The sequence below is a fragment of the Kitasatospora sp. NPDC087315 genome (assembly GCF_044744345.1).
GTDB lineage: Bacteria > Actinomycetota > Actinomycetes > Streptomycetales > Streptomycetaceae > Kitasatospora.
Genome location: NZ_JBIUYD010000013.1, coordinates 168108 through 225009, shown reverse-complemented (window position 1 = coordinate 225009; position 56902 = coordinate 168108). Strand labels below are relative to the sequence as shown.

Annotated in this window: 44 protein-coding genes, 5 tRNA genes and 2 pseudogenes (1 of these 51 running past the window's edge); 29 read left to right on the top strand and 22 right to left on the bottom strand. The window is 74.0% G+C overall.

Going from position 1 to position 56902, the window contains the following annotated elements; all coding sequences use genetic code 11:
* Window positions 1-266 carry the 3' end of an acyl-CoA dehydrogenase family protein gene (locus ACIO5D_RS20715; RefSeq protein WP_363606779.1) on the top strand. 928 nt of this gene lie to the left of the window's left edge, so 266 of the gene's 1194 nt are visible here — the last part of the coding sequence; its start codon lies beyond the left edge, outside the window; its stop codon occupies window positions 264-266.
* Between the two features lie 240 nt (window positions 267-506).
* On the opposite strand, the gene ACIO5D_RS20710 is transcribed toward ACIO5D_RS20715, so the two are convergent.
* Window positions 507-986, bottom strand: a complete 480-nt coding sequence (locus ACIO5D_RS20710; RefSeq protein WP_400655774.1) for a universal stress protein — start codon at window positions 984-986, stop codon at window positions 507-509.
* A gap of 806 nt (window positions 987-1792) precedes the next feature.
* On the opposite strand from ACIO5D_RS20710, the gene ACIO5D_RS20705 reads away from it, so the two are divergent.
* Window positions 1793-2932, top strand: coding sequence for an HAD-IA family hydrolase (locus ACIO5D_RS20705; protein ID WP_400796869.1), 1140 nt, complete (start codon window positions 1793-1795; stop codon window positions 2930-2932).
* Between the two features lie 101 nt (window positions 2933-3033).
* Here ACIO5D_RS20705 and ACIO5D_RS20700 read toward each other — a convergent pair whose 3' ends face one another.
* A complete protein-coding gene (locus tag ACIO5D_RS20700) occupies window positions 3034-3861 on the bottom strand; it encodes a GNAT family N-acetyltransferase (RefSeq protein ID WP_400655744.1) in 828 nt (275 codons plus the stop codon).
* A gap of 1002 nt (window positions 3862-4863) precedes the next feature.
* On the opposite strand from ACIO5D_RS20700, the pseudogene ACIO5D_RS20695 reads away from it, so the two are divergent.
* The 5 genes and pseudogenes from ACIO5D_RS20695 to ACIO5D_RS20675 all read left to right on the top strand — a co-directional run.
* Window positions 4864-6060: pseudogene (locus tag ACIO5D_RS20695) on the top strand (helix-turn-helix domain-containing protein); the annotation flags it as partial.
* 587 nt (window positions 6061-6647) lie between these two features.
* Window positions 6648-7250, top strand: a complete 603-nt coding sequence (gene orn, locus ACIO5D_RS20690; protein WP_363606776.1) for an oligoribonuclease — start codon at window positions 6648-6650, stop codon at window positions 7248-7250.
* A gap of 221 nt (window positions 7251-7471) precedes the next feature.
* Window positions 7472-7547, top strand: a tRNA-His gene (locus ACIO5D_RS20685).
* Between the two features lie 184 nt (window positions 7548-7731).
* Window positions 7732-8178, top strand: coding sequence for a DUF4442 domain-containing protein (locus tag ACIO5D_RS20680; protein WP_400655741.1), 447 nt, complete (start codon window positions 7732-7734; stop codon window positions 8176-8178).
* A gap of 190 nt (window positions 8179-8368) precedes the next feature.
* Window positions 8369-9220 carry a hypothetical protein gene (locus tag ACIO5D_RS20675; protein ID WP_400796867.1) on the top strand — a complete coding sequence of 284 codons (852 nt, stop codon included), beginning with the start codon at window positions 8369-8371 and terminating at the stop codon, window positions 9218-9220.
* A gap of 68 nt (window positions 9221-9288) precedes the next feature.
* Here ACIO5D_RS20675 and ACIO5D_RS20670 read toward each other — a convergent pair whose 3' ends face one another.
* The 3 genes from ACIO5D_RS20670 to ACIO5D_RS20660 all read right to left on the bottom strand — a co-directional run bounded on the left by ACIO5D_RS20670 (window position 9289) and on the right by ACIO5D_RS20660 (window position 11465).
* A complete protein-coding gene (locus ACIO5D_RS20670; protein ID WP_363606773.1) occupies window positions 9289-9765 on the bottom strand; it encodes a GNAT family N-acetyltransferase in 477 nt (158 codons plus the stop codon).
* 154 nt (window positions 9766-9919) lie between these two features.
* Complete coding sequence (locus ACIO5D_RS20665; protein ID WP_400796864.1) at window positions 9920-10849, bottom strand: spermidine synthase; 930 nt, start codon at window positions 10847-10849, stop codon at window positions 9920-9922.
* 70 nt (window positions 10850-10919) lie between these two features.
* On the bottom strand, window positions 10920-11465 hold the full coding sequence (locus ACIO5D_RS20660; RefSeq protein ID WP_363606771.1) for a hypothetical protein: 546 nt from the start codon (window positions 11463-11465) through the stop codon (window positions 10920-10922).
* A 487-nt stretch (window positions 11466-11952) separates the two neighbouring features.
* On the opposite strand from ACIO5D_RS20660, the gene ACIO5D_RS20655 reads away from it, so the two are divergent.
* The gene (locus ACIO5D_RS20655) at window positions 11953-13614 is read left to right on the top strand and encodes a tetratricopeptide repeat protein (RefSeq protein WP_400796861.1); all 1662 of its coding nucleotides are present in this window, start codon (window positions 11953-11955) and stop codon (window positions 13612-13614) included.
* Between the two features lie 80 nt (window positions 13615-13694).
* Here the strand turns inward: ACIO5D_RS20655 and ACIO5D_RS20650 are convergent, their stop codons facing one another.
* The gene (locus ACIO5D_RS20650) at window positions 13695-14345 is read right to left on the bottom strand and encodes a histidine phosphatase family protein (RefSeq protein ID WP_400655729.1); all 651 of its coding nucleotides are present in this window, start codon (window positions 14343-14345) and stop codon (window positions 13695-13697) included.
* Between the two features lie 225 nt (window positions 14346-14570).
* Here ACIO5D_RS20650 and ACIO5D_RS20645 point away from each other — a divergent pair, with 225 nt between their 5' ends.
* The 6 genes from ACIO5D_RS20645 to ACIO5D_RS20620 all read left to right on the top strand — a co-directional run bounded on the left by ACIO5D_RS20645 (window position 14571) and on the right by ACIO5D_RS20620 (window position 20415).
* Window positions 14571-15848, top strand: coding sequence for a hypothetical protein (locus ACIO5D_RS20645; protein WP_400655727.1), 1278 nt, complete (start codon window positions 14571-14573; stop codon window positions 15846-15848).
* Window positions 15845-17500: a hypothetical protein gene (locus ACIO5D_RS20640; RefSeq protein WP_400655725.1), complete on the top strand. Its 1656-nt coding sequence runs from the start codon at window positions 15845-15847 to the stop codon at window positions 17498-17500. Before ACIO5D_RS20645 ends, ACIO5D_RS20640 begins: the two co-directional genes overlap by 4 nt.
* Before the next feature lie 8 nt (window positions 17501-17508).
* On the top strand, window positions 17509-18864 hold the full coding sequence (locus tag ACIO5D_RS20635) for an AAA family ATPase (protein ID WP_400796858.1): 1356 nt from the start codon (window positions 17509-17511) through the stop codon (window positions 18862-18864).
* A gap of 273 nt (window positions 18865-19137) precedes the next feature.
* Complete coding sequence (locus tag ACIO5D_RS20630; protein ID WP_363606763.1) at window positions 19138-19545, top strand: hypothetical protein; 408 nt, start codon at window positions 19138-19140, stop codon at window positions 19543-19545.
* Window positions 19546-19716: 171 nt separating this feature from the next.
* Window positions 19717-20274, top strand: coding sequence for a bifunctional DNA primase/polymerase (locus ACIO5D_RS20625; protein WP_400796855.1), 558 nt, complete (start codon window positions 19717-19719; stop codon window positions 20272-20274).
* A gap of 67 nt (window positions 20275-20341) precedes the next feature.
* A tRNA-Lys gene (locus ACIO5D_RS20620) sits at window positions 20342-20415 on the top strand.
* Window positions 20416-20523: 108 nt separating this feature from the next.
* Here the strand turns inward: ACIO5D_RS20620 and pgi are convergent.
* Together pgi and ACIO5D_RS20610 are read right to left on the bottom strand one after the other, a co-directional pair.
* A complete protein-coding gene (gene pgi / locus ACIO5D_RS20615) occupies window positions 20524-22185 on the bottom strand; it encodes a glucose-6-phosphate isomerase (RefSeq protein ID WP_363606760.1) in 1662 nt (553 codons plus the stop codon).
* Window positions 22186-22375: 190 nt separating this feature from the next.
* Window positions 22376-23959 carry a Na+/H+ antiporter gene (locus ACIO5D_RS20610; RefSeq protein ID WP_363606758.1) on the bottom strand — a complete coding sequence of 528 codons (1584 nt, stop codon included), beginning with the start codon at window positions 23957-23959 and terminating at the stop codon, window positions 22376-22378.
* Window positions 23960-24161: 202 nt separating this feature from the next.
* On the opposite strand from ACIO5D_RS20610, the gene ACIO5D_RS20605 reads away from it, so the two are divergent.
* Window positions 24162-25070 carry an NADP-dependent oxidoreductase gene (locus tag ACIO5D_RS20605; protein WP_363606756.1) on the top strand — a complete coding sequence of 303 codons (909 nt, stop codon included), beginning with the start codon at window positions 24162-24164 and terminating at the stop codon, window positions 25068-25070.
* A gap of 78 nt (window positions 25071-25148) precedes the next feature.
* Window positions 25149-25222: transfer RNA gene (locus ACIO5D_RS20600), tRNA-Lys, on the top strand.
* 62 nt (window positions 25223-25284) lie between these two features.
* Here the strand turns inward: ACIO5D_RS20600 and hemC are convergent.
* Window positions 25285-26220, bottom strand: a complete 936-nt coding sequence (hemC, locus tag ACIO5D_RS20595; RefSeq protein ID WP_400759249.1) for a hydroxymethylbilane synthase — start codon at window positions 26218-26220, stop codon at window positions 25285-25287.
* A 147-nt stretch (window positions 26221-26367) separates the two neighbouring features.
* Window positions 26368-26904 (bottom strand): annotated as a pseudogene (locus tag ACIO5D_RS20590) (DUF2306 domain-containing protein); the annotation flags it as partial.
* 369 nt (window positions 26905-27273) lie between these two features.
* Here ACIO5D_RS20590 and ACIO5D_RS20585 point away from each other — a divergent pair.
* From ACIO5D_RS20585 to ACIO5D_RS20575, 3 genes are read left to right on the top strand one after another with little or no spacing between them, the layout of a single operon-like run.
* Window positions 27274-28437 (top strand): sensor histidine kinase, encoded by a 1164-nt coding sequence (locus ACIO5D_RS20585; RefSeq protein ID WP_400796851.1) that lies wholly within the window; start codon window positions 27274-27276, stop codon window positions 28435-28437.
* Window positions 28434-29129 carry a response regulator gene (locus ACIO5D_RS20580; RefSeq protein WP_400655689.1) on the top strand — a complete coding sequence of 232 codons (696 nt, stop codon included), beginning with the start codon at window positions 28434-28436 and terminating at the stop codon, window positions 29127-29129. The genes ACIO5D_RS20585 and ACIO5D_RS20580 overlap by 4 nt, the downstream gene beginning before the upstream one ends.
* A 33-nt stretch (window positions 29130-29162) precedes the next feature.
* A complete protein-coding gene (locus ACIO5D_RS20575) occupies window positions 29163-29519 on the top strand; it encodes an immunity 51 family protein (RefSeq protein WP_400796848.1) in 357 nt (118 codons plus the stop codon).
* Between the two features lie 18 nt (window positions 29520-29537).
* Here the strand turns inward: ACIO5D_RS20575 and ACIO5D_RS20570 are convergent, their stop codons facing one another.
* A complete protein-coding gene (locus tag ACIO5D_RS20570) occupies window positions 29538-30758 on the bottom strand; it encodes an MFS transporter (protein ID WP_400796845.1) in 1221 nt (406 codons plus the stop codon).
* Between the two features lie 65 nt (window positions 30759-30823).
* Here ACIO5D_RS20570 and ACIO5D_RS20565 point away from each other — a divergent pair, with 65 nt between their 5' ends.
* On the top strand, window positions 30824-31186 hold the full coding sequence (locus ACIO5D_RS20565; RefSeq protein ID WP_400655684.1) for a MerR family transcriptional regulator: 363 nt from the start codon (window positions 30824-30826) through the stop codon (window positions 31184-31186).
* Between the two features lie 75 nt (window positions 31187-31261).
* Here ACIO5D_RS20565 and ACIO5D_RS20560 read toward each other — a convergent pair whose 3' ends face one another.
* Window positions 31262-32944 carry a chitinase gene (locus tag ACIO5D_RS20560; protein ID WP_400796842.1) on the bottom strand — a complete coding sequence of 561 codons (1683 nt, stop codon included), beginning with the start codon at window positions 32942-32944 and terminating at the stop codon, window positions 31262-31264.
* Between the two features lie 223 nt (window positions 32945-33167).
* Between ACIO5D_RS20560 and ACIO5D_RS20555 the strand changes: the two genes are divergently transcribed.
* A complete protein-coding gene (locus ACIO5D_RS20555) occupies window positions 33168-36464 on the top strand; it encodes a S41 family peptidase (protein ID WP_400655679.1) in 3297 nt (1098 codons plus the stop codon).
* 82 nt (window positions 36465-36546) lie between these two features.
* Here ACIO5D_RS20555 and ACIO5D_RS20550 read toward each other — a convergent pair whose 3' ends face one another.
* Window positions 36547-36810, bottom strand: a complete 264-nt coding sequence (locus tag ACIO5D_RS20550) for a hypothetical protein (RefSeq protein ID WP_363606744.1) — start codon at window positions 36808-36810, stop codon at window positions 36547-36549.
* A 365-nt stretch (window positions 36811-37175) separates the two neighbouring features.
* Between ACIO5D_RS20550 and ACIO5D_RS20545 the strand changes: the two genes are divergently transcribed.
* A complete protein-coding gene (locus tag ACIO5D_RS20545; protein ID WP_400655676.1) occupies window positions 37176-38003 on the top strand; it encodes a phosphoribosyl-dephospho-CoA transferase MdcG domain-containing protein in 828 nt (275 codons plus the stop codon).
* Here ACIO5D_RS20545 and ACIO5D_RS20540 read toward each other — a convergent pair.
* From ACIO5D_RS20540 to snpA (ACIO5D_RS20525), 4 genes are all read right to left on the bottom strand, one after another.
* Window positions 37993-40068, bottom strand: coding sequence for a phosphocholine-specific phospholipase C (locus ACIO5D_RS20540; protein WP_400796839.1), 2076 nt, complete (start codon window positions 40066-40068; stop codon window positions 37993-37995). The two genes, ACIO5D_RS20545 and ACIO5D_RS20540, sit on opposite strands and share 11 nt — an antisense overlap.
* Window positions 40069-40293: 225 nt before the next feature.
* Complete coding sequence (locus ACIO5D_RS20535; RefSeq protein WP_400796836.1) at window positions 40294-40953, bottom strand: pentapeptide repeat-containing protein; 660 nt, start codon at window positions 40951-40953, stop codon at window positions 40294-40296.
* 188 nt (window positions 40954-41141) lie between these two features.
* The gene (gene snpA / locus ACIO5D_RS20530; RefSeq protein WP_400655670.1) at window positions 41142-41759 is read right to left on the bottom strand and encodes a snapalysin; all 618 of its coding nucleotides are present in this window, start codon (window positions 41757-41759) and stop codon (window positions 41142-41144) included.
* Window positions 41760-42084: 325 nt separating this feature from the next.
* A complete protein-coding gene (gene snpA, locus ACIO5D_RS20525; protein WP_400796833.1) occupies window positions 42085-42720 on the bottom strand; it encodes a snapalysin in 636 nt (211 codons plus the stop codon).
* A 219-nt stretch (window positions 42721-42939) separates the two neighbouring features.
* On the opposite strand from snpA (ACIO5D_RS20525), the gene ACIO5D_RS20520 reads away from it, so the two are divergent.
* Both ACIO5D_RS20520 and ACIO5D_RS20515 read left to right on the top strand, forming a co-directional pair.
* Complete coding sequence (locus ACIO5D_RS20520; protein WP_400655666.1) at window positions 42940-44025, top strand: LysR family transcriptional regulator; 1086 nt, start codon at window positions 42940-42942, stop codon at window positions 44023-44025.
* A 569-nt stretch (window positions 44026-44594) separates the two neighbouring features.
* Window positions 44595-44668, top strand: a tRNA-Lys gene (locus tag ACIO5D_RS20515).
* A gap of 96 nt (window positions 44669-44764) precedes the next feature.
* Here the strand turns inward: ACIO5D_RS20515 and ACIO5D_RS20510 are convergent.
* On the bottom strand, window positions 44765-45640 hold the full coding sequence (locus tag ACIO5D_RS20510) for an alpha/beta hydrolase (protein WP_363606735.1): 876 nt from the start codon (window positions 45638-45640) through the stop codon (window positions 44765-44767).
* Window positions 45637-46521 carry a DUF998 domain-containing protein gene (locus ACIO5D_RS20505; protein WP_400759229.1) on the bottom strand — a complete coding sequence of 295 codons (885 nt, stop codon included), beginning with the start codon at window positions 46519-46521 and terminating at the stop codon, window positions 45637-45639. The genes ACIO5D_RS20510 and ACIO5D_RS20505 overlap by 4 nt, the downstream gene beginning before the upstream one ends.
* Window positions 46522-46657: 136 nt before the next feature.
* Between ACIO5D_RS20505 and ACIO5D_RS20500 the strand changes: the two genes are divergently transcribed.
* The 3 genes from ACIO5D_RS20500 to ACIO5D_RS20490 all read left to right on the top strand — a co-directional run bounded on the left by ACIO5D_RS20500 (window position 46658) and on the right by ACIO5D_RS20490 (window position 50786).
* A tRNA-Lys gene (locus ACIO5D_RS20500) sits at window positions 46658-46731 on the top strand.
* 277 nt (window positions 46732-47008) lie between these two features.
* On the top strand, window positions 47009-49531 hold the full coding sequence (locus ACIO5D_RS20495; RefSeq protein ID WP_400655662.1) for a transglycosylase domain-containing protein: 2523 nt from the start codon (window positions 47009-47011) through the stop codon (window positions 49529-49531).
* Between the two features lie 157 nt (window positions 49532-49688).
* Complete coding sequence (locus ACIO5D_RS20490) at window positions 49689-50786, top strand: EamA family transporter (RefSeq protein ID WP_400655660.1); 1098 nt, start codon at window positions 49689-49691, stop codon at window positions 50784-50786.
* On the opposite strand, the gene lepB is transcribed toward ACIO5D_RS20490, so the two are convergent.
* Both lepB and ACIO5D_RS20480 read right to left on the bottom strand, forming a co-directional pair.
* Complete coding sequence (lepB, locus tag ACIO5D_RS20485; RefSeq protein WP_400796830.1) at window positions 50749-51357, bottom strand: signal peptidase I; 609 nt, start codon at window positions 51355-51357, stop codon at window positions 50749-50751. The genes ACIO5D_RS20490 and lepB overlap by 38 nt on opposite strands.
* 477 nt (window positions 51358-51834) lie before the next feature.
* Complete coding sequence (locus tag ACIO5D_RS20480) at window positions 51835-52170, bottom strand: chorismate mutase (protein WP_363606727.1); 336 nt, start codon at window positions 52168-52170, stop codon at window positions 51835-51837.
* A gap of 306 nt (window positions 52171-52476) precedes the next feature.
* Here ACIO5D_RS20480 and ACIO5D_RS20475 point away from each other — a divergent pair, with 306 nt between their 5' ends.
* Together ACIO5D_RS20475 and ACIO5D_RS20470 are read left to right on the top strand one after the other, a co-directional pair.
* Window positions 52477-52902 carry an OsmC family protein gene (locus ACIO5D_RS20475; protein ID WP_363606726.1) on the top strand — a complete coding sequence of 142 codons (426 nt, stop codon included), beginning with the start codon at window positions 52477-52479 and terminating at the stop codon, window positions 52900-52902.
* Between the two features lie 472 nt (window positions 52903-53374).
* Entirely contained in the window at window positions 53375-55585 is a 2211-nt protein-coding gene (locus ACIO5D_RS20470; protein WP_400796827.1) for a putative bifunctional diguanylate cyclase/phosphodiesterase, read from the top strand.
* Window positions 55586-55718: 133 nt separating this feature from the next.
* Here ACIO5D_RS20470 and ACIO5D_RS20465 read toward each other — a convergent pair whose 3' ends face one another.
* The gene (locus tag ACIO5D_RS20465; RefSeq protein ID WP_363606723.1) at window positions 55719-56819 is read right to left on the bottom strand and encodes an LLM class flavin-dependent oxidoreductase; all 1101 of its coding nucleotides are present in this window, start codon (window positions 56817-56819) and stop codon (window positions 55719-55721) included.
* Between the last annotated feature and the right edge of the window lie 83 nt (window positions 56820-56902).

Here is a 56902-nt window from a genome sequence, read left to right as displayed (position 1 = left end):
CCCGCCTGGCCTGGCGGGATGCCGCTTCCCGGCTGCTGCACGCCGAACCGTTCAAGAAGGAGGCCGCCATTGCCAAGCTGTACTCGTCGGAGGCCGCCGTCGACAACGCCCGCGAGGCGACCCAGATCCACGGCGGGTACGGCTTCATGAACGAGTTCCCGGTCGCCCGCTTCTGGCGCGACTGCAAGATCCTTGAGATCGGGGAGGGCACCTCCGAGGTCCAGCGCATGCTCATCGCCCGGGAGCTGGGCGTCGGATCCTCCTGAGCCCGAGCGGCTCGGGGCGCCGGCCCTGGGCGGCGACAGCCCGGAGAGCGTCCGCCATCGGTCTATCTCCGCTGTCGCCGACCCCTCGGGTCAGCGCCCCGGCCACAGGCCGCAGTTCGGATCGGCGCGTCGGCCGGCGCGCCGGTCCGGTCACCGGCCGCGCACCGGCCTGCGAGCCGATTCTGCCCTCGGTCCACCGGTGTCCGCCCGGCTCTGGACGGTCCGACACCGGACAGAGCATCAGGGAATAACGATCACCGGGCGGTTGGCGCGCCGGGCCAGCCGGCCTGAGACAGATCCGAAGATCTTGCCGAGCAGGCCGTGCGTACTGCCGACCACGATGGCGTCGGCGGCGTACTCGCGACCGACCTCCTCGATCTCGTGGCAGATGTCGCCGCCCCGCTCGACGAGGATCCACGGCACGCCGGCCAGGAAGTCCGCGCAGGCCAGTTCCAGACCGAGGACCTCGGTCCGATGGTCGGGGAGATCGACGAAGACAGGAGGTTCACACCCCGCCCAGACCGTGGCGGGCAACCGGTTGGCCACGTGCACAATCACCAGGCCGCACTGTGAGCGACGGGCCATGCCCACCGCATAGGCAAGAGCGCGCTCACTCGACAGGGAGCCGTCGAATCCCACCACCACACCGTGCTGGAAGGCCGGGTCGCATGCGCCGACGGGCGTCTCCCGAGCAGCCGGATCGCCGGTCACGTCCGGCATGCCGGAGGCTTCCGGGCGTTCGGCGCCCGGACCGAGGCGGCCCGTCATCGCCGGCTCCACAGGGCCGGTCCGGGGCTCGTCCCGCCGCTGACGCGGACCGGGACGGCCTCGGCGGGCGATGTTGCGAAGGGAACGCGAGAGGCCCTGGGCGTCCGGGTCGTCGCCGGGGTCGCCGCAGCCGTCACCGACTCCCCCGGCCGCTGCGCGCGCGCCACGGCCCGAATCCGGATCAACCGGTCGGGAGGACTCAAAACCAGCCATGGCTCAAGGCTCTTCGAGGGAGATGTGCCGACAGGAGAGGACAACGCTGCCCGGGCGGCAGGCCCGCCCACGGAACGACGTCGGTCTGCGCCGAGCACCACCGTATGTGACCTGTTCCTTTCAGAGTACGACGGGCTTGAGGCTCAGCCCAGTGGCGAAGCCTCGGAATGACTTTGTTCCCGCGAATGGAGGATGCGCCCGCCGACAGCAGTGCGCCCCCTACAGGCAGGCGATCGCGCCCCCTCGACAAAGGAGGTTCTCTGGAGCTTGGCTGAGCAGACCGGGCGATGCAACAGGCCCAAGGGACACCGTGACCGGACTGTCATCGATCGGCGACGATCCGTTGCCACCCGTCACCGACCGGCGCGCGCGTTCCGAACGGTCGGCCCCGCTGAGCGCCGCCCCGCACCTCACGGACACCACCCGCCGTCACGCTGCTCCGGCGTACCTCCCGTCTGGCGGCCTTTCGGCCAACACCTACGGGTTCACGACGCCGTCTGGCATTTGCCAGATGCATAGGCGCTGCCGCTGACACCATGCTCGACATGTCCCTGCTCCTGCTCGACCTCGACAACACGCTGCTCCCCAGGGATGCCGCTTTCCGGGCCTGGGCTCAGGATTTTCTGGCCGAACGAGGGCTGCCGCCCGGCGACCTCGACTGGCTCGCCACCATCGACGGCGGCGGTTATGTGCCGCGCAGCACCGTACTGTCCGCCGCCCAGCGCCGCTATGGGCTGGACGAGTCCCTCGAACTCCTGCTGGCGCACTACCGACACGGCATCAACTCGCATATCCACTGCCCGTCCCGGCACATCGACGCGCTGCGGGCGGCGCGCGATGCCGGGTGGACGCTCGGCATCGTGAGCAATGGCAGCACCCGCCCCCAACTGGAGAAGATCCGCCGGACCGGGCTCGGCCCGCTGGTCGACGGCTGGGTCATCTCCGAGGAGGCCGAGTGCGTCAAGCCGGACCCGTTGATCTTCGAGATCGCCGCCCAGCGGTGCGGTATCGCACCCACCGGAGACTGGGCCTCGCACACCTGGATGATCGGCGACTACGCCCCGGCCGACATCGCGGGGGCCGAGCTCGCCGGTCTGCGCAGCGTCTGGCTGCACCATGGCCGTCCCTGGGCCGAGCCCGGCTACCGGCCGACGCTGAAGGCGGCCGGTCTGCCTGAGGCCGTCGGACAGGTGCTGTCCGCCCGGAACGCGCCCGGCCCCCGGGCGGCGGCCCGGGCGGGGACCAGAACGGGCGGGCCGGGCCGACGAAGGACGGCCGGCGCGGCCCCGGGCAGTTCCTCCTCCCGGGATCTCGCGGCGGCGGCCGCGCTCACCGGCGCGCGGTCCAGCGCACAGCTCTCCTTGTCCGCCCCGGACGGCATGCGTGCGCCTGTTCCCATGAACGCCACGGAAGGGAGCGCTCCCGGCTCGGGGACGAGGCCGGCTGTCCGAAACCGGTCCGGCGAAGTTGCCTCATCCGGCGGCAGCCATCCCATGAACGCGAGTCGGACCACCACCGGGGCGCCCGCCACCGGCACACCGGTCGCCGCGCCGCCCTCGCGGACCCGGTTCGCCGCGCCTCCACCGCGGTTCGGTCCCCGTCCGGCCGCCCCGGTGACTGCGGTCACCCCGGTCACCGCAGTCACCGTGGCACAGGCGGTGGAGACGGCCGTGGCATCCCAGTGAGGTGGCCGGGCAGCCGGTCCCCGGCGCCGGCCGCCGGAGGCGATGGCCGCCCCTGACGCCCGGCGCTCCCGCCCGCCCGGCCTTCTCGGCCCCCCGGCCTCCTAACGCTCCTGGCCGCCACGGCCTTGCCCGCCGGCCGAGGGGCTGCGGGTCCACCAGAGGGTGCGGCTCTGTTCGATGAAACCGAGCTTGCGGTAGAGCGGTGCGCCGAGTGGGGTGGCGACCAGGGTCGCCGGGCGGTCGGGGTGCGCGGCGGTCAGCGCGGTCTCCAGGATGGCGCGGGCCACACCCCGGGAGCGGTGGTCGGGGAGGGTCGCGACCCAGTACACCCCGGTGGCCCGGCCGTCGTCGTAGGTCAGGCAGGCGCCGGCCGTCACGCCGTCCCGGCGCCCGAGCCAGGCCCGGCAGCCCGGCTCGGCGAGCAGGCGCTCGGGAAGCATGCCACCCCGTGTCCAGGGCTGCCGGGCGGGTATCGGGAAGCCGTCCACCACCGAGCGTTCGACCTCGGCGAAGCCGTCGCCGTCCTGGACCTCATCGACCGTCAGGGACTCGTCCGTGCCACCCCCAGTGGCCGTCCGCCCACCCCGGGGAGACACGTCGAGCGGGCCGGGCTCACGCGCCATGACCGGCATCGCCGGGCCGTGGGAGCAGCCGAAGCGGGCCATGTCCAGGCGGCCGTAGGGGTCTTCCAGGGTGAGCTGCGTCGTGGACCACTCCCGCAGCAGGGCCGCCAATTCCTCTTCCAGCGGAGCCGGTTCACCGTAGGGGCGGGTGACCACGATGCGATGGGCGTCGTCCGGCGTGCGGGCGCAGCGGACCGCGGTGAATCCGGGGTGGGCGAGTTGCTGCCAACCGTACGCACGGGCTTGGGCGAGCCAGAACGCGGCGGCATTGTCGTTGGCCTGTTCGAGCCGGCTGTGGATGTTCACGACAGGACGGTAGCGCGGGCGCCGGACGGCCGGCCCCCGGCCTCGGCACTGGCCGGATGAAGCCAGAGAGGCGCACGCTTTGGCTCCGTGCGCCCTCTCGTGCACCGCCGATTTTCGGTCAATCTCGCGCGGCTCCCTCGCCCTTGGGCAAACCCGCAGCCCAGACCCGCCGACCGGGTGCGCCGAAGCCGGGCGCCCCAGGACCAGCCCCGCGACAACCAGCCACCGTTGCACCGGCCCTCTTCCCAGAAGGGTCGACGGGTGCCACGCTTCGTGATCGAATGCATCACGCCAAATTGCCATGTCGACATAGCGTCGGATGGTGAACTTGTCACAACGGCAACGGTCCACCCGATAGATTCGATCTTGGCGAGCAGTGCCGCACCACCCACACCACACCACCGAGGGGGCTTGAGCGCCTTGAGCAGGGTGAGCAGGAGCGACGCGGGTCCTGACAGCGGCCAGGCCGTGGCCGGCATCGCGGGGCGTTCCGCGAGAAGCACCGGTATCCCGGCCATCGCAGCCACCCCCCGCACCTCCGGCACCTCCAGCGCCGTCCCGTACTCCTCGTACGCCTCTGCCGCCTCAGGCGCATCCTCGGTATCAGCGGCCTCTGGCGCACCTTCCTCCCCCTCTGCCCCGGAGCATGTCGGACGGCCCGTCAACCGACCGTCCGTCAGCCCGACGTCAGCTCAGAACTTCGGAGCGGGCGCCCAGGCGGGAGCGTCGGTTCCCGGCCAACCTGGTGGCCAGGGCGCTGGCCACGCTGTCGGTCAGCCGGGGCAGGGCGGGGGCTTCCCTGGTTTCCCTGGCGGCCTCACCGGTGGCGGTTTCCCGACCGCTTCGGCGGTCTCGGGCGCCGCCGCCCCGGCCGCCGGCACCGGGATGGCGACCGCCGGAATCCCGGCCGGTCCGCTCGGCACGGTCGGCCACGGACCGACGGCCCACGGTCCGAGCGGCGCGGTCGGCCTGTCCGGGGCCAACGGCTCCGCGAACCCCGTGATGGCCGCCGCCCCCCGGAAGCTCTCGGGCCGGCGCCGGCGCGAGACCGTCGCGGTGCTGATCTTCGGCGGCGCCCCGATCTTCGAGAGCTCGATCCCCCTCTCCGTCTTCGGTGTCGACCGCCAGGACGCCGGTGTGCCGCGCTACCGCCTGCTGGTCTGCGCCGGGGAGGAGGGGCCGCTCGCCACCACCGGCGGCCTCACCCTCTCCGCGCCGTACGGACTGGAGGCGCTGGCACGGGCCGGCACGATCGTCGTACCGGCCTGGCGCTCGATCTCGCAGCCGCCGCCGGTCGAGGCCATCACCGCCCTGCGCAAGGCCCACCACGAGGGCGCCCGGATCATCGGGCTCTGCACCGGCGCGTTCGTGCTCGCCGCCGCCGGTCTGCTGGACGGCCGCCCGGCCACCACGCACTGGATGTACGCGCCGACCCTGGCCAAGCGCTACCCCCGGGTGCACGTCGACCCGCGCGAGCTCTTCGTCGACGACGGCGACGTGCTGACCTCGGCGGGTACCGCCGCCGGTATCGATCTCTGCCTGCACGTGGTGCGCAGCGACCACGGCGCCGAGGCGGCCAACGCGCTGGCCCGCCGGCTGGTGGTGCCGAGCCGCCGCAGCGGGGGCGGACAGGCCCAGTACATCGATCAGTCTTTACCAGAAGAGATCGGCAACGACCCGCTTGCCGAGGTGGTCACCTGGGCGCTGGAGAACCTCAACCAGCAGTTCGACGTCGAGGTGCTGGCGGCGCGTGCCTATATGAGCCGGCGCACGTTCGACCGGCGGTTCCGCACGCTGACCGGCAGTGCCCCGCTGCAGTGGCTGATCACCCAGCGGGTGCTCCAGGCGCAGCGGCTGCTGGAGACGTCGGAACTGTCGGTGGACGATGTCGCCCGACGGTGCGGCTTCCGGTCGCCGGTGGCACTGCGCGGCCATTTCCGCCGCCAGCTCGGGGTCTCGCCGGCCGCCTACCGGACCAGCTACCGTTCCCGGCGGCCGGGACCGCAGGCTCCGGCGCCGATGGTGCCGCACTCCGGTGACCTCCGGCCGGGCGGCGCCCTGCCGCAGTCGGCCGGCTCGCCCGCGGCAGTGGCGGCCGCCGCCGCCGCGGCGGCAGGCGGGGCGCTGCTGGGACAGCACGGACAGCAGTCCGCGCACTCGTTCCCGTCCATGCCCGGCAACCCCGCACACCCGGGGCAGCACGGGCAGCAGGCGTTCCACGCGCGCGCCGGGCAGCCGTACCCGCACCAGCAGGCGACGCCTCAGTCGCACCCGGGGCAACCCGGCTCGGGGCGCGGTCCGGCCCGGTCGCCGCTGGTCCCGGCCCAGCCCGGCCCCGGAGCGGGTCGGCCACCGCGGACCGCGGAGCACGCGGCGGCGGAGGACGGCCACCCGCAGCCGGGTGCGCGCGGCCAGGGCCAGGGGCATCGCGCCGTGTCCGAACGGCCGTCGGACGAGACCGGTACCACCGGCTCGGGCACCGGCGGGCGAGGGCACGGCACGGCCGCGGGCCGGGTGCCGGTACCGTCCTCGCCGGTGACTCCGGAGGCCCGGGCCCGCCAGGTCCGACCTCCGCAGATCCGCCAGCAGGGCGGCCGCACCGGAGCCGCGGACGCCGGACGTGAGCCACGCGACACCCGTTCCGCACGGGAGGGTCACCAGGGCCGGGAGGGCCATGAGCCGGACGGTCACGGCCAGGACGGGCACGCGGCCGAGGCCTGTGCCCCGGCGCCCCGCTCGACTCCGGCGGTGCCCGTGGCGCGTGATCGCGCCGTAGGGTGAGTGGCGTGAATGACCGTTTGGTATGGATCGACTGTGAAATGACAGGCCTCGACCTCGACCGGGACGCTCTGGTCGAGGTCGCGGCACTGGTGACGGACTCCGAGCTGAACGTCCTCGGCGAGGGCGTCGACGTCATCATCCGCCCGCCCGCGGAGGCGCTGGCGAACATGCCGGAGGTGGTGCGCACCATGCACACCGCCTCCGGTCTGCTCGACGAACTGGAGCACGGCGTCACCCTCGCCGAGGCCGAGGCGCTCGTGCTCGCGTACGTCCGCGAGCACGCGCCCGAGGCGGGCCGGACGCCGCTGTGCGGGAACTCGGTGGCGACCGACCGCGGCTTCCTCGCCCGGGACATGCCGGCCCTGGAGGGCCACCTGCACTACCGGATCGTCGACGTCTCCTCGATCAAGGAGCTGGCCCGCCGCTGGTATCCGCGGGCGTACTACAACAGCCCGCAGAAGGGCGGTAGCCACCGGGCGCTCGCCGACATCCGCGAGAGCATCGACGAACTGCGGTACTACCGCGAGGCGGTGTTCGTCCCGCAGCCCGGCCCGGACACCGACACCGCGCGCGCGATCGCCGAGAAGTACCAGGCGCCGACCGACTGACCTCTCCCGCCCGGCTCCGGCGGGCCGGCGAACGACGACGAACGGCGGCGACGAACGGCGGCTGCGAACCACGTCGACGCCGGGCGGGGGTCGGCCGGAAGGGCCCGAGGGGGTGCCCGCGTTCGTCCGGGCGAAACCCTGGCGCGAGCACCCTCTCGGATCCTGTAGAGTTCTTCCTGTCGGAACGGGGGCGCGAAGAGCGCAAACGGTCCGGACAGATGGTGGGTGTAGCTCAGTTGGTAGAGCACCTGGTTGTGGTCCAGGTGGCCGCGGGTTCGAGTCCCGTCACTCACCCCAGAGCCTGAGGGGCCGATCTCTTCAAGAGATCGGCCCCTCAGGCGTTTTCGCGTTCCCTCACATCCCCACGCACCGCGCATCCCTGGCGACCCCCGCGATTCCCGCCCGACCGCACAGCTCCACGGCACGGTTTCCCCGCCGACAGATCTGCCGCCAGATGCTACCGACTAGTAACATTGCCGCCATGACCACACCTTCGATCGGCCGGCTGCTCGAATCGACCGTGCCGATGGCACGCACCCTCAAGCTCGAGTACCTGGAGACCACCCCGGAGCGCGCGGTGCTCCGGCTGCCCGACCAGCCCGAGTACCACAACCACGTCGGCGGGCCGCACGCCGGCGCGATGTTCACGCTCGCCGAGTCGGCGAGCGGCTGCATCGTGCTGGGCGCCTTCGGCGACCAGCTCTCGCGTGCCGTGCCGCTCGCGGTGAGTGCCGAGATCTCCTACAAGAAGCTGGCCATGGGTGTGGTCACCGCCACCGCCGTCCTGGGCCGCCCGGCCGCCGGGATCGTCGCCGAGCTGGACGAGGGCGGTCGCCCCGAGTTCCCGGTCACCGTCGAGATCACCCGCGCCGACGGGGCCGTGACCGGCGTCATGACCGTCGTCTGGACCCTGCGCCCCAACTCCTGACCGACCGGCGCCCGGTGGTTCCGGGGTCTCATCGCGATAACTGTCCGTGACGACGGCCGTGACCTCACGCCCCGTCCGCTCGTTCTCAATTCACGTGCGAGCCAATCACGCGGTCAAGGCCCCGGAACCAGCCCGACGCGCCCTCGGCGGCACGCGGCGTACGGTCGGCCGGTGGCTGCCCCGTCCACGCGTGGTCGCGGTGGCCGGGGCGCTGCTCGCACAGATCTGGTGGCTCGGAGCACCGGGCGCGTACGCGGCGGCGCCCGAACCCCTGCCGGAACCGGTGAACCGCACGGTCGGACGGGCCCTGCACGGCGGGCAGGCCTTCGACGGAGCGTCAGCCGAACGCCCGTCCGAGACGGGGCGGAAGACCTCCGGCGCCACCGGTGCCCGTGGCACACCGCCGCAGGACGCGCCCGCCGGGCCCCCCGGTCCGGTGGAGTCCCCCGGGCTGGTCGGACAGCTCACCGGTACGGCCGCGTCCGTACCTTCCTCCGGTACGGACACCGTGACCGGGCTGGTCGGAGGTGTGCTGCAGGAGCGGATCAGGGCGGGCGGCCTGCCGCTGCCGGGCCAGCGGGCCGCCGTTCCGGACGCGTTCGCGATCGCCTCGGGGCTACTGGAACCGGCCCCCGCCGAGGCCCGTACCCCGGAGGCACGCGCCTCACGGAGCAGTGAGCCCGAGACGCCCTCGTCGCCGGACGGACGGACGGGTGCCGGTACGCCACGCCCCGCTCCGGCGGACGACGGCCGGCCCGGCCAGAATCCCCCGCCACCGGTTCGCGAGGCCGCCGACCTTCGGTCCAGCCCCGGTTCCGAACCGCCCGAGGACGGCGCGGACGGTGCCGGAACCACGCGCCGGCCCGCACCGGAGGGCCGTCCGGCGGCGTACGAGGACCTGGCACTGACCGACCCGGCCACCATGGCGGCCGGTCACGGGCCCTCGGACACGGGGATCGCCGTGCTCGCCCCCATCGCCGCCGGACTGCTGCTCACCGGCGCCGCGATGTGGAAGCACCGGGGCCTGCCGCGCGGGCACTGAGACGGACACCGGCGCGGGCCCGGCACCGGTCCCGACGCCGGGACCGCCACGGGACGGACCGCCCGGCGTCAGACCGCCGGACCGAGGTCCAGCGCCAGCAGCGGGAGTTCGCGCCCGGGAATCGACCCGGACGGGGTGACACCGATCCGGGTGGCACCCATCGCCAGGTAGAACGGCTCCGCGTTCGGGTCGGCATCGATGGTGAGCCGGTGGAAGCCGAGCGCCACGGCCTGCTCGCGAAGGTGCTGGAAGAGCCGGCCTCCGACGCCCCTGCCGATGGTGTCGGGCTCGACGAAGAGCATGCCCAACTCGCCCTGGGGCGGCGCCCCGACGAGGGTCGCGAAGCCCAGCACCCGGCTGTCACCGGCGGCCACCGGTTCCTCGGCCACCATCGTCCGCTGCCGCTCGATCCCGTCGGCGTCCAGGGTCAGTTCGTCCCGGCAGGCAGCCAGGAACGCCTCGTCGTAGCCCCAGTGGGCCTTGGAGCGGAGGGCGAGGGCGCTGAGCAGCTCCGCCTCCTCCGGCCGAGCCGGTCTGATCCGCATGGCGTGCCCTCCTGTTCGGCGACGCCGTCCGGATTCCGGACGGCAACGGCCATTCTCCGCAACGGGCGGCACGACCGCCAAGCGGTTTACCGGAGTTCGGGCCACGCCCCGCTCCCCGCCACCGAACAACACGGCAGCGGCAACGGCAACGTGGCTAACGGAACGTCCCCGGCGGCGGGACCGGGGAGGGAGCGGCGGTCGCGTCGGTGGCCGGGGCCGCGCCGGCGGCGAAGTCGGCCAGGGCGCGGCCGTGTTCGACCCGGCCGAGGGCGGCGTCAGTGGCGACCTTGCGGCCCAGTTCGGCGACCGGGAGCGAAGCGTGGGCGGCAGCCAGGACGAGGTTGCCGAAGCGCTTTCCGCGCAGCACGGCCGGGTCCGCGACCAGGCACAGCTCGGGGAAGACCGCGCCGAGCGTGGCGATCTGCGAACGGGCGAACGGAAGCGCCGCACCGTCGGCGATGTTCACCGCGTACCAGCCGCCGGGGGCCAGCGCCCGGGCGGCGAGCACGGTGAACTCGACGGTCGTGCAGTGGGCGGGCACCCGGGCGCCGGAGAAGACATCGGCGATGACAAGGTCGACGCTGCCCTCCGGGGTCCGCTCCAGCACGCTGCGGGCGTCCGAACCGCGGACCTTGATCTGCCAGCCCCGTTCCAGCGGGAGTTCGGCGCGGACGAGGTCGGTGAGCGCGGTGTCGATCTCGGCGACCTGCTGGCGGGAGCGGGGGCGGGTGGCCGCGACATAGCGGGCCAGGGTGAGGGCACCGCCGCCGAGATGCAGAACGGTCAGGGGACGACCGGGCGGGGCGACCAGGTCGATCAGGTGGCCGAGGCGACGCTGGTACTCGAAGCCCAGGTGGCTCGGGTCGGCGAGGTCGACCATGGACTGCGGGGCGCCGTCGATGAGGAGCGACCAGGCGCCGGGGCGGTCGCGGTCGGGGCGGAGCTCGGCCAGCCCGGAATCGACGGGACGGGTGAGCGGGCCCTGGGTGTGCGTTCGGCCGCCGGGGCCGGTGGTCGCCGGCTGCGGCTCCGCCGTCGTACGCCCCTTGTCCGCGCTGCGGCCGGCTCTGCTGCTTCGTCCCATACCGGCCATTATCGCCGCCGGGCCGGAGGCCTCCGCGGCCCAGCGGGGGTGCCGGGCGGACGGGCGACGGTCAGAACGGGCCGAGGCCGCCGGCCGTCAGGGTGCAGGCCGCCTCGCAGAGGGCCGAACGCAGCACCCAGGCATCGGTGGGGCGGGCCGCGCACCCGGCACCGGTCGGGGGCATCACCCACCGCGGGTCGGTGGCGGGCAGAAGCAGGCCGCCCGCGGTACAGGAGCTTCCTGGGAGGTGCCACGTCTCCGAGGTGCCGGCCGGGACGAAGAAGGAGACGGTGCTGCCGTTGCGGCTCTGCAGCACGACCCCGCAGGCCCGGCGCAGCCGCAGGATGTCGACCGCCTCCAGTCCGTGCCGCAGCGCGACCGTGACCATGTCGTAGCCGGCGACGACCACGCCGTCGTCGCCGGCCGCCGGGGGGCGCCCGGTCTCGCCGAGGCGACGGGCCCGTCCGTTGCCGCCGCCGCACGGGGCGTGGCCGCCCTCGGCGGGCCCCCGCCCGGGGCCGCGGTCGTCGGCGGGCTCGGGCAACAGGGCGGGGACGGCGGCGGCGAGCACTCCTCTGGCGGCCAGGCGGTGGTACTGCGGTACTCCGGTGGCCATCACGGGCTCTCCTGTCACCTCGGCGGTTTCGGAAGCCGCGCCGCCCGGGCGGTGGCGGCCGCCGCGGCGGGCGGCGGGCCCGGGACGGCGGCCGGAGGCTTCCGCGTATCAGGACAACGCGAAGGACGCTTCCCAGGCCACGGGGCGCCTTACAGCAAGGCATGGCATTTCATGGCAGATCCCGGCAACAGGGTCCGATTTGACCAGGATTGACCACCTATCATCCGCAAACTCGCTGTGGCCGACCGGTGACTCCAGGTACTGTCGGTTGCGAGCCAGGCGGCCCATCCGGCCGCACCGGGCCCACCGGCAGCCGGGAGCAGCACCCCGGCACCCCGGCACCACGGCCACCTCAGTCCCCTCAGTCCCCTCAGTCCCCGCAGTCCCGGCAACCACGAGAGCCCAGCCCGGTCCGTCGCACACCGGACCTCACCCCACGGAACCGCCCCGCCTCGCACCACCACCCCGCACGACCACGGAGCGCACCATGGCAGCCACCCCACCGGCCGAGCCGAACCGCCCGTCCCCCAATACCGTGATGCGCGCCCTGCGCGGCGACCGGTCACCGGGCGAGTTCGCCATGGCCGTACGCCGGGCCGCCCGGGAGATCGGCGAGCATGTGTCCTGCGACGCGCGCTACGTCGGGCGGGTCGAGGCCGGCGAGATCCGCTGCCCCAACTACGCCTACGAGCGGGTCTTCCGGCACATGTGGCCGGGCCGCTCGCTGACCGATCTCGGCTTCTCCCCCCGTACCGCCGTCCGCCGCCGCCGGGCGGACGGCCGCAGGGGCGCCGGGCCATCCCCGCTCCACCCGCAGTTCCCGTTCCCGCCCACCCCACGCCCACCACTCTCCACACAACTCCCGTACGCTGCCTCGCCGTACGCGGAACCGCCCCCACCGGACGGGCCCATGCCGCCGAGGCCCGTGGCGGTGCCCCGGGGGCCCGACGGATCGCACCATTTCGACGAGGAGAACGACGACGTGCGTCGCCGTACGTTCCTGGCCGGCGGATCCGCCGCACTGGCCACCGTGATCGGCATCGACCGGCCGGCCGGGGCCGGCCCCCGCACCGCCCCGGGCGGCCCCGGCACCGGAGCGGCCACCCCCTGCGGGCTCGTCCCACCCCAGCCGGGGCCCGGCACAAGCAGGTTCGACGCCGCCCCCGGCCTGTTCGATCCCGGATCCGCCTCCGACCCCGGCTCCGCCTTCGTACCCGGCCGGCCCGGGCCGGTGCCACCGCCCCGCAAGGTCGGCGCCGCCGAGGTGCTCGGCGTCGAACAGGCCGTACGGGACATCCGGCTGGCCGACGACGTCTACGGGGCCGACGCCCTGTTCGAGCTGGCCGGGCAGTCGCTACGCACCGCGTACCTGCTGCTCAACGAGGGCGAGTACAGCGCCGAGACCGAACGAAGACTCCAGGCCGGTGCAGGCGAACTGGCCATCTCGGTCGGCTGGTTGGCGCACGATTCGAACCGGCTGGCGGACGCCCGGTCGCTCTACGCCGAGGCGCTCGCCACCGCCCGGATGGCGGGCGACTCCGCGCTGGAGGCGCATGTCTTCTGCAACAGCGCCTTCCTCGCCAGGGACGCCGGCCGCCCCCGTGAGGCGCTGCGCGCCGCCCAGGCCGGCCAGGCCGCCGCCCGTTACCTGGACTCCGACCGGCTGCTCGCGCTGCTCGCCATGCGCGAGGCCGGCGGCTGGGCACTGCTGCACGACCGCGCCGCCTGCGAACGGGCGCTCTCCCGGGCGTACACGCTCTTCGACCGCGGCCCCTCCGAGGCCGATCCCGAATGGATGTCCTTCTTCGGCGAGGCGGAGATCGCCGGGCTGGAGTCGCAGTGCTGGTCCGCCCTCGGGGACTGGGACCGGGCCAGCGAGCAGGCCGGGCGGGCGATAGAGCTGCAGAAGCCGCGCTTCGTCCGCAACCGGGTGCTGTACACCGCCGAGCTGGCCCACGACCGGCTCGGCCGGGGGGACTTGGCCGGCGCGGCGAACCACGGCACGGCCGCCGTCGCACTGTTCGGCGAGGTCCGCTCGGCCCGGATCCGCAGCATGCTGGCGGACACCGCCGAACGGCTGCGCGCGCACCGGGGCGTGCCGGAGGTCGGCCGCTTCCTGGCGGAGTACGACGTGGCCGCGGCCGCCTGACCGGTCGGCCGGGACTGCGGCCAGAACCGGGACCGGGGCCAGGGACCCCGCCCCGGCCCAGGGCCCGTACGGCCCACCGGTCAGTGCTTCAGGCCCTCCAGGTGGGCGAGGTCGTTCCAGACCTCGACCGCCGGGGCGCCGTACTCCCAGGAGAGGACGCAGAGCGCGGCCGTGCCGAGCTTGAACCGCTGGGCGTACTCGGGCGGCAGCCCCAGCCAGCGGGCGGTGAGGATGCGCAGCAGGTGGCCGTGGGCGAAGAGCACCACATCGCGGTCGGCGCAGTGCATGACGGTGGTGTCCGGATCGGGCACGCCGTGCTCGTCGTTGAGGTCGGCGAGGAAGGCGTCCACCCGGGCGGCCACATCGCTGAGCTTCTCACCGCCGGGCACGCCGTCGCGCCAGATCAGCCAGCCGGGCTGGTCGGTCGCCCGGATGTCGGGCCCGGTCCGGCCCTCGTACTGGCCGTAGTCCCACTCCAGCAGCTCGGGGCGCTCCACCGCGCGGTCGCCGAAGCCGGCCAGCGCGCAGGTCTCCTTGGCCCGGTCGAGCGGGCTGGTGTAGACGAGCGCGTCCGGCAGTCCGTTCCAGGGGGCCTTGGCGAGGCGGGCGCCGAGCGCCCGGGCCATCGCGCGCCCCTCCTCGGTCAGCGGGATGTCGGTGCGTCCGGTGTGGCGTCCGGTCTTCGACCATTCGGTCTCGCCGTGGCGGACCAGCACGATTCGGGCGGGCATGGAAAGGCTCCTCGCAGCGGGGCGGTGGCAACGGTCGGTCTCACCCTTGAGCACCGGGGCTCCATGATCCCTCACCTCGGAGCCACTCACGATCGCGGGCCTGGCCGGACGGCACCGCACGGCCGCCGCCGGGGATGGCCCGATATCTCCCGGCATGCCCGTGTGAGGCCCGAACCGCCGGGCCGGACCGGATTGTCGGACCCGGATGCGAGACTGGGCCGCACCATGAACGTCTCGACGAACGTCCCGTCCAGCGGGCACCTTGAGCCGCTCTCCCAGCGGCTCGCCGAGCTGCGCGGTCCGGCGCCGCAGCGGAGCCTGAACGCCCGTGCCCTCGCCGCGCTCGCCGCCAATCCGGGCTGTCACCGCCGCGCCGTACTCGATGCCGCCGGGGTCGACAAGTCGGCGCTGGCCGCCCGGCTCGGCCGCCCCGCTCCGTTCGGGCAGTCGCCGTTCGCCATCGCGCGCGGTGTGATCTTCGAGTCCCGGCTGAAGGCCGACGGCTACGCGGCGCTGCTGGAGCCGCTCCGCCGCCATCTCGGCCTGCCGACGGACGGCGGCGCCCCGCTCACCGTGCCCGATCTGCTGCGCCGCTCGGGCCCGGCGGTCCGGGCCGAGCGCACGGCGGCCGCCCTGGCCGAGGCCGCCGCCGAGCCGGACGCCTGGACGCTGCTCGACCACCCGCTGCTGCGGCTCACGGTGGCCGGCAGCACCGCCTATCTGGAGCCGGACGCCGTCGTGGTGCACGGCGGGCGGTGCACCGTGGTCGAGATCAAGTCCTTTCCGGTGCTGGACGGCAGCGCCGACCCGGCCAAGGTCGGCGCCGCCGCCCGCCAGGCCGCCGTGTACGTGCTGGCGCTCCAGGAGACGGCCGCCGCGCTGGCCGGCCGGGAGGCGGACCAGGGCCCGTACGTGGAGCAGCGCCTGCCCGGCAGCCCCCGGCTGAGCGTGCTGCTGGTCTGCCCGAAGGACTTCGGCAACCGGCCCACCGCGGTCGCCGTGGACGTCCGCCGCGAGCTGGCCACCACCCGCCGCCAGCTGAGCCGGATGACCGGTATCGGCGGGCTGCTGGAGGCGCTGCCGCCGGGCGTCGACTTCGACCTCGCGCCCGACCGGGACGGCGTCCCCGTCCGCTCCGCCGAGGAGCTGGCCGGGTCGGTCGAGGCGGTGCCCGCCGCGTACAGCCCGGACTGCCTCTCCACCTGCGAGCTGGGCTTCCACTGCCGCGCCCTGGCCCGCTGCGACGACCGGGTCGAACAGCTGGGCCGAGGCGTCCGCGGCGAGCTGGGCAGCATCCGTACGGTGAGCGAGGCGCTGGCCGCTACCACCGGGGGCAGCGCCGACGAGGCGGCCGCCCGGCTGGCGTACGCGGCCGCGCTGCGGGCCGAGGCACTGGGGGCGGCACCCCCTGCGGCCGTCCCCCCGAACGCCGTCCCCCCGAACGCCGCCACCCCGGCCGTCACCTCGGCCCCCGCCCCGGCCTGTGCCGGAGGCCCCCGATGAGCCTGCTCGGCACCCTCGCCCGGCTGGAGGCCGTCCGCAGCGGCCGGGCCGAACCGCTGGCCACCGTCCGGCACCGGCACCTCTCCGACCGCCCGATGGTGGTCGTGCCGCTGACGGCGGCCGGTGAGGCGGGCGCACCGCTGGCCGTGATGCTCGGCACCGAGCGGTCCGCACCGCGGCTGCACCTGGTGCCGCAGCCGCTCAACCGCACGCTGCGCTTCGACTTCCTGGCCGAGCTGGCCGCCGATCTGCTGCCCTACCTGGAGTCCTTCGGCACCGAGGTGGAGCAGATCGAGGGCTCCGAGAAGGACGTGGAGACGGGCGAGAAGACGCAGGTCTTCCGCGAGCTGTGCGCCGACGCGCCGCAGCTGATCGTGCCGAACAGCGCGGGGGTGCACCATCTCGCCCTGCTCGGGCGCTCCACCCGTTTCCGCCGCACCATCGAGGACGACGAGCCGGGCCCGTACCCGGCGCCGGTCCGGGTGCCGCTGCTCGGCCGCTGGCTGACCCACCTCACCGACCGGGCCCAGGTGCCCGGATCCAGCCTGCTGCTGCCGATGACCGGCCTGCTCGCCCGGCACTGGGCGACCGGCCAGAGCCACCTGGAGGACCAGCATCTGGCCGCCCGGCTCGCCTGGCACGCACCGCCGGCCGGGCTGACCGGCGCCGAGGCCGCCGAGCTGGCCGAGTCCGCCCGCGACGCGCACGGGCAGCTGCTGCACCCGCCGGCCGGCCCGGCCACCGACCCGCGCTTCGACGAGCTGGTGCTCGGCCCGGCGATCGCCCGCTACGACGCCGCGGCGTCCGCCCTGCTGCACCGGGCCTCGGCCGGCCCGGGCGCGGAGCACGCACCCCACGATCACGCCCACGACGGCGGCAGCGACGACGCGGGGGCCGACCGGGCGCGGGCCGCCCTCAGGGCCGCCGTGGCACAGCTGCGCGCGGCGCTGGAGCGGGTGCTGCTGCCCACCTGGCACGACGTCTGGCACGGCCTGGACCTCCTGCGCTCCCTGCCGCCCGGCGGGCACCTGGCGGAGCGCTGGACGGGCGACCGCTGGTCCTACACCGGCCACCGGGACCGTCTGGCGGCCGGCGAACCTCCGCAGCCCCGGCAGGACGACGCCGTCACGGCCGCCCGGAAGCTGGCGCAGCGCGAGCGCGAGCAGGCCCGGCTGGACGTCCAGGAGGCGCTGGACGACCCGCTGGCGATGGCCGAGCACCGGCTGGCCGGCGAGGCGTTCTCCGGCGAGGTGACCGAGGTGGTGCCGGACTACGACACCACCGGCCGGTCCCCCAAGCCGCGCCCGCTGGTGACGGTCCGCACCGCCGACCGCCCGCACGCCGACCTCGGCCGGGAGGCGCACCGGGCGCACGGCCCGACGCCGCAGAAGGCCGAGATCGTGGCGGTCGATCCGGCGGAGGGCACGATCACCCTGCGGGTGCTGTCCGGCATGGGCCGGAAGAAGGAGCCCGAGCCGGGGAGCCTGCCCGAGCCGGGCGAGCGGATCACCTTCACGCTGTTCGAGTTGACGGTCCGCCAGTCCGCGCCGCTGCCCGAGCCGGACGACACACCGTGGACGCACGGCGGCCCGCCCGGTGCGGCGTCCGGCGCGGCGTCCGTACCGTCCGCAGCCTCCGAGGAGTGGGAGTGATCCGGCAGATGAGCAGCGAGCAGGCCCCCGGCGCGGCCGCCGACGCCGCGGTGGCCCGCATTCTGGCGGCCACCGTCCACCCCGCCGTCGGCGCCCCGCGCGGGGTGGTGGTGGACTCACCGCCCGGCGCCGGCAAGTCGACCCTGGTGGTCCGGGCCGCCCGGGAGCTGGTCGAGTCCGGCGAGCGGCTGATGATCGTCGCCCAGACCAACGGCCAGGTGGACGACCTGGTCGACCGGCTGGCCGAGAAGGCGCCCGAGTTGACGATCGGCCGGCTGCACGCGGCGGACTCCCGCCCGGGCCCCGAGGTGCTGCGGCACGCCAACGTCACGCCCTCCGCCAAGGTGGCGGACCTCGCCGAACTCGACGTGGTGATCTCGACCTCCGCCAAGTGGCAGTGGGTGCGGACCGAGGCGCCCTGGCGGCACGCGATCGTCGACGAGGCGTACCAGATGCGCTCGGACGCGCTGCTCGCGGTGGCGCGGCTGTTCGAGCGGGCGCTGTTCGTCGGCGACCCGGGCCAGCTGGACCCGTTCACCGTGGTCGGCACCGAGCAGTGGGCGGGCCTGTCGTACGACCCTTCGAGCAGCGCCGTGGTCACCCTGCTCGCGCACAACCCGCAGATCGAGCCGCACCGGCTGCCGGTCTCCTGGCGGCTGCCGGCCAGCGCGGCGCCGCTGATCTCGGACGCGTTCTACCCGTACACACCGTTCCGCTCCGGTACCGGCCCGGACGAGCGCCGGCTCACCGCCGCCGTGCGCCCGGACGGCTCCGCCCTGGACGCGGCGATCGACCGGGCGGCCGAGCACGGCTGGGCGCTGCTGGAACTGCTCGCCCGGCACACCGTACGGACCGATCCGCAGGCCGTGGCCGCCGTCGCGGCCACCGTCCGCAGGCTGCTTGAGCGGGGGCTGACGGCCCACTCCGAGCAGGGCTCCACCCCGCTCGCCCCCGGCCGGATCGCGGTCGGCACCGCCCATCGGGACCAGGCGGCGGCCGTCCGGGCGGCGCTGGTCAAGGCCGGTGTCCCGGTGGATCCGACGGCCGGACCGGCCGTGACCGTCGACACCGCGAACCGGCTGCAGGGGCGCGAGTACGACGTCACCGTCGTCCTGCACCCGCTCTCCGGGCGGCCGGACGCCACCGCCTTCCACCTGGAGACCGGCCGGCTCTGTGTCCTCGCCTCCCGCCACCGGCATGCCTGCATCGTGGTGGCCCGGGCGGGTATCGCCGAGCTGCTGGACGAGCATCCGTCCACCGAGCCGGTGCAGTTGGGCGTCTCGGTCAAGTTCCCCGACGGCTGGGAGGCCAACCACCAGGTGCTGCACCACCTTGCCGGGCACCGCGTCCGGCTCTCCCGCTGACCGTCCGCGGCCGGCCGCTCCCCGGCCGTCCCGCGCACCGCCCGGAGGGCCGCAGGCCTTCCCCCGCAAGCCTCGCGAGCCGCCCGTACCCCGCCGGGCGGCCGCGTCGGCCGAAGGGTGCACGCCCCCGGCGCTCCGGGCGGGAATAGCGCCCGAACTCGCACCGTTCCGTTACCGGCCACCGCCGCGCGACAATGGACGGCGGCCACGACCGGGCGGCGCGGTCCCGAGCAGCCGTCGCCCGCCCCCATCGAGCACCGGAGGTGTCCGTCCATGCCCGACTCCCACGCGAAGGCGTCCGACCCGAGCGGTTCGACCGCCCCGGGCGGCCTGGGCCGGGATGCCGGTGAAGCGCCCGTCCGGCGCCTGCGCCCGGCGCAGCTGCTGTTCGAACCGCAGGCCGCCGAGCCGGAGACGGAACGCTTCTTCGACCTGGAGTCGATCGAGGACCCGGCCGAGCTGCTGCGCCGTTCCACCGAGCTGGCGCTGGCCTTCCGCGCGGCCGCCGAGCGGGCCACCGACTTCCAGGCGGTCGCCGCTGCGCAGCTGGCGGACACCCGCCGGTTCGACGCGCTCTCGGACGCCGAGATCGCGGACCGGGCCGACTGGACCCCGGACTACGCCGCCAAGATGATCGAGTACGGGCGCGGCCTGCTCCAGCCCCGTCGCCACGACGGCTGACACCCCGCAGCTGGCACCCTGCGGCGGACACCCCGCGCCGTCGGACGGCCGACCGGTCGGCTCTCGCCTCTGGCATATGCGCCGGGGAAGGGTACGCCGTTCCCCCGCGCCCTGTCCGGCAAACCACGCTTTCCCTCCCGGCCACCCCCCGGACGCCTCACCCTGCTGGGTGTGGACATCTGGACGCACCAATCAGTGGAGTACGTCACCGTGGCCGGGGAAGCGTGGCTCGCCTCCGCGAGCGAGTACCCGCGCAGCATGCGCGCCCTCTGGGAGTCACGCCCGTGGGCGCCCTCCGTGCTGCCCTGCGGGCGCGCCTTCGACGTGATCAGCATGCCGTCGCTGTTCGGCCGCCGGGTGCTGGACGAACTCTGGGCCTCCGGTCCGGGCTGCGGACCGGTCGCCGCGTACCGGGGGCGCACGCTGCTGTTCGTCCGGCCCGGTGCGGCGGCCCGGCTGCGCCGTCTGCTGGCCTGGGAGGAGTGGGCCAGGAACGTGCCGCCGCTGCTCTGCCACGGCGGCGGCGACGCGGTCACCGTTCCGCCGGTGCAGCGGATGGTGAACAGCCCGGACTCCCCCGGGCTGGGTGCCGGGCGGTGGATCGTCGCCCCGGACAGCCGGGAGCCGTGGCTGCCGGGCGCCTCGGTGGTGCTCTGGGCCTGCGTCCGGGCCGCTCGCGAGCTCGTTCCGGCAGGGCGGGCCGAGCCCGTCGGCCTGACCACCGGATGAACGGCGGGCGACGGAATTCGATTTTGGCCCGACGGCGCGCCGCTGCTAAAGTCTTCCCTGTCAGCAGGCGCCGCTAGCTCAGTTGGTTAGAGCAGCTGACTCTTAATCAGCGGGTCCGGGGTTCGAGTCCCTGGCGGCGCACAGACAGCCGAAGGCCCCTTGCGAAAGCAAGGGGCCTTCGGCGTTTCCCGTGCGAGGGAGCATCCGCAGGGCGGGGCCGCCCGCCGGAGCGGACGGCCCCGCCCGGGCTCAGCGGCCGCGCAGCGAGCGGTAGCGGGCGACCAGCTCGGCGGTGGAGCTGTCCAGCGCGTCGGCGCCCTCCCCGGTGAGCAGCACGGGCTCGATCCGCTTGGCGAGCACCTTGCCCAGCTCGACGCCCCACTGGTCGAAGGAGTCGATGTTCCAGATCGCGCCCTGGACGAACACCTTGTGCTCGTACAGGGCGACCAGCTGGCCGAGCACCGACGGGGTGAGCTCGGCGGCCAGCACGGTGGTGGTCGGGTGGTTGCCCTTGAAGGTCTTGTGCGGGACCAGCTCGGCCGGCACGCCCTCGGCGGCGACCTCCTCCGGGGTCTTGCCGAAGGCCAGCGCCTGGGTCTGGGCGAAGAAGTTGGCGAGCAGCAGGTCGTGCTGGGCGACCAGGCCGGGGGGCAGGTCGGCGACCGGCCTGGCGAAGCCGATGAAGTCGGCCGGGATCAGCTTGGTGCCCTGGTGCAGCAGCTGGTAGTAGGCGTGCTGGCCGTTGGTGCCGGGGGTTCCCCAGACCACCGGGCCGGTCTGCCAGTTCACCGGGTTGCCGTCGCGGTCCACCGACTTGCCGTTGGACTCCATGTCCAGCTGCTGGAGGTAGGCGGTGAACTTCGACAGATAGTGCGAGTAGGGCAGCACGGCGTGCGCCTGGGCGTCGAAGAAGGCGCCGTACCAGACGCCGAGCAGGCCGAGCAGCAGCGGCACGTTCTGCTCCGGCGGCGCGGTGCGGAAGTGCTCGTCGACCAGGTGGAAGCCGTCGAGCATCTCGCGGAAGGCGTCCGGGCCGATGGCGATCATCAGCGAGAGGCCGATCGCCGAGTCGTAGGAGTAGCGGCCGCCGACCCAGTCCCAGAACTCGAACATGTTGGCGGTGTCGATGCCGAAGTCGGCGACGCCCTCGGCGTTGGTGGAGAGCGCGACGAAGTGCCTGGCCACCGCGTCGGTGTCGGCCCTCAGCTCGGTGAGCAGCCAGTTGCGGGCCGAGACGGCGTTGGTGATGGTCTCGATGGTGGTGAAGGTCTTGGACGCGACGATGAAGAGCGTCTCGGCGGCGTCCAGGTCGCGGACGGCCTCGTGCAGGTCCGCGCCGTCCACGTTGGAGACGAAGCGCACGTCGAGGTCGCGGGCGGCGTAGGAGCGCAGCACCTCGTAGGCCATGGCGGGGCCGAGGTCGGAGCCGCCGATGCCGATGTTGACGACCGTCCGGATCCGCTTGCCGGTGTGGCCGCGCCACTCACCACTGCGGACCTTGTCGGCGAAGGCGGCCATCTGGTCGAGCACGGCGTGCACGGCGGGCACCACGTTCTCGCCGTCGACCTCGACGACGGCGCCGCGCGGGGCGCGCAGCGCGGTGTGCAGGACGGCGCGGTGCTCGGTGTTGTTGATCTTCTCGCCGCGGAACATGGCGTCCCGCAGCCCGGCGACGCCGGTGGCTTCGGCGAGCTCGCGCAGCAGGGCCAGCGTCTCGTCCGTCACCAGCTGCTTGGCGTAGTCCACGTGCAGGTCGCCGACGCGCAGGGTGTAGCGGCGGCCGCGCTCCGGGTCGGCGGCGAACAGCTCACGCAGGTGCGTGTCGCCCAGCTCCGCCCGGTGCTTGCCGAGGGCGGCCCACTGCGGGGTGCGGTCGAGCGGGGTACGGGCGTCGGCGCGGGTCTCCGACATCGGTGGCTCCTCGATTCATCTGGGTGCAGATACCGGCAGGGCCAGGCGGGAGGGTTTTCGCGAGGTCGTGCGGGTACTGGTTAGTGCGCCGACTCCGTTGACGGCCTGCCCGGGGTCAGCCTATGCAACGTCGGGACCGGCCGTGCGCATTCCGTTCGGTCACGTCCGGCCCCGGCTCGCCGACCGTCCGTCACTTCCGTTCGGAGCGCAGGTCGAGCCCGCGCAGCACCTGGTCGACGAGCTCCGGGTCGGCGCCGGGTTCGCTGCGGGCGACCACCATCTCGCGGCGGGAGGCGGCGATCATCTCCTGCTCGACGGCGTGCGCGGCCCGCCACTGGGTGAGCCGCTGCTTCGCCTCGACGGCCTCCTCCTCGGCGTAGTTCTCCGGGCAGAGCCGGGCCAGCCGGTCGTGCTGACGGTCCCGCAGCCGGTCGGCGACCTCGGCGGGCAGCTTGTCCTGCTTCTCCAGTTCGCCGAGCCGCGTCAGCCCGGCCTTGGCGGCCCGCCACCAGAGCCGGCGGACCGCCTGCTCGTGCTTGTCCTGGTCGATGTCCAGGCGCAGCCGCTTGGCCAGCCAGGGCAGGGTGAGGCCCTGGACCAGCAGGGTGAAGAGCACCACGCTGAAGGCGATGAAGACCAGCCGGCCGCGTTCGGGGAAGCCTTCGCCGGAGTGCACGGTGAGCGGGATGGCCAGGGACAGGGCGACGGTGGCCACCCCGCGCATCCCGGACCACCAGAGCACCACGCTCTCCTGCCAGCTGATCGGGGTGTCCTCCTCGGCCCCGGAGCGCAGCCTCCTGGAGAGCCAGCCGGCCGGCAGCAGCCAGAGCAGCCGGACCAGGACCACGACCGCGATGACGACGGCGGCGTCGCCGAGCATGCTCGTCCAGCCGGTGCCCGCCTCCTTGAGGACGGTGGCCAGCTCCAGGCCGATCAGGCCGAAGGCGACGCCGGTGATCAGGATCTCGACGATCTCCCAGAAGGCGTTGCCGACCAGCCGGTAGGAGACGTCGTCGGCGTCGGCGGCCCGCTCGGCGAGGTAGAGCGCGCAGACCACCACGGCGAGCACGCCGGAGCCGTGGATCTCCTCGGCGAGGGCGTAGGCGGCGAACGGCACCAGCAGGTTGAGCGCGACCTGCTGGGTGGGGTCCTCCAGGAGGGCGGCGAGCTTGGTGTTGAGCCAGCCGAGGGCGATGCCGACGACGACGGCGAGTACCGCCGAGAGCACGAAGCGCAGCACCGCGTGGCCGGCCGAGAAGTCGCCGCTGACCACGGCGTCGATGGCCAGCGAGTAGATCACGATCGCGGTGACGTCGTTGAAGAGGCCCTCGCTCTCCAGGATCGCCACCAGGCGGCGCGGCAGGCCGACGCTGCCGGCCACCGCGACGGCGGCGACCGGGTCCGGCGGCGAGACCAGCGCGCCGACCGCGATGGCGGCCGCGAGCGGCAGCGTGGGCAGCAGCCAGTGCACGGCGCCGGCCACCGCGACCGTGGTGACCACCACCAGGGCGACGGCGAGCAGCAGGATCGAGCGGATGTTGGCCCGGAAGTAGCGGACGGACGAGCGCCGGGCGACGGCGAAGATCAGCGGTGGCAGGACCAGCGGCAGGATCAGCTCGGGGTCGATGGCGATGTTCGGGATCTGCGGCATCAGTGCCATGACGATGCCGAGCAGGGTCATCAGCACGGGTTGTGGCACGCCGGTCTTCCGGGCGAGCGGCATGGTCACCACTGAGGCCAGCAGCACCAGGAAGAGCAGGGGCAGCTGGCCCACGGGAAGGTCCTCTCGGTGGTGAGTCGGCGACCGGTGGTCGACGGGTCGGGCGGCGGCCCGGAGCATGATCCGGGCCGCCGTCAAGGATAAATCTGACAATGCGCCCAACCGTGACAACACGCCGGGCAGCGCTTGACCTCAAGCGCACTTCAGGTCTGATCATCTGAGGAAAGGGTCGACCGACAGGCAGGAGCAGCCCCTCATGAAGGCAGTCACCGTCCCCGCGTTCGGCGGGCCCGAGGTCCTGCGGACCACCGAGGTGCCCACGCCCACCGCCGGACCGGGCGAGGTGCGGGTCCGGGTCTACGCGGCCGGAGTACAGCCCGTCGACCTCGCCGTCCGGGGCGGCTGGAGCCCGCCGGGCGTCCGGGTCGAACCGCCGGTGATCCCGGGCAACGAGTTCGCCGGGGTGGTGGACCAGCTCGGCCCGGGCAGCCGGGGCTGGGCGGTCGGCGACGAGGTGCTGGGCTTCCGGCTGCTCCGGGCGCACGCCGAGTACGTCACCGTGGACGCCGCCCAGCTGGTCGCCAAGCCGGCCGGCATGCCCTGGGAGCAGGCCGGCTCGCTCTCCGCGTCCGGCCAGACCGCGCACATCGGGCTCACCGCGCTGAAGGTCGGCCCCGGCGACACCGTGCTGGTCCACGGCGCCTCCGGCGGGGTCGGCACCGTCGCCGTCCAGCTCGCCCGGGCCTGGGGCGCCACCGTGATCGGGACGGCGAGCGAGCGCAACCACGCCTACCTGCGCGAGCTGGGCGCGGTCCCGGTCCCCTACGGCGAGGGGCTGGTCGAGCGGGTCCGCGCGGTGGCGCCGCAGGGCGTGGACGCGGCCTTCGACGCCGCCGGGCGCGGCGCGCTGGAGGCCTCCGTCGAACTGGTGGCCGACCGGGACCGGATCGGCACCATCGTGGACTACCCGGCCGCCGAACGGCTCGGCGTGCGCGGGCTGCGCGCCGAGCGGACGGCGGCCCGGCTGGGCGAGCTGGTCGCCCTCTGGGAGGACGGGGGCCTGCGGCTGGAGATCGCCGACACCTTCCCGCTGGAGCGCGCCGCCGACGCCCACCGGCTGGTCGGCGACGGGCACGTCCGGGGGAAGGTCGTCCTCGCCCCGTGAGCGGCGGGGCCCGGGGCGGGCGCCGGGCCCGATTGTGAGTTTCGGCCGCTGACCAGGTAATGTTTTCCACGTCAGCAGGCGCCGCTAGCTCAGTTGGTTAGAGCAGCTGACTCTTAATCAGCGGGTCCGGGGTTCGAGTCCCTGGCGGCGCACAGACAGCCGAAAGGCCCCTTGCGAAAGCAAGGGGCCTTTCGGCGTTCCCGCCGGCGGCGGCTCAGTGCGGGATCGCGGCGATCAGTTCGGCCGCCCCCTGCCGCTTCAGTGCCAGGGCGGTCGCGGTGCCGAGGTCCTCCGGGGTGAGTGAGCCGGCCCACTCGTGGGCGTCCAGGACCTGCTTGCCGTCCGGGGAGAAGACCCGCCCGCGCAGCGAGAGGCGCCCGTCCGGCTCGGCCTTGGCGTAGCCGGCGATGGGCGAGTTGCAGTGGCCCTGGAGGACGTGCAGGAACATCCGCTCGGCGTTCGCCTCCCGCCAGGTCGGACGGTGGCCCAGCCCGCTCACCGCCTCGATGGTGGCGGTGTCCTCCTCGCGGCACTGGAGGGCGAGGATGCCGGCGCCGATCGGCGGACACATCGACTCCAGGGGCAGGATCTCGCTGATCCGCCCCTCCTCGCCGATCCGCTCCAGTCCGGACACCGCGAGCAGCAGAGCGTCCGCCTCGCCGGCCGCCAGTTTGGCCAGCCGGCTGTTGGCGTTGCCGCGGATCGGCACGCAGGCCAGGTGCGGGTGGGAGGCGGCGAGCTGGGCCCGGCGCCGGACGGACGAGGTGCCGATCCGCGTCCCGGCCGGGAGCCCGTCGAGGGTCAGGCCACCCGGGTGGACCAGCGCGTCGCGGATGTCGTCGCGCCGGAGGTAGGCGGCGAACACCGTCCCGGCGGGCAGCGGCCGGTCGGCGGGCACGTCCTTGAGGCAGTGCACCGCCAGGTCCGCCTCCCCGGCCAGCAGCGCGGCGTCCACCTCCTTGGTGAACGCGCCCTTCCCGCCGAGCCGCGCCAGGTCGCCCATCCACCGGTCCCCCGAGGTGGTCACCGGGACCACCTCGGTGCGCACCCCCGGGTGCAGGACGGCGAGTTCGGCCCGGACCCGTTCCACCTGGGCGAGGGCCATGGGCGAGGATCGGGAGACGATACGGATCAACTCAGTTGAGGACATGGCTGGATGATAGGACGTCATATTCGGTCCGGCGGCATCGGACACCCGGGGGCGCACCCTCGGGCCGCGCCAGGACGCAGCGCGGCCGACCGCCCCGGACCGGTCACGCCCCGGCCGGGGACCGGGACCCCGGGCGATCACGTACTCGGCCACCAGCAGGTTGATCAGCCAGGACGTCCAGGCCGCGGTCGCGTACGCCTGCTCGAAGGGGACGCCGACGGCCGGCATCACGGTGAGCCAGACCCGGAGCGTCGCCGCGGCGAAGATCAGTCCGTACGACCGGGTCATCCAGGCACGGTGGCGGGCGATCGCACCCCGGCGGGCGGCGGCGAACCCGGCGGCGAAGGTGGCCAGCAGGAGGATGTCGAGGACGGCGAAGCCGATCGGCGCGATCGGGCCGACCATCGAGTCCGGTACCAGGAAGAGACCGGCGGCACCGGTGACCAGCGCGGCCACCAGATAGCCCCGGCCGACCACGCGGTGCACCACCGGGCGGCGCGCGCGAAGCCGGGGCAGGAACTGCCAGGGGCCGAGCAGGATCGCCAGCACGCCGCCTCCGACGTGCAGTGCGAGGGGGAGCAGATGGGCGAGGTAGACGGCCCGCTGCTCGGTGAGGAAGGTGTCCGGGTCGAGGGTGAGGTAGCGGCTGGTGATCAGGGCGGTGGCGGCGGCGAGGACGATCATCGCGATCCAGCCGGTACGGCGCAGGGCGGCGGCCGGGGCCCGCCGCCGCCGTTCTCCTCGGGCGGCGGCGGGGCCCGTCGGCCCCTGGGACTCAAGGGAGTTCATGCCCCGAAAGCTACGGACCGGGCCCGCTCGGCGCCTCCCCCGCCGGGGTCCGGCGGACGTGCCCCGGGGGGCGTACGGAGGTGGGCCGCTCGGGGTGGCGGGAGAACCCGGGGAGGCGGCTCCGGTCGCCCGGGTACCCCCGGAGGGGTACACCCGGGATACCCCCCTGCGGCGATGCGCGGGCCGGACCGGCCTCGGTACGGTACGGACCGTGCGCCCGCACCACCGCGCAGCAGCGATCACCGCCCCAGCCCCGGAGCCGCGATGAGCCCGCCCGTCCCGATCCGGACCAGTCCCCTGGACACCGCTCTGGCCTGCGCGTTCCTCGGCGCCATGGTGGTCGAGCGGCTCGGCGCGGCCGCGGGGCTCCGCACCGGGATACCGCTCGCCCTGGCGCTGAGCGCCGCCGTCGCCGGCCCGCTCGCCGTCCGGCGCACCCTGCCGCTGGCCGGGTATCTGACCGGTTCCGCCGCGCTGTCGGCGGAGGCGCTGTTCGTCCTGCCCAGCCCGCTGACGCCGTACGCGAACCTGATCGGCCTGTACTCGCTCGGCCTGTACGCCACGCGCCGCCGGGCCTGGCTGGGCCCGTTCGCCGCGCTCCTCGGGATGGCCGCCTACTTCGCGGACTTCGGGCACGCCTACCCGGTGATCCCGGCCGGCGTCCTCTTCTTCTGGCTGCTCGGCTGGGCTTTCGGGTACGGGGCGGCCCGGCGCGCCGAGGAGCGGGACGCGGCCCGGTCGCTGCTGCGCCAGCGGGTCGTCGCCGAGGAACGGGCCCGGCTGGCCCGCGAACTCCACGACCTGGTCGGCCACACGGTGAACGTGATGCTCATCCAGGCCGGCGCGGCCCGCCGGCTGCTCGACCGCGAACCGGACCGCACCCGCGAGCTGCTGTCCGGGCTGGAGCACACCGGCCGGGAGGCCCTGGACGACCTGGACCGGGTGCTCGGCCTGCTCCGGCGGAGCGCCGGGGCGCCGGAGCGGGGCGGCCCCGACGGTCGTACCGACCCTGCCGACCGCACCGGCCCCGCCGACGACGAGCCGCTCCTGCAGCCCGGCCTGGCCGACCTGGGCCGGCTCACCGGCCGGATCGGGCAGGCCGGGATCCGGGTCACCGTACGGGTCGACCCGGCCGCCCGGCAGGTGCCGCGCAGCATCGACGTCTCGGCGTACCGCATCGTCCAGGAGGCGCTCACCAACACCGTGAAGCACGCACAGGCCGGATCCGCCGATGTCACCGTCCAGTGCGCCGGGGGCGCGCTCGACATCGAGGTGTGCGACGACGGCCGCGGCGCCGCCCCGGGGTACGCGCCCGGCCGGGGGCTGCTCGGCATCGCGGAACGGGTCTCGGTGCTCGGCGGCAGCGTGGAGCACGAGAGGGGTGAACGGGGCGGGTTCCGGCTCCACGTCGTCCTCCCGATCCCATGACGGTCCGGGTGGTGGTGGCCGACGACGATGCCCTGCTGCGCGCCGGGGTGGCCCTCGTACTGGAGACCGGCGACGGCATCGAGGTGGTCGGCGAGGCGGCGGACGGGCTGCGGGCGGTCGAGCTGTGCCGCTCACTGCGGCCGGACGTCGTCCTGATGGACGTCCGGATGCCCGGCATCGACGGCGTCGAGGCGACCCGCCGGGTGGTCGCGGCCGGCCTGCCCACCCGGGTCCTGGTGCTGACGACGTTCCACCACGACGACTACGTGTGGGGTGCGCTGCGGGCCGGGGCCGGCGGCTTCCTGCTCAAGCGGGCCTCGCCGGAGCGCCTCATCGACGCCGTGCACACCCTCGCCGCCGGCGAGTCCGTGCTGGACCCGGCGGTCACCCGCGACCTGGTCGCCCAGGTCGTCGGCCGGACCACGGACCCCCTGCGGCCCACGCCGGACGATCTCAGGCTCGCCCGGCTCACCGCCCGTGAACGCCAGGTCCTCCGGCTGGCCGCGGAGGGGCACTCGAACGCCGAGATCGCCGATCTCCTCGTCCTGGCCGAATCGACCGTCAAGACCCATATGAAACGGATCCTGCTGAAGATCGACGCCCGCGACCGCGCCCAGGCGGTCGCCATCTCCTACCGCAGCGGGCTGATGTCGCCCCCGGGCGCGGGCGGCGGCATCCTCGGCGGCGCCTGACCGGATGTCAGAGGCAGGCCTTAGGGTCGGCGCATGACCGATCGCGAGTCCTTCACCCCACTGACCTTCTTCGAGTACGACCACCGGCCGGGCACCTACTGCCTGCTCCTGAGTGACGGCTGGATGCCCGAGGCGGACGACGTCTTCGAGGCGGCCGGCCACGACGCGGGCGGCTACGGCTGGGAGGGGGTGGCGAGGTCCGCGATCCGGGAGCGGGCGCCGGAGCTGGCGGGCCGGATCTCCTTCGACTCCGAGGCGGGCATGTTCGTCGCCTACGGGGACGACGCCGACGCGCTGAGGGCACTGGGGGCGCTCCTGCGGGAGGCCTGCCGGGACCGCGCCCTGCTCCGCGAACTGGTCGAGGCCGGCGACCCCGACTGGTTCGACTAGAACGTCCGGGCCCGGACGTCACCCGGTCCGGCGCCGGGCGGGGAAGCCGTGGACGCGGGCGGCGGTGACCACGGCCAGGACGGGGAGGAGCAGCGCGAGGACGGTCCAGGGGAAGGAGCCGGCGCCGAAGCGGTCGAGCAGGAAGCCGCCGGCCACGCCGCCGCCCGCCATGGCGGCGTTCCAGAGCGTGACCAGCATGGCCTGGGCGGCGTCCGCCTGTTCGCCGCCCGCGTCGCCGACGGCGGTCTGCAGCAGGGTCGGGATGCCGCCCCAGCCCAGGCCCCAGAGCACCGCCGCCACGTAGACGGGCGCGGGGCCGTCGACGGGCACCGCCAGGACGGCGGCCGCGCCGGCGACCAGCAGGCCGCTCGCGAGGGTGAGGGTGCGCAGCCGCCGGTGGATGCGGACGCCGGTGAACCAGATGCCCGCGAGCGAGGCGACGCCGAAGACGAGCAGCACCAGGCCGGTGGCATCGCCCAGGCCGGCCCGGTCGAGGTACGGGGCGATGTAGGTGTAGAGGACGGTGTGGGCCAGGACGAAGACGAAGGTCACGAAGAGCACCGGCACCACCCCCGGGACGGCGAGCGCCCGCAGGGCCGGGGCCCGTTCGGCCCGGCCCTGGCCGGGGTGGTCGGGGACGGTCGCGGCGATCCAGCCGATCACGCCGACCGCCAGCACGGTCATCAGCAGGAACGCCACCCACCAGCCGAGCGCCGTGCCGAGGAAGGTCCCGGCGGGCACGCCCAGCGACAGGGCGACGGGCGCGCCGGTCATCGCGATGGCGATCGCCTTGCCCTGGAGGGGTGCCGGCGCCAGTCGGCGCGCGTACCCGGCGAGCAGGGCCCAGGCCAGGCCGGCCGCCACCCCGGCGACGAACCGGGCCGCCATGGTGAGCGGATAGCCGGACGAGAGGGCGGTGACGGTGTTGGCGGCGGCGAACCCGGCCATCGCGGTGAGCAGCAGCCGCTTGCGCCGCCATCCGGCGGTGGCCGCGGTGAGCGGGAGGGCGGTGACCGCCGTCCCGATCGCGTAGATGGTGACCGACTGGCCCATCGCGGACTCGCTGACGCCGAGGTCGGTACTCATGGCGGGCAGGACGCCGGCCGGCAGGGTCTCGGTGAGGGCCGTGATGAAGACGGCGGTGGCCAGGGCCAGCAGCGCCGACAGGGGAAGTCCCGTCTGCTTGACGGCAGTTGACGGCCGCACAGGCGGCTGTGCGGATGGCTGTGTGGTTCGCATGACGGCTATGCTCAAACCCTCACATTGATGTGAGGGTCAACGCGTCCCGGTGTGAGGTGGGCCACATGATGATCGGGGAGCTGGCGGAGCGCACCGGCACGTCCCGCCGGCTGCTGCGCTACTACGAGGAGCAGCGGCTGATCGTCGCCGACCGCCGGGCCAACGGCTACCGGGACTACGCCGAGTCCTGCGTCGACCGGGTCCTGCAGATCCGGGGCCTGCTCGACGCCGGGCTGCCGACCCGCCTCATCCGGCAGATCCTGCCCTGCCTGGACAAGCCCCGGGTCATCCACTTCGCCGACGCCACCCCGGAGATGATCGCCACCCTGGAGCACGAACTCGCCGGTATGACCGAGCGGATCAGGTTCCTCACCCGCAACCGGGACGCCATCGCCGAGTACCTGGAAGCGGTGCGGGTGGAGCACTGACCGCCCCGGGGCGCCGGACGGTTCCGTCCGGCGCCCCGGGAGGCCGGGCCCAGGGGTCGGGCCCGGCCGGGCCGGTCAGCGGCGGAAGTAGCCGTCGAAGTTCTTGGAGAACTCCCGCCCGGCGAACTGGTCCCAGTTGATCGACCAGGTCATCAGGCCGCGCAGGTTGGGCTGGGCGCCGGCCTTGGGGACGTAACTGCCGCAGTTGGCCAGCTTGGTGAGGCAGTCCAGGGCCTTGTTGACCTCGGCGGGGGCGACGTAGCCGTTGCCCGCGTTGGTGGTGGCCGGCATGCCGATGGCGAGCTTGGAGGCGGGCAGCGGCGGGAACATGTTGGCGGTGTTGCCCGCGACCGGGAAGCCCTTGAGCAGCATGTCGGTCATCGCGACGTGGAAGTCGGCGCCGCCCATCGAGTGGTACTGGTTGTCCAGGCCCATGATGGAGCCGGAGTTGTAGTCCTGCACGTGCAGCAGGGTGAGGTCGTCACGCAGGGCGTAGATGACCGGCAGGTAGGCTCCGGCACGCGGGTCCTGGCCGCCCCACGGACCGGATCCGTAGTACTGGTAGCCGAGTTGGACGAAGAAGGTCTCCGGGGCCATCGAGAGGACGAAGCCCGGGCCGTACTTGGCCTTCAGGGTCTTCAGCGCGGAGATCAGGTTGACGACGACCGGGCTGGTCGGGTTCTTGAAGTCGGTGTCACCGGTGTTCAGCGACAGCGAGTGGCCCTCGAAGTCGACGTCCAGGCCGTCCAGGCCCCACTTGTCGATGATCGCCGAGACCGAGCTGACGAAGGTGTCGCGGGCGGCCGTGGTGGTGAGCTGGACCTGGCCGTTCTGGCCGCCGATCGAGATCAGCACCTTCTTGCCCTGGGCCCGCTTGGCGGCGATGGCCGCCTTGAAGTCGGCGTCCGACTCGACGCCCGGGCACTCGGTGACCGGGCAGCGGTTGAACCGGATGTCACCGGAGGTGACGGAGGTCGGCTCGCCGAAGGAGAGGTTGATGAAGTCCCAGGAGTTCGGGATGTCGGCGACCCGGGTGTACCCGGCGCCGTTGGCGAAGCTGGCGTGCAGGTAGCCGACCAGGGTGTGGCCCCCGGCGGGCGGGGAGGTGGGCGTGGCGGTGTCGGTCGGGGTCGCCGTCGCGGTGGGCGAGCCGGTGTCGGTGGGCGTCACCGTCGGGGAGGCCGTCGCGGTCGGGGAGGCGGTCGCCGTCGGGCTCGGCGCGCCGGGGCCGTCCAGCGAGACGTCGTCCGCGTAGTACGTGCCCTGGCCGTACCAGCCGTGCGTGTACACGGTGGCGCTGGTCTGGCCGGCGCCCGTGGTGAAGCTGACGCTGAGCTTCTGGTACGCGCCACCGGTGCCGGGCGTCCAGGTGCTGGTGCCACCGTCCACGCCGAGGTAGACGTACGAGCCCTTGAGGTACGCGCTGAGCGTGTAGGTGGTGTTCGGGGCGACGGTGACGGTCTGGGCGCAGCGGGCGATGTCGCTCGCCGAGGCGGCCGCGGCGAGCGCGTAAGTGCCGCCGTGGGCCTGGCCGGTGACGACGCTTCCGGTGCCGCCGGTGCAGCTCCAGGGGGCCAGGGCGCCGCTCTCGAAACCGCCGTTGACCAGGAACTCCCCGGCCGAGGCGGCGGGCGCCAGGCCCAGGGTGAGGCCGACCATGGTGGCGGCGGCGACGGCCGAGGCGGTGCCGGCGGCGAGCAGCGTCCGGGGACGGCGGCGGCCGGGGGTGGTGGTGGGCAGGGGCACTGTTCTGCGCATGCGGGGACTCCTGCGGGGGCGCGATCGTGGGGGACGTCCGAGGGCACGGCAGAGGTACGCGCCAGTGGGGGATCGGCCCGACCTCGCACCCAAGTTGGACTAGACCACTGAAGTGGATCCGGCCGTACGGTGTCAATGGTCCAGACCGGTCCGGTAGCGGACAGCCGCACACCGGGCCGCCTTCCCGGTTGCCGGGAGTGACACCCCGTCGAAGGATGGAGGGGTGACCTCGCCCGGCTACCTCCGCCACCCCCACCTGCACGGGGGCCTGCTGGCGTTCACCGCCGAGGACGACGTCTGGCTCGCGCCGCTCGCCCCGGACGGCGGCACCGGCCGGGCCTGGCGGGTCAGCTGCGACCGCACCCGGGTCAGCCACCCCCGGTTCTCCCCCGACGGCCGCACCCTCGCCTGGACCAGCTGGCAGAGCCCGGCCCCCGAGGTGTGGACGGCCCCGGTCGAGGGCGGCGAGGGCGTCCGGCTCAGCTACTGGGGCAGCCAGGACACCCGGGTCCGCGGCTGGCTGCCCGACGGTGAGGTGCTGGCCGTCACCTCCTTCCACGAGCCCTTCGGCCACTACACCTGGGCGCACGCGCTGCCATCCGACGGCTCCCCCGGCCGCCGGATGCCCTGGGGACCGGTCGGCGACGCCCAGATGGGCCGCACCAACACCGTGCTGCTCACCGGTTCGGCCCCGCACGAGCCCGCCGCGTGGAAGCGCTACCGGGGCGGCGCCACCGGCCGGCTCTGGGTGGACGGCGAGCAGATCCTCCCGGGCCACCCCGGCCACCTCTCCTCACCGATGCCGGTGGGAGGGCCCGGCGATCCCAGGATCGCCTTCCTCTCGGACCACGAGGGCATCGGCAACCTCTACTCCTGCCGCCCCGACGGCGGCGACCTGCGCCGGCACACCGACCACGCCTCGTACTACGCCCGGGAGGCCGCCACCGACGGCACCCGGATCGTCTACCAGCACGCCGGCGACCTCTGGCTGCTGGAGAGCCTGGAGGCGTCCGCGCCGCGCCGGCTGCGCGTCCCGCTCGGCGGTGCCCGGGCCGGCCGGCGGCCGTACCAGGTGAACGCCGCCGCCCACGTCAAGGACCTGGCCTGCGACCAGACCGGCCGGGCCGGGGTGGTCACCGTACGCGGCAGCCAGTACTGGCTGACCCACCGCGACGGCCCCGCCCGGGCGCTCGCCGACACCCCGGGCGTGCGCACCCGGCTGCCGGTCGTGCTCGGCCACACCGGCGAGGCCGCCTGGATCACCGACGCCGAGGGCGCGGACGCGGTCGAGGTCGTCCCCCTCCCCGGGCACGAACCGGCCGGGTACCAGGCCACCGGGCACCCGGCGACCGCGCACGGGCCGACCGGACACCCGGCCGCGGAGCCCGGGACGCCGACGCCGCGCCACCACCACCGCCTGCTCGCCGCCGGGCGGATCGGGCGCGTCCTGGAACTCACCGCCTCCCCCGACGGCACCCGGCTGGCCGCCGCCACCTCCGACGGACGGCTGCTCCTGGTCGCCACCGCCGACGGCGCCGTCCGTGAAGTGGCCGCCTCCGACTACGGCCCGGTCTCCGCCGCCCGCTTCTCCCCCGACTCGCACTGGATCGCCTGGTCCCAGCCGTCGGCCGGGCGCTCGCTGCGCCGCATCCGGCTCACCCGCGCCGACGCGCCCGCGCCGATCACCGAGGTCACCGACGGCCGGTTCGAGGACGAGCAGCCGGTGTTCACCCGGGACGGCCGCTACCTCGCCTTCCTCTCCTGGCGCGGCTTCGACCCCGTCCACGACGTGCACACCGGCGACCTCTCCTTCCCGCTCGGCTGCCGCCCCTACCTCGTCCCGCTCACCGCCGACACCCCCTCCCCGTTCGCCGCCCCCGCCGAGGACGGCGCCCCGCGCGACGACGGCGACGGCACCGTGCGGGTGGATCCGCAGAACATCGGCGAGCGGCTGGTGCAGTTCCCGGTGGTCGCCTCCAAGTACTCGGCCACCGACGCCGTGCGCGGCGGGCTGGTCTGGCTGCGCTGGCCGATCTCCGGCACTCTCGGGCAGACCTTCACCAACCCGGACGACACCTCCGGCCGCCCCTCCCTGGAGTACTTCGACCTGGTCCGGGGCACCCGCACCACCCTGGTCGACAAGCTGGACGGCTACGCGGTCTCCGGCGACGGCGGCTCGATCTCCGTCTACTCGGCGGGCACCCTGCGGGTCGTCCCGGTCGGCGCCCCCTCCGCCGGGACCGGCGTCGACCTGCGCCGGATCACCCACACCGTGCACCCGGCCGCCGAGTGGCGCCAGGCGTACCACGAGGCGGCCCGGATCGTCCGGGACCAGTTCTGGGACACCGGCATGTCCGGGCTGGACTGGCCCGCCCTGGTCGCCCAGTACGAGCCGCTGCTGGAGCGGATCGCCGGGCCGGACGACTTCGCCGACCTGCTGCGCGAACTCCTCGGCGAACTCGGCACCTCGCACGCCTATGTCACCCCGTCCCGGCGCAGCGAGGGCACCTCACCGGGCCTGCAGCCGCTCGGCCTGCTCGGCGCCGACGCCCACCGCACGCCCGACGGGCGCTGGCTGGTCGACCGCGTCCTGCCCGGCGAATCCTCCGACCCGCGCGCCCGCGCACCGCTCGCCACCCGGGGCGTCCAGCCGGGCGACGAACTGCTCGCGGTGGCCGGGCGCCCGGTGGACCCGGTGCGCGGCCCGGCGCCGCTGCTGGCCGGCACCGGCGGCACCACCGTGGAACTCACCCTGCGCGGGGCGGCCGGCCCGGACGCCCCGGTCCGGCGGATCACCGTCACCCCGCTGACCGACGAACGGGCCGTCCGCTACCAGTACTGGGTGACCAAACGCCGCGCGCTGGTCCGGGAGTTCAGCGACGGCCGGTGCGGCTACCTGCACATCCCTGACCTCGGCGGCTCCGGCTGGGCCCAGTTCAACCGCGACCTGCGCCGCGAGCTGGACAAGCCGGCCCTGGTGCTGGACGTGCGCGGCAACGCCGGGGGCAACGTCTCCGAGCTGGTGCTGGAGAAGCTCACCCGGCGCGTGCTGGCCTGGGACTTCAGCCGCGGGCGGCAGCCGGTGCGGTGGCCGCGCTACGCCCCGCGCGGCCCGGTGGTGGCGCTGGCCGACGAGGCCACCAGCTCGGACGGCGATGTGATCATCGCGGCGATCAAGCTGCTGGGGCTGGGCCCGGTGGTCGGCAACCGCACCTGGGGCGGGGTGGTCGGCATGACCGGTCGGCACCTGCTCGGCGACGGGACGCAGATCTCGGTACCGAAGAACGCCTCCTGGTTCACCGGCGGGCTCGGCTGGTCGGTGGAGAACCACGGCGTGGAACCGGACGTACACGTGCTGCGCACCCCGCACGACTGGGCCCGGGGCCGGCACACCGAGCTGGTCACCGCGGTGCAGCTGGCGCTGGAGCTGCTGGAGGACGCCCCGGCCGCCGTCCCGCCGCCCGACGACACCCCGCGTCCGGATCTGCGGCGGCCGCCGCTGCCCCCGCGTGAGCGCTGAACCGGGCGCTGCCGCGGTGGACGCCGAACGGCGCGAGCGCCGACGGATACGCCCCGTCGGCGCTCGCGCCGTTCAGTCCCGCTCAGTCCCAGGGATCGCCCTCGGCGGTCATGTCCTCGCGGGCCCGTTCCTCGGCCTCCCGCTCGGTGAGCCGCTCCGCCGACCTGGCCTCGCGGACCTTCTCCGTCTCGTCGCTGAACGCGTCGGCGGCCTCGTCGTGGGCGAGGGCGGCACGCCGGGCGGCCTCCGTCGCCGCGGTGGTGTCCTGCTCATGGCTCCCGCCGAGGGAGGACCTGGCCTCCCCGGCGTCGTGCGCCCTGTGGCGGAACCTGTCGAAGATGCCCATGACTCCTCCTCCGGACGGATACCGGGCTGCCCCCACTCTCACACCGGGGCCGGACAAGCGCATCCGCAGACGGCCGGAGCGGACGACCTGAGCAGACGGCCGGACCGGACCGGCCGCCGGTTGGGTCCTTGGTCCCGGGTAGGAAGCATCCAAGGGCCGTAGCCGCCCCGTACGGGGCGGGCGGAGGGTGGAGACGTCAGCCGCTCCCGGCAGCGCCGCCGGGCGACCCCGCAGCCCACCCGCGAAAGGCCACCCCGAACAGGCCGTCCCCGAACAGGTCACCCCGAAAGGTCACGGCCGCGCGCGGGATCCCCACCGCGCACGGGCCGGACGCGATCCGCCGCCTCTCACCGCTGGAGCCTGCCATGCCTGTCGCCGCCGAGCCGGAACCGACCGCCCGCCGCCGCGCCCACGAGGAACACGTCGGCGGACCGCGCCGACTGGTCGGACCGCTGGCCGCGCTGGACGGGCGGCTGCCCGGGACGCACGACCTGCTGCTGATGCAGTGCCCGAGCTCGCTGCGGCCGCTCGGCGGCGGCGAGCTGCCGGACTGGGCGCGGCTGGTGCTGCGCGCACACCCCTGGGTGACGGTCGGGCGGGCGCCCGCCCGGGTGGGCGCTCCGCTGGACACCCCGCACCCGGTGCGCTGCACCCGGGACGTCTCGGCCGCGCCCGAGCACTGGCTCCCGGTGACGGTGCGCGGCCCCGAGCGCGGGCAGCGGCTGGACGCCCTGGCGCCGAAGGCGGCGGTGGCGCGCACGCTGCGGCCCGAGCAGCTGATCGGACGGCACGCCCTGCTGCCGGCCGCGCGGGTGGCGGCCGTCCCCGCGCTGGCGGTGCTGCCGGTGGTCGACGAGCTGGTCGCGGACCACCGGCTGGCCTGGGGCCCGATCGGCGCGATCGGCTACGAGCTGGCCACCGGCGAACCGGTGACCGGACCGCTGAGCCCGCTGCGGCTGGTGCTGCGCGCCCCGCAGCCGGTCAGCCGACGGGACGCGCTGCACCTGCGACGGGCGCTGAGCAAGCTGCCCGTACCGGTGCAGGCCGAACTGGAGACCCGGCACGGCGCGGTGCTGCTGGCCGAGTACGCGGCCGGGCCGCTGACCCTCACCCTGCTGACGCCCGACGGGCCCCGGGAGGTCCACGACCCGTGGTTCCCCCAGGGCCTGCGGCCCGGGCCGTTCAACCGCTGACGCTGGCCGTGCCGCTCTCCAGGTGGCCGGTGAACCGCTGCGACCAGGTGGCGTCGGCGTCCACCGTGACGGTGAAGTCGTACCAGCCGTCGGTGTAGGCCACCGCGTTGAAGAAGTCGCTCACGCTGCCGCCGGCCGGCACCTGGTACGTCCAGGGGCCGTCCGTGCGGTAGTTGTTCGAGGCGATGGTGAAGGTCAGCGCGGTGGTGCCGGAGTTGGCGAGCCGGAGGTAGAGGGCCAGCCGGCCGGTGCCCGGCTCGACCGCGTACGAGGCGGTGACGGCCGCGTTCCGGCCCGCCTTGGTGGTGTCGCCCTTGAAGCGGCGCAGGAAGCGGTTGGGGCCGACCACGGACAGGTCGTACTGGCCGCCGCCGTAGCCGGTGCCGCAGTTGAAGAAGTCGCTCTGCCTGCCGCCGGGGTCGACGGTGTACTGCCAGGGCCCGCCGCTGCGGTAGGCGTTGGCGTAGGCCGCGAAGTGGGCCGACTTCCGGGCCGCCGGGCCCTCGTTGGCCATCGCCAGCCAGACCTTGACCGCGCCGCCGGAGCCGAACTCCAGGTGGTCCAGGTTGGCGTTCGGCTGGTACGGCAGGGCGCGCGCCGGGCGGGTGCCGGGCTCCTGGACGGGCAGCTTGTTGTCGACCGGCGCCGGGTTGGGCAGCGGTCCACAGCTCGCCATGCCGATCACCGCGTCGGTGTTGGGCAGCGCTGGGAGGCCGTAGACCGGGTTGGCGAAGTCGAAGGCGCTGGTCAGGTCGCCGCAGACGCGACGCCGCCAGTCGCTGATGTTGGGGCAGGTGGCGGGCTTGCCGAGGGCGGCCGTCCACTGCTCCAGGAAGCGCAGGACGGAGGTGTGGTCGAAGACCTCGGAGTTCACCCAGCCACCGCGGGTCCAGGGCGAGATGGCGATCATCGGGACGCGGAAGCCGAGGCCGATGTTGGTCCCGTTGTAGAACTCGCCCGGGGTGCCGGCCGGGGCCGCGGGCGGCGGGACGTGGTCGAAGAAGCCGTCGTTCTCGTCGTAGTTGAGGAAGAGGACGGTGGAGTTGAAGACGTCCGGGTCCGCGTTGAGCGCGTCGATCACGTTGTGGACGAAGTGCGCGCCGTCGGTGGGGGTCGAGTACGGGTGCTCCGAGGAGCCCTGGTCGGGGACGATCCAGGAGACCTGCGGAAGGGTGCCGCCGCGGACGTCGGCCTTGATCGCGGCGACGATGTCGTCCGGGGTGCGGCCGGTCGCCCTGGGGACGGAGCCCATGCCCTTGACGGCCAGCGGGCTGCCGGCCGGGGCACCGGTGAACTGCGTGAAATAGGCCAAGGCGTTGTCGCCGTAGTTGTCGGCGGCGTTCTGGTAGACCTTCCAGCTCACACCGGCGTTCTCCAGCGCCTCGGCGTAGGTCTGCCAGCGCAGGCCCTTCTCGTCGCCGCCGTCGTACGCCGGGCCGCCCGCGGTGCCGGCCGGGTCGATCTGGCCGGACCAGTGGTAGGTGCGGTTGGGGCCGGTGGCGCTGAGGACGGAGCAGAAGTAGGCGTCGCAGATGGTCCAGTTCTCGGCGAGCGCGTAGTGGAACGGGATGTCCTGGCGGGTGAGGTGGCCGAGGGTGCGGACGTTCCCCTTGGCGGCGACCCAGGAGTCCAGCTTGCCGCCGTTCCACGCCCGGTGCTGGTCGCTCCAGGCATGACTCAGATCCCCATTGCACTGGGCCAGGCGCGCGGGGTCGGCGCCGCCGGCCGGTTTGGTGGCGCTGAACTGCCAGGGGTACTGCCGGCCGAGCCCGTTGGGCTGGTTGAAGACGCTGTAGCCGCCGGCGATCTGGATCGCGCTGCGGTCGGCGAAGCCGCGCACGCCGCGCAGCAGGCCGAAGTAGTGGTCGAAGCTGCGGTTCTCCTGCATCAGGATCACGATGTGGCGCGCGTCGGCGATGGTGCCGGTCTGCGACAGCGCCGCCGAGGGCACGGTGGCGGGCCCCGCGGCGGGCGCCGCCCCCGCTCCGGTGCTCCCGGCCACGGCCAGACCCGCCGCGGCGGCGCCGGACAGCGTGACGAACTTCCTACGACTCAGCTCGGCCATCAGCCCGGCCCGTCCCTTCGCTGGCGAGTTGTGCACACAAGTCGGCGCTCATCGATCGCGCAGCATCCTCCTCCCGTCCCGAACGGCCCCACCAGAGGGCCGCGCCAGGGTTGGCGGACTGTTCTCCCCGCCGTCACCGAGCGGCCGGCAGCTGAACGGCGGGCCGCCCCACCGGGGTGCCGGACCCGGCGGCGGGCCGGGCCTGAGGGCGGGTCGGGCGCGAGCTCAGCCGTCCTTCACGGTGATGCCCAGGGCGTGGGCGAACTGGGGCGCCAGCTCCATCAGTTGGAGCGAGCTGATCAGGGCGCCGCGCAGGCCCTCGGGCCCGTCGGTGAGGCCGAGCCGGACGGCGCCGCGCAGATCGGTCCTGGTCATCCTGGCGCCGCGCAGCCGGACCTCCTCCAGGGTCGAACCGGGGAAGGAGACATCGGTCAGCTTCGCGTCGCCGAAGTCCACGTCGCGCAGCAGGCAGTCCTCGAAGACGACATCCCGCAGGACGGCGGCGCGCAGATTGACGGCCTCCAGCTTGCAGCCGCGGAACACCACCCGGCGCAGCGCCGAGCCGTGCGCGGCGACGCCGGCCAGGACGCCGCCGGTGACGGCGCTGTCCTGCCAGTCGCTGTCGCTGAGTTCGCAGGCCACCCAGCGGCCGGCCTGTGCCCACACCTCGTTGAAGCGGGCCTGGCGGAGCTTCATCCCGCTCAGCGAGACGCCGGTGAACGCGCACTCCAGGAAGGTGGCACCGCCGGCCGACTGGTCGCGGTAATCGCCGCCGTCGAAGTGGACGGTGTCGTAGCGCTCGTCACTGCGCAGCGGCCCGGTGTGCGGGCGCAGCAGTGCCGCGTACGGCAGGTCGGCCAGGCGGTCGGGGACGGACAGGGGCATGGCGGTGGCACCTCACGGTCGGCGGACGGGTCCTCGTCCGCATGCTCGCACGCGGCACCGACAGCGACACCGACACCGACAGCGCCGCGACGGCGGGATCACGGCGCCGGAAGGACCGCGCGGACGCGTGCGGCCCGGCCGCTCCGGGGAGCGGCCGGGCCGTCAGGGCTGCGGCCGGTGCGAACCGGTCAGCCGCGGAGCCAGAGGGAGTTCACCCGGCTGCGCTCGGCGCTGTTCGGGTAGGGGTTGGTGCAGGAGGTGCCGGGGCCGCCGCCCGACATCAGCTCGCTGCACGGGCCGGAGTAGTGGTCGGGCAGGCCGAGCACGTGGCCGGTCTCGTGCGCGGTGACCCGGACGGAGCTGTACTGCCGGTTCTGCTGGTAGTCCAGGAAGATGTAGCCCCGGCCGTGACCGTCGGTGCTGGCGTACGAGCCGCGCGAGTCGTTGCCCTCGTAGTAGCGGAAGTCGGCCGCCGAGCCCGAGCGGAGCTGGACGTTGGCGACCGAGCTGTTCCAGATCTGGGCGGACTGGGCTATCTGGCTGCCGAAGCTCGGGGCGCTGCTGGCGTCGTAGGTGACCACGACGGCCTTGAGGTACGGGGTGGCCGCCTGCTTGGCGAGCGCGGACTTCATCACGGCCTCGTAGAACGCCTTGTTGCCGGCGTCCTCGGCGGCCGAGCCCGCGTACCCCGTGGTGGCCGTGTAGCCCTGGACCGGCGCGGCGGCGGCCGCGGTGGGCAGGGCGACCAGGCCGGCGGCGAGCGCGAGACCGACGGCGGCGGAGAACGTCCGTGAAATGCGGTTCATGTGGGGGCTCCGATTCATGAGCGCCGCGGCCGATGGGGGTCGGCGGCGGGACACCTGTCGAGCGGGTCGATGCCCAGAGCTTCGGGCAGCGCGGCGGCCCGGCGCATGATGTCAACCGGTGATAGTGCCGCCCAATACCCCTGCTATCCGGGGCCTTTGAGGTGTCTTTGAATCGCCTTGACTCTGACATGCCCCTGGCATTCCACTCGGGCGGCGGTTAGGCTCCCGGCGAGGAGGCGGACATGGACAGGACGAGCGGAAAACGCGAACGCGTAGCGGGCCGCCCGTACCGGCCGGGCGGCCCGCCACCGGTGCCGGTCGGGCGTCAGTGCGCGGCCCGCAGGCCGTTCTCCCAGAGGGCGTCGACCTGCTGGCGCTCGGCGGCGTCCGGGTAGGGGTTGGTGCAGGACGGGCCGGGACCGCCGCCGGACATCAGCTCGCTGCACGGGCCGGAGTAGTCGTCCGGCAGGCCGAGCACGTGGCCGGTCTCGTGCGCGGTGACGCGCAGTGAGCTGTACTGCTGGTTCTGGGTGTAGTCGAGGAAGATGTACCCGTGGCCGTGGCCGTCGGTGCTGGCGTACGAGCCGTTGCTCGGGTCGTCTCCCTCGTAGTAGGAGAAGTCGGCGTTGCCGCCCTCCTGGAGCTGGACGTTGCCGACCGAGCCGTTCCAGATCTGGGCGGCCTGGGCTATCTCACCGGCGAAGGACGGCGCATTGGTGGTGTCGTAGGTGACCACGACGGACTTGAGGTAGGGCGTCTTCGCCTGCTTGGCCAGGGCCGACTTCATCACGGCCTGGTAGAAGGCGAGGTTGTCGGACCGGTGCGCGGCCGTCCCGGCATGGGCGGTGGCCGTGTAGCCCTGGACGGGCGCGGCGACGGCGGCCGTCGCGGTGGCGGGGACTGCGGCGAGACCGGTCGCGAGGACCAGGCCGAGGGCGGCCGACAGAACGGGTCGCTTCACGTGGGGGCTCCGATTCACGGATGCCGGAGCGCCGTCGGCCGATGGGGGCCGGCCGCGGCGGCGGCGGGGATGGGCTCTCTGCCCCAGAGCTTCGACCCGGCCCGCCTCCCGGCGGATGATGTCAATCGGCGATAGCGGCGCCCAATACCGCAGGACCGTCACAACCTTGACGCATGTCATGTCCTTGGCGAGTCAGGTTGGCGCCGTTATGCTCCCGATGTGGAGCTCGACGTGAGACACCTCCGGGTGCTGTGCGCGATCGCCGACACCGGCAGCCTCCGCAAGGCCGCGTTGCAGCTCGGCATGACCCAGCCCTCCCTCACCACCCAGTTGCACCGCATCGAACGGACCGTCGGCGGCAGCCTGTTCACCCGTGAGCAGACCGGCAGCCGGCCCACCGCGCTCGGCCACTCGGTGCTGTCCCGGGCCAGACCGGTGATCGCCGAGATGACCGCGCTGGTCGCCGCCGCCCGGCAGGAGGCCCTGGAGTCCGCGGGCAGCGAGCGCAAACGGCGGCTGCGGATCGGCAGCGTGGGCAGCCGGGCGGTGGCGGCCTGGCTGCGCCGGGTGCACGACCGGCTGCCGGAGACGGACACCACCATCCACATCGACATCTCCGCCAACGCCCTGCTGCGGATGGTCGCCGCCGACCAGTTGGACGTCGCCTTCGTGCACGAGAGCGAGGGCTTCCCGCTGCGGGTGCCGCCCGATGCCGAACACCGGGTACTGATGGCCCGTGAGCCGCAGTTCGTCGCACTCGCCGCCGGCCATCCGGCCGCCACACTGCCCGTCGTCCACCTGGCCGACCTCGCCGAGGACACCTGGATGGTGGACCCGACGGCCGACCACGAATACGCGGCGATGCGCCGGGTGTTCACCGAGGCCGGGCTCAACCCGCGGGTGGTACAGGTCCGCGACAACGCCACCGCCGCCGAACTCGTCGCCTCCGGCGAGGCCGTCCGGCCCTGCCAGCCGACCTCGTCCCCCGGGCCCGGCACGGTCGTCCGGCCGGTGCACGGCGACCCGTTGGCCGTCCGGCTGCTGCTGGCCTGGCGGCCGCGCGCGCTCAGCCCGCGCGCGCTCGACGCGCTCTACGGGGAGTTGCGCGCCGCCTACCTGGACCTGGCCCGGGTGAATCCGGCCTATCTGGCCTGGCTGGTCCGACACGACCAGGCACTGCACCACCTGCTGGGCCAGGACCTCGACGACCGCCCGTCCGAGGGGCAGGCCCGCGCGGCTCAGTCCGTCCCGGCGGCTCCGCCCTCCCTGGCGTGCGGCACCTCGGGCGACGGCACGGCGCGATGAGGGCGCTCCCGACATGCCCGTTTCGCCCGTTTCGCCGCTCCGTCAGCCCCAGTTGACGCCGCCGTGCGCGAACCGGGTGACAGCTCGGCGGGTTTCCGGGCATGCCCGCGCGCCGTACGCCACGGCCCGGCGGATCACCCCGCTAGATTCGTCCCGGTTGACAGGGAGCGGGTCCGGGCGGACTCCACGACACGGGTGGCCTGCGGGCAACGCGGAAGGTCAAGGCCGGTGGCAGGACAGCGGGGGCGGCGCCGTTCCCCCCGTGTCCGCACCACCGGCCTCGTGATCACCGCGCTGCTCGCCAGCGCCTGCCATGCCGTCGCTGTGGCCGCGGCCCTCCCGCGGGCGGCCGCGGTCCTTCCGCGGAGGGCGGCGAAGGCGAGCCACTTCTCCCGGCCCACCTTGACGCAGTCCACGCCCGCCAGACCGGGCGAGCCCAGGCCGGCCAGGCCCTTGCGGGTCGCCACCACGGCGGTGACGAGGTTGACCTCGCTCGCGACGGAGTGTGGCCGCGCGGTCGCGATTCGGCGGATCGGCCCGGCTCCGTGTAACCTCTTCCAGGTCAGCAGGCGCCGCTAGCTCAGTTGGTTAGAGCAGCTGACTCTTAATCAGCGGGTCCGGGGTTCGAGTCCCTGGCGGCGCACATGGCAAGGTCTCAGGCCGTTCACCTCAGGTGGACGGCCTGAGGCGTTTCCGGGGCAGGGCACCGGACGCCGAGTGCGGGGCGGCGTGCCCCGTCTCAGCGGGTGTCCAGGATCGCCGAGGCCACCGCGTCCGGCCGGTCGAACATCAGCAGGTGACCGGCCGGTGCGGTGGTCCGGAAGTCGGCCCCGAGCAACGCCGCGAGTTCCCGCTGGCCGCCCAGCCAGTCCTGGGTACGGCGGGTCCGGCACCCGTCGTCGGCGGCGAGCACGGTGACCGGCAGGTCGTCCGGCAGCGGCGCGGTGCACCGCAGTTCGTCCAGCTCGGCGGCCATGTCCAGGTAGCGCGCGTTCTCCCGGAGCAGCGCGCGCAGGGCCCGGCCGGTCCGGTAACAGTGCCGCACCAGGGGCGCCGGGGCGAGGTCCTCCCGGCGGACCGTGGACGCTCTGGCGGTCAGCCGGCGTGCGGTCGGCCCGAAGAGGTAGGGCACCGCGACCGCCGTGGCCGCGCCCGCGATCGTACGGGCCGCCAGATCCCGCAGTCCGGGAGCCGGGCGCGGGCGCGGGTCCGACTCGACACTGCCGTCCAGCAGGACCAGCCCGGCCACCCGCTCCGGGTGCAGCCGGGAGAAGGCCTCGACGTGGAACCCCGCCAGCGAGTGGCCCGCCACCGTGCAGGGCCCGTGCAGCCCGAGCGCGTCCAGCACGCCCCGGATGCGTTCGGCCTCGCCCGCCGCCGAGGGGGCCGGACGGGTCGCGGGCTCCGGCGCGCTCAACCCGTACCCGGGCCGGTCGAACCGGACCACGGTGCGGTACGGGGCGAGGAAGGAGACGACGAGGTCCCAGTCGAACCAACTGCTGCCGAGCCCGCCGGTGAGCAGGCAGACCGGCCCGTCGCCCTCGATGCGCACATGCAGGGGTATGCCGTCGATGCGTAGGAACGTCGCCGTCGCGCCCCCTCTTTCCATGGTCATCGCGACTCCCACCCCTCGGCCCCGGCCTGGCCCTGCGCCGCGTCGTGCTCGACGTGCCGTTCGGGGTGCCGCCCGGTGCACTGCCCGGCGTGCCGTCCGGTGCCGCCGTGAACGGCCGCCGGCCCCTCGAAGCGGGCGACGCTCCGGGCCAGGACCGCCAGCCAGAGTGCGACCAGGAGGACCTGGAGCCGCTGGCCCGCGCCCAGTGACCAGGTGCCGTGACCGGCCTCGAAGGCGGCGATCGCGGCCAGGCTCCAGCCGGTGGCCAGCAGCTCGCCGGCCAGCAGCCACGGTCCGAACCGGCGGACCGGCGGCCACCAGCCGTAGCGCCGGGCCGCGACGGTGAGCGCGATCAGCCCGGTGAGCGCCCCGACCATGGCGAGGCTGCTGGTCACGGCGTGCGCGGTATGGGTGGCCGGGACCAGCCCGGCCGTCTCCCGGGCCGCGCACATCTCGTCGCTGGTGGGCGCGCAGCTCAGTGGCAGGCGGGAGTCGGCAGCCGTGGCCACGCCGAACAGGGCCAGCGCCGCCCAGCCGGTCACCGCCCAGGGGAGCCAGGGCCCCACGCCGCCGACCGGCCCGGTACCGGCTCGGGCGCCGTCGGCCCGCGCGGTGCGGCGCGCCGCGGACCGGGCGCCCGCGACCAGGGCCGTGACGGCCGCCGCGAGGACGGCGAGCCCGGCGACCAGGTCGGTGGCCCGGAACAGCCCGCCCAGCGGCTGGTCCTCGGCGGCGAGTTCGCTGATGTACGCCTGGACCGGGTCGAGGCCGGTGCTCAGCACCACCTCCAGCACCCACGCCGTGTACGCCACCGCGCTGAGCAGCAGCAGGGCTGCGACGGCGAGCCGAGCTTTCCGGCGGCCGGGGTCTGGGCTGGGCACGTTTCCACCCTAACCGGCGGAAAACTCCGCCCCAACCGGGCGGAAACGGGCACCCTCGGCGGGCAGCGGACCCCCGGCCGGACCGCGGCGGTACGACGCACCCCTCGAAACCGTGTATTGTTTTCCAGGTCAGCAGGCGCCGCTAGCTCAGTTGGTTAGAGCAGCTGACTCTTAATCAGCGGGTCCGGGGTTCGAGTCCCTGGCGGCGCACAGACATTGGGGAGCCTCTCGCACACGCGAGGGGCTCCCCGATTTTTTTGCCCATGGTGCCCGATTTGCGTGTGATGTCGGTCTCGCTTCCTGTCCTGGCGGAGCCAACCGACCCTTTCCACGCGTTCTGGGCTGTAAACCGGAAACGGGACAAAGGTCCCTAACCGTCGACGAACCCGTCTGTGCAGGCTGGCTCGGTCCACCCACAGGAAAGGCCGCCGCTTTGTCCCGAAACGCCCAGAGCGGCCGCCGTGTGCCGTCCGCCAGACTCCGCCCGGTGAAGCGCCTGAAGCGTTCATCGGAGCGCCCCGCCCGCAGCGGCAAGCCGAAGCGTCCGAAGCGCACCGGCTGGCGCCGGCTGATCCCGACCTGGCGGATGACCCTGCTCGGGCTCGCGGCCTCGCTGCTGCTCGGCGTCGGCCTGTTCGCCCTGGGCGTCGCCCTGGTGAAGGTGCCGGACGCGCACGCCGCCGCGACCGCCCAGAGCAACACCTGGCTCTACCAGGACGGCTCGGTGATCGCCCGGACCGGCCAGACCAACCGGCAGAACGTCGGCCTGGACAAGGTCTCCCCCGCCGCCCAGCACGCCGCGCTGGCCGCCGAGGACCGCAACTTCTACCACGAGGGCGCCGTCAACGTGCCCGGTCTGGCCCGCGCCGCCTTCAACACCGCCAAGGGCGAGGGCACCCAGGGCGGCTCCACGATCACCCAGCAGTACGTGAAGAACACGTACCTGAGCCAGAAGCAGTCCGTCACCCGCAAGGTGAAGGAACTCTTCATAGCGATCAAGGTGGACGCCACCGAGAGCAAGGACGAGATCCTCTCCGGCTACCTCAACACCTCCTACTACGGGCGCGGCGCCTACGGCATCCAGGCCGCCGCCCAGGCGTACTTCGGCGTGGACGCGTCCGCCCTCAACGCCGCCCAGGGCGCCTACCTGGCCACGCTCCTGAACGCGCCCAGCGCCTACGACGTGGCCACCGCGACCCCGGCGGGCAAGCAGAACGCCCTCAACCGCTGGAACTACGTCCTGGACGGCATGGTGAAGGAGGGCTGGCTCTCCGCCGAGGAGCGGACCGCCACCGCCTTCCCCGAGGTCAAGGACCCGCAGGGCAATCCCGGTCTGTCCGGCCAGGCCGGCTACCTGGTCGACGCCGCCACCCAGTACCTGACCTCGAACCAGATCATCACCGAGGCCGAGCTGGCCAAGGGCGGCTACAGCATCAGGCTGACCGTCGACCCGGCGCGCCAGCAGGCCCTCCAGGACTCGGTGCAGGCGCAGCTGCACGACACCCTCAACCCGGACAAGCGGAAGAAGGACGCGGCCGCCCAGGCCGGCGCCGTCTCGGTCGACCCGAAGACCGGTGCCGTGGTCGCCCTGTACGGCGGTGTCGACTACACCAAGCACTACATCGACAACGCCACCCGGCGTGACTACCAGGCCGGCTCCACCTTCAAGGCGATCGCGCTGGCCGCGGCGCTGGAGAACGGCGCCAAGACCCAGTCCGGTCAGACCATCACACCGCGCACGGTGTACGACGGCACCAGCGGCCGCAAGGTCCGGGGCGGCAAGGGCACCCCGTACGCGCCGCCGAACGAGGGCGACAAGAGCTATGGCCAGGTCACCCTTCAGCAGGCCACCGACTGGTCGGTGAACTCGGTGTTCGCCCAGCTCGCCCAGGACACCGGGCTGCAGAAGGTCCGGGACACCGCCATCGCGCTCGGCCTGCCGAGCAACACCCCCGGGCTCGACCCGGTGCCGTCCATCCCGCTCGGCGCGGCCACCCCGAGCCCGCTCGACATCGCCGGTGTGTACGCCACGCTGGACAACGACGGCAAGCAGATCACCCCGTGGCTGGTGCAGGCGGTGGACCGCGAGGGCGAGCAGCTCCCGCTCCCGGCCCACAAGACCACCCAGGCGGTCAGCCAGGAGACCGCGCGCCAGGTCACCTCGATGCTGCAGGGCGTGGTGAGCGACCCGGGCGGCACCGGCTGGCGGGCCAAGGCGCTGGGCCGCCCGGTCGCCGGCAAAACCGGCACGACGGACGACCAGAAGTCGGTCTGGTTCGTCGGGTACACCCCCGAGCTGGTGACCTCCGTGGCGCTGTTCGGCCAGGACCCGACCACCGGTGCCCAGGTCAGCCTCAGCGGCACCGGCGGGATCGACGGCGCGGCGGGCGGCCAGTACCCCGCGCAGATCTGGACCAGCTACATGAAGGCGGCGCTGAAGGGGCAGCCGGTCGCGAACTTCGCCTCGCCGTCGGGCGCGGACGACTCCTCGTCGAACAGCGGATCCTCCGGTGGCCCGGACAGCTCCTCGACCCCGTCCGGGTCGGCTTCCGCCCCGGCCTCCTCGGGCGGCAGCGGTGCGACGGGCGGCTCGGGCACCGGTTCCGGCGCGGGCACCCCGCCGGGTGCGTCGAGCGGCGGGTCCTCGGGCGGCTCCGGGTCCTCGGGCGGCTCCGGGTCCTCCGGGTCCTCGGGCTCGTCCGGTGGACAGGGTGGCTCGGGCGGTTCCGGTGGTTCGGGCTCGGGCGGCGGGGCGACCGCCCCCACCCAGCCCACGACGCCCCGGCCGAGCGGCAAGCCCACCCGGACGCCGGCGCCGACCACCGGTCCGACCACCGCGCCCGAGCCCTCGGGCGGTACGGGCGGCGGCTCGGGCTCCGGTACGGGCTCGGGCTCGGGCTCCGGTACGGGCTCCGGCACGGGCGGCTCGGGCTCCGGCACGGGCTCGGATACGGGTACGGGTGGCGGCACGGGCGCGGGCGCGCTCTCCGGAGCGGGCGCGCGGCAGTAGTCGGGGCGCGTCGGCCGCGACCGCCTGGGGGTGGTCGCGGCCGACGGGCGTTTTCGGGCGATCCCAGGTGTACCCGCCACCCTGCACAGGTTCAGGCAGGACCAAATACCGAAATGGCGCCTTACCCAAGCGCCGGTATGACTGTCACAATGCGTCGGTGCACAGCTCAACGCCCCGGCTCGACCGTTCCTCGGGCAGAACCCTCGGCCTCGCCCTCGCGCTGGTCTCCGCCGTCGCCTTCGGCGGCTCCGGCACCGCCGCCAAGCCTCTGATCGAGGTCGGCCTCTCGCCGCTGCATGTGGTCTGGCTCCGGGTCACCGGCGCCGCCGTGGTCCTCCTCCCGCTGGCCTACCGCCACCGCGCCGTCGTGCTCCGCAGGCCCGGCCTGCTCCTCGGGTTCGGCCTGCTCGCCGTGGCCGGCGTCCAGGCCTGCTACTTCGCGGCGATCTCTCGGATCCCGGTCGGCGTCGCCCTGCTGATCGAGTACCTCGGCCCCCCGCTGCTCATCGGCTACGTCAAGTTCGTCCAGCGCAGGCCGATCAGCCGGGGCTCCGCCATCGGCGCCGGCGTCGCCGTGGCCGGGCTGGCCTGCGTGGTCGAGGTCTGGAACGGTCTGAGCTTCGACGCGTTGGGCGTCCTGTTCGCGCTCGGGGCGGCCTGCTGTCAGGTCGGCTACTTCGTCCTGGCCGACGCCGGCAGCCGGGGGGACCGCCCGGTGGACCCGATCGCCGTCAGCGCGTACGGGCTGCTGATCGGCGCGGTGGTGCTCACCGCCTTCACCCGCCCCTGGCAGGCCGACTGGAGCCCGCTCGGCGGTGACGTCGTGATGAACGGGCACACGCTGCCCGCGCTCGTCCCGGCGGCCTGGATGATCCTGATCGCGACCGTGCTCGCCTACCTGACCGGTGTGGTCGCCGTCCGGCACCTGTCGCCCCCGGTCGCCGGGGTGGTGGCCAACCTGGAGGCCGTCGTCGCCACCGTCCTCGCCTGGATCCTGCTCGGCGAGCACCTGGGTCTGCCGCAGATGGCCGGCGGCCTGCTCGTCCTGGCCGGCGCCTTCGCGGCCCAGGCGAGCAAGCCCGCGGTCGAACCGGCCGGTGCCGTGGCGGCCGGATCCGAGGTGACCGGGGCCGAGGTGACCGGTGCTGTCGCGGCCGGAGCGGAGGCGGCCGGTACCGCCCGTGGTTCCGGGGGACGCGCGGCCTCCCAGCGCGAGGTCAGCGACCGACCCAGCCGAACCAGTCGAGGTGGCTGAGCGGCCACACGACGGCCGACACCGGCCCGACCACGTTGTCCACCGGCACGGCCCCACCACCGGGGCCGCGCTGGTGGTAGCGCGAGTCCGCCGAGTCGCTGCGGTGGTCGCCCTCCACCCAGACGTACCCCTGGGGCACCGTGACCGGCCCGAAGTTCATCCCGGCACAGGAGTCGTCCCCGGGGTGGAGGTACGGCTCGTCGACCTTCGCCCCGTTGACGGTCAGCGTGGTACCCGAGCACTGCACGGTCTGGCCGCCGGTCGCGATGACCCGCTTGACCAGGTAGTTGTCGTCCTTCGGCGGGATCAGCCCGACGAAGCCGAGCACCGAGCCCAGGGCGTTGGACACCGGGTTCCCGCCGGTCGGCTGCGGCGGCAGCCAGTCACCCGGGTCCTTGAAGACCACCGGCTGGCCGGCCTCCGGCTCCCAGCCGGTCAACGGCGCGAGCTTGTTCACCCCGACCCGGTCGCCGATCCGCAGCGTGTTCTCCATCGACCCGGAGGGGATGGTGAACACCTGGAACAGACAGGTCTTGATCAGCAGCGCGACCACCAGGCCGACCGCCGCCATCGCGGGGATCTCGATCCACCACGGTCGGTGACGACGCCCTGCCCGCCGGTCCCCGGCGTCCTTCTGCGGCTTCGACGGCCTCGGCGCCTTCCGCGTCCGTGCCCGGCGTGCCTCGGCGCGGCCACCGCCACCGCCATCGCTGGAGCCACCGTGGCCATTGTGGCCGCCGCCGACAGCCGGGGGCTGGCCGGCCCCGGCGTCGCTGTGCGTATCGGGCAGGTTCACCGCCATCGTCGCTGCTCACCTCTCCGGCTGGGGGAACCTGCACGCTACGCCAACCGTGAAGCCTCACGAAATCCGGCTTTTAGCTGCGCCCGACATCGCGGCCGAGGACATGTCGAGGAGAGCACGACGCGATCACCTGCGGATCGCCCGGTGAGTCGCGGCACCCGCGCGGCCTCGGGCACGGCCGCAGGGGCGGGCTCAGGGGCACGGACCCGGGCCCACGGGCTCGGGTACGGGCTGGGGTCCGCGGGCTCAGGCGCGGGCGATCGCCTCGTGGTGGCGGATCACCTCGGCGATGATGAAGTTGAGGAACTTCTCCGCGAACACCGGATCGAGATGCGCCCCGGCGGCCAGCTCCCGCAGACGCCGGATCTGGTCGCGCTCCCGCGCCGGATCGGCCGGCGGCAGCCTGTGCTCGGCCTTGAGCCGGCCGACCCGCTGGGTCGCCTTGAAGCGCTCGGCCAGCATGTGGACCACCGCGGCGTCGATGTTGTCGATGCTCTCGCGCAGGCTGGTCAGCTCGGCCCGCACGGCGTCGTCGATCCCCTCGGGAAGTCCGGCATCGGGGGTCGTGGGGTGATCCGTCATCGGGGCGGCTCCGCGGCTGTCTGGTGGTGGGCACCCGACCGTCCGACGGCCGGGCTCGGGCCCGGGCAAATCTAACAGGGCGCCCGGCGCGGATCCGCACCATTCGGCGTATCCGTCCACGATCCGGACAGCGTACGGACCGATGGGCGACCGGCGCCCGCGCACCGGCCGGCGCGGGCCCGGGTACTTCCGGGCACGGCGCCCCGAGTCGCTGCGCGTGGTCGGCCCCCGACCTCCCCGTAGGCTGGTGCGCGGCATGACCGGAAGTGACGAATCAGCAGTTCCTCATACCTGGAGGTACCGATCGTGGCAACCACTCGCACCGCCCGCACCGCGTGGGAAGGCAACCTGCTCGAGGGCAAGGGTCAGGTGACCTTCGCCTCCTCCGGCATCGGTGAGTACCCGGTCTCCTGGCCGGCCCGGTCCGAGGAGCCCAACGGCAAGACCAGCCCGGAGGAGCTCATCGCCGCCGCGCACTCCGCGTGCTTCTCGATGGCCCTCTCGCACGGCCTGGCCGGCGCGGGCACCCCGCCCACCAAGCTGGACACCCAGGCCGATGTCACCTTCCAGCCCGGCACCGGTATCACCGGCATCCACCTGACCGTCACCGGCCAGGTGCCCGGCCTCGACGAGGCCGGCTTTGTGAAGGCCGCCGAGGACGCCAAGGCGAACTGCCCGGTCAGCCAGGCCCTGACCGGCACCACCATCACCCTCACGGCCAAGCTGGCCTGACCCCTCTGCCGGGGCCGCCGGCTCCGATCCCGGGGCCGGCGTTCCGGCGGGTCATGCGGGCCCGGCGGGCCGGTGCGCGGCATGAACATGTGGGCGCGCTCCGGGTACTCAAGGAGCGCCCGACGGCGTGCACTCGGAGCACGCGCCCCCGGTGCACATCATGTGATGTGCACCGGGGGCGTCCGCACGTACCACCACACTTGATCTCAAAGCGGACGAATCACCCTGGCGGCGGTCACCGCGCGTTGTCGCCGCGTCTTATGATCGGCCGCAGCGCCCTGTTCTTCACGCGGGTCTCCACACGAACGCTCACCAACGAGCGCTCAGCACCGGACTCCGAGGACCTCGACAGAGTGCGGGAGCCGGCCGCCGCAGTCCCGGGTGTCCGGCCGGACCAGCGTCAAGCGTCAGCAGCGGACGGGAGCATGCCGTGCCGGGCCAGAACGAGGGGGCCGACGCACACCACCCAGGCGTGCGGCACGAAGAACCGCAACACCACCGCCGTCTGCTGTCGCCGGCCCTCCGCCCGGCCGACGGCCCCGTCGGCACCTCCGGCGCCGCACGGGACGGCACTCACGGCTTCTCCGTCAACACCGTCACCGGTGACAGGGCCACGCCCGGAACCGGTACCGGGCCCGGCACCGGTGCCGACATCGGACACGCTGCCGTACCCGGCTTCGGAGCGGCCGGCAGGATCGCCACCGCGGTCGACAGCACCGTCGTCCGCTGCCCCACCTGCTCGGCCCCGCTGACGAACGGCTCGCACCGGCCGGCCGCCGGAGCCGACCAGCCGGCCGAGGGGACCGACCGGCTACTGGCCGCGCTGCGTGCCAGCGAGTCCCGCTTCCGGGCCGCCTTCTGCGACGCGGGCATCGGGATGGCACTGATCGACCCCGACGACCGGATCATCGAGGTCAACCCCGCCTTCGCCACACTGATCGGCCGCGGGGTCGGCGAACTGGTCCGCACCCACATCCACGACATCATCGACCCGGAGGGCATGCCGCACCGCCTCTTCCCCGAACTCGTCCGGGGTGAGCGCGAACGGCTGCGGGTGGAGAAACAGCTCAAGCACCGCGAGGGCCACACGGTCTGGAGCAAGGTGACCATCTCCCTGATCAGGGACGAGGTGGGGAGCCCGCTCTACACGCTCGCGATGGTCGAGGACATCACCGAGCAGCGCCGGCTCGGCGACCGCCTGGAGTACCAGGCACTGCACGACCCGCTGACCCGGCTGCCCAACCGAACGTCCTTCTTCGAACGGCTCGACGCCGCCTGCCTCACCACGAGCGGCCCGGCGGCGGGCCAGACCGGCGGCCCGGGAGACAGCCCGGGAGACAGCCCGGCCGTCGGACCGGGCGGGGCCGCAGCCGCCTCCCCGGCGACCGGGGCGGGCCCCGCCGGGCCGGACAGGCGCCGGGTCGGGGTCTGCTACCTGGACCTCGACGGCTTCGCCGCGATCAACGAAACACTCGGTCACCACATCGGCGACCAGTTGCTGATCGCCGTCGCCACCCGGCTCCGGCACGGATTCTCCGAACAGGCCGCCCATCTGGTGGCCCGGATGGGCGGCGACGAGTTCGCGGTCCTGGTCACCGACAGCAAGGGCAGTGACCAGCTGACCGACCTGGCCGGCCGGATCCTCGCAGTGCTGGAACAGCCGTTCGACGTGGCCGGGCACCGGCTGGTGGTGACCGCCAGCGTCGGCGTCGTCGAACGGTCCGTGCACGAGACCACACCCACCGACCTGGTCAAGGACGCCGACGCCACCCTGTACTGGTCCAAGGCGGACGGCCGGGCCCGCTGGACCCTCTACGACCCGGACCGCGGCGCCCACCAGCTCACCCGCCAGCTGCTCGCCACCGCACTGCGCCCGGCCCTGGAGCGCGGCGAGTTCACCATCGAGTACCAGCCCCTCGTCGGCCTCTCCGACGGTGCGGTGCGCGGCGCCGAGGCCCTCGTCCGCTGGCGCCACCCCCGCTACGGGACGCTCTCCCCGGACCGCTTCATCCCGCTGGCCGAGGAGTCCGGTGCGATCGTGCCGCTCGGCAAGTGGGTCCTGGAGGAGTCCTGCCGCCAGGCGCAGCGCTGGCTCACCGAGTTCCCCGACACCGAGACGTTTGTGAGCGTCAACCTCGCCGCCCGGCAGATCTGGGACTCCGACGTGGTCGCCGACGTGGCGCAGGCGCTCGACCGTACCGGTCTGCCGGCCCGGCTGCTGCAACTGGAGATCACCGAGAGCGCGCTGCTCGGCCCGGGCGGGCGCCCCCTGCAGGCCCTGCAGGCGCTCGCCGACATGGGCGTCCGGATCGCGATCGACGACTTCGGCACCGGCTACTCCAACCTGGCGTACCTCTCACGGCTGCCGGTGCACGTGCTGAAGCTCGACGGCACGTTCATCGAAGGGTTCCGCGACCCGGCCCCGGCGGGCCGCACCGAGCTCCCCGGGGCCGGCACCCGCCGGAGCGACGCCGATGAGCAGATCGTCGGCGCGATGGTGCAGCTGGCCCACACCCTCGGCCTGACCGTCACGGCCGAGGGCATCGAAAGCGCGGCGCAGGCCGAGCGGCTGCGGTTGACCGGCTGCGACACCGCCCAGGGCTGGTACTTCGCCAGGCCGGGCGAGGCCGAGCTCGTCGCCGCCATACTCCGTGAGGGCCGCCCGGGGCCGGGCGGGCGATAGCGGCGGATTGCCGCGGCTCGGCCGGAACGGTGTCCGCGCGGTGTTCGCACAGTGTGTGCGCGGCGGCGCCGGGACGGGCGCGGATTCGGGCGCCGACCGGGCGCCGGTCCGCCGCGACCGGCCTCGGCCCGGCTCAGGCGGTGCCGGACTGCCCGGTCAGTCCGTACGCCTGGGCGATCAGCCCGTACGAGCGGTACCGGGCCTCGTGACCGTGGATGTGCGAGGTGACCATCAGCTCGTCCACCCCGGTCCGCTTGCGCAACGCCTCCAGCCCGTCGGCGACCTCGCCCGGTGAGCCCAGGACGACATTGCCCAGCCAGTCGTCGACGAAGTCCGCCTCCACCGGGCTGTACGGGTAGGACTCGGCCTCCTCGGGGGTGGGGATCGGGCCCGGGTTCCCCCTGCGCAGCCGGAGCATCCCGAGCGCCGCCGAGCGCGCGAGCCGTCGGGCGGTCGTCTCGTCGTCGGCCGCGACCGCGCTCACCCCGATCAGCGCGTACGGCTCGCTGAGCACGGCCGACGGGCGGAACGCCGAGCGGTAGAGATCGAGGGCCGGGATGGTGTTGACGCTGCTGAAGTGGTGGGCGAACGCGAACGGCAGGCCGAGGCGGCCGGCCAGCTGGGCGCTGAAGCCCGACGAGCCGAGCAGCCAGATCGGGGGCCGCCCGTCCCCCTGCGGGACAGCCGTCAACCGGGCGTAGGGGTGGCCGGCCGGGAAGTCGCCGTCGAGGAAGTGCGTCAGCTCGGCGAGCTGCTGGGGGAAGTCCTCCGCGCCGTCGGCGAGGCCCCGCCGCAGTGCTCGCGCGGTGGCGGGGTCGGTGCCGGGGGCCCGGCCGAGGCCGAGGTCGATGCGGCCGGGGTGCAGAGCCTCCAGCAGGCCGAACTGCTCGGCGATCGCCAGCGGGGCGTGGTTCGGCAGCATGACTCCGCCCGAGCCGAGCCGCAGTGTCGTGGTGTGGGCCCCGAGGTGGGCCAGCAGGACGGCCGGCGTGGAGCTGGCGACGCCCGGCATGCCGTGGTGCTCGGCCACCCAGAAGCGGTGGTAGCCCCACTCCTCCGCGCTGCGTGCCAGCGTCGTGGTCGCGGCCAGCGCCTCGCCCGGCGTGTAGCCGACGCCGACGGTGGCCAGGTCGAGGATCGAGAGCGGCGCGGGCGCCGCCCCCCGGACAGTGCCTCGGATCGCCGCGTGGGTCTGCGGTTCGGGTCCGCGCTCCTGCTGGTCCTCGGTGGTCATACCGTCCGCCCTCCGGGCTGTCGTGGAGCGACCGTGCCCATGCGCCGGTGGTCGCTTCTGCCGACGGAGGTCAACCACACGGC

What these genes read in the sequence shown, in the direction of transcription:
- ACIO5D_RS20710 (WP_400655774.1), bottom strand. Translation starts at nt 986, where the DNA reads ATGCCGGACGTGACCGGCGATCCGGCTGCTCGGGAGACGCCCGTCGGC.
- ACIO5D_RS20705 (WP_400796869.1), top strand. Translation starts at nt 1,793, where the DNA reads ATGTCCCTGCTCCTGCTCGACCTCGACAACACGCTGCTCCCCAGGGAT.
- ACIO5D_RS20680 (WP_400655741.1), top strand. Translation starts at nt 7,732, where the DNA reads ATGACCACACCTTCGATCGGCCGGCTGCTCGAATCGACCGTGCCGATG.
- ACIO5D_RS20670 (WP_363606773.1), bottom strand. Translation starts at nt 9,765, where the DNA reads ATGCGGATCAGACCGGCTCGGCCGGAGGAGGCGGAGCTGCTCAGCGCC.
- ACIO5D_RS20665 (WP_400796864.1), bottom strand. Translation starts at nt 10,849, where the DNA reads ATGGGACGAAGCAGCAGAGCCGGCCGCAGCGCGGACAAGGGGCGTACG.
- ACIO5D_RS20660 (WP_363606771.1), bottom strand. Translation starts at nt 11,465, where the DNA reads ATGGCCACCGGAGTACCGCAGTACCACCGCCTGGCCGCCAGAGGAGTG.
- ACIO5D_RS20655 (WP_400796861.1), top strand. Translation starts at nt 11,953, where the DNA reads ATGGCAGCCACCCCACCGGCCGAGCCGAACCGCCCGTCCCCCAATACC.
- ACIO5D_RS20650 (WP_400655729.1), bottom strand. Translation starts at nt 14,345, where the DNA reads ATGCCCGCCCGAATCGTGCTGGTCCGCCACGGCGAGACCGAATGGTCG.
- ACIO5D_RS20645 (WP_400655727.1), top strand. Translation starts at nt 14,571, where the DNA reads ATGAACGTCTCGACGAACGTCCCGTCCAGCGGGCACCTTGAGCCGCTC.
- ACIO5D_RS20640 (WP_400655725.1), top strand. Translation starts at nt 15,845, where the DNA reads ATGAGCCTGCTCGGCACCCTCGCCCGGCTGGAGGCCGTCCGCAGCGGC.
- ACIO5D_RS20635 (WP_400796858.1), top strand. Translation starts at nt 17,509, where the DNA reads ATGAGCAGCGAGCAGGCCCCCGGCGCGGCCGCCGACGCCGCGGTGGCC.
- ACIO5D_RS20630 (WP_363606763.1), top strand. Translation starts at nt 19,138, where the DNA reads ATGCCCGACTCCCACGCGAAGGCGTCCGACCCGAGCGGTTCGACCGCC.
- pgi (WP_363606760.1), bottom strand. Translation starts at nt 22,185, where the DNA reads ATGTCGGAGACCCGCGCCGACGCCCGTACCCCGCTCGACCGCACCCCG.
- ACIO5D_RS20605 (WP_363606756.1), top strand. Translation starts at nt 24,162, where the DNA reads ATGAAGGCAGTCACCGTCCCCGCGTTCGGCGGGCCCGAGGTCCTGCGG.
- hemC (WP_400759249.1), bottom strand. Translation starts at nt 26,220, where the DNA reads ATGTCCTCAACTGAGTTGATCCGTATCGTCTCCCGATCCTCGCCCATG.
- ACIO5D_RS20585 (WP_400796851.1), top strand. Translation starts at nt 27,274, where the DNA reads ATGAGCCCGCCCGTCCCGATCCGGACCAGTCCCCTGGACACCGCTCTG.
- ACIO5D_RS20580 (WP_400655689.1), top strand. Translation starts at nt 28,434, where the DNA reads ATGACGGTCCGGGTGGTGGTGGCCGACGACGATGCCCTGCTGCGCGCC.
- ACIO5D_RS20575 (WP_400796848.1), top strand. Translation starts at nt 29,163, where the DNA reads ATGACCGATCGCGAGTCCTTCACCCCACTGACCTTCTTCGAGTACGAC.
- ACIO5D_RS20570 (WP_400796845.1), bottom strand. Translation starts at nt 30,758, where the DNA reads ATGCGAACCACACAGCCATCCGCACAGCCGCCTGTGCGGCCGTCAACT.
- ACIO5D_RS20565 (WP_400655684.1), top strand. Translation starts at nt 30,824, where the DNA reads ATGATGATCGGGGAGCTGGCGGAGCGCACCGGCACGTCCCGCCGGCTG.
- ACIO5D_RS20560 (WP_400796842.1), bottom strand. Translation starts at nt 32,944, where the DNA reads ATGCGCAGAACAGTGCCCCTGCCCACCACCACCCCCGGCCGCCGCCGT.
- ACIO5D_RS20550 (WP_363606744.1), bottom strand. Translation starts at nt 36,810, where the DNA reads ATGGGCATCTTCGACAGGTTCCGCCACAGGGCGCACGACGCCGGGGAG.
- ACIO5D_RS20545 (WP_400655676.1), top strand. Translation starts at nt 37,176, where the DNA reads ATGCCTGTCGCCGCCGAGCCGGAACCGACCGCCCGCCGCCGCGCCCAC.
- ACIO5D_RS20540 (WP_400796839.1), bottom strand. Translation starts at nt 40,068, where the DNA reads ATGGCCGAGCTGAGTCGTAGGAAGTTCGTCACGCTGTCCGGCGCCGCC.
- ACIO5D_RS20535 (WP_400796836.1), bottom strand. Translation starts at nt 40,953, where the DNA reads ATGCCCCTGTCCGTCCCCGACCGCCTGGCCGACCTGCCGTACGCGGCA.
- snpA (WP_400655670.1), bottom strand. Translation starts at nt 41,759, where the DNA reads ATGAACCGCATTTCACGGACGTTCTCCGCCGCCGTCGGTCTCGCGCTC.
- ACIO5D_RS20510 (WP_363606735.1), bottom strand. Translation starts at nt 45,640, where the DNA reads ATGACCATGGAAAGAGGGGGCGCGACGGCGACGTTCCTACGCATCGAC.
- lepB (WP_400796830.1), bottom strand. Translation starts at nt 51,357, where the DNA reads ATGGCGGCGGTCGGCCTGGTGGTCGCGCTGCTGATCAAGACCTGTCTG.
- ACIO5D_RS20480 (WP_363606727.1), bottom strand. Translation starts at nt 52,170, where the DNA reads ATGACGGATCACCCCACGACCCCCGATGCCGGACTTCCCGAGGGGATC.
- ACIO5D_RS20465 (WP_363606723.1), bottom strand. Translation starts at nt 56,819, where the DNA reads ATGACCACCGAGGACCAGCAGGAGCGCGGACCCGAACCGCAGACCCAC.